This is a genomic window from Methylobacterium sp. 190mf (assembly GCF_900107945.1).
Taxonomy (GTDB): Bacteria; Pseudomonadota; Alphaproteobacteria; order Rhizobiales; family Beijerinckiaceae; genus Methylobacterium.
Genome location: NZ_FNVI01000016.1, coordinates 57,081 through 113,214 on the forward strand (window position 1 = coordinate 57,081; position 56,134 = coordinate 113,214).

Annotated in this window: 51 protein-coding genes and 1 tRNA gene (2 of these 52 only partly in view); 15 read left to right on the forward strand and 37 right to left on the reverse strand. The window is 70.8% G+C overall.

Going from position 1 to position 56,134, the window contains the following annotated elements; genetic code table 11:
* The 9 genes from holA to C4T42_RS19310 all read right to left on the reverse strand — a co-directional run.
* Positions 1–369: the start of a DNA polymerase III subunit delta gene (gene holA / locus C4T42_RS19270; protein ID WP_103985642.1), read on the reverse strand. The gene continues 669 nt to the left of window position 1, outside the view; only the first 369 of its 1,038 coding nucleotides appear in the window; its start codon is at positions 367–369; its stop codon lies beyond the left edge, outside the window.
* A gap of 6 nt (positions 370–375) precedes the next feature.
* Positions 376–921 carry an LPS assembly lipoprotein LptE gene (lptE, locus tag C4T42_RS19275; RefSeq protein ID WP_056533523.1) on the reverse strand — a complete coding sequence of 182 codons (546 nt, stop codon included), beginning with the start codon at positions 919–921 and terminating at the stop codon, positions 376–378.
* Between the two features lie 168 nt (positions 922–1,089).
* Complete coding sequence (locus C4T42_RS19280; protein WP_056533525.1) at positions 1,090–2,049, reverse strand: AEC family transporter; 960 nt, start codon at positions 2,047–2,049, stop codon at positions 1,090–1,092.
* A gap of 107 nt (positions 2,050–2,156) precedes the next feature.
* Entirely contained in the window at positions 2,157–4,385 is a 2,229-nt protein-coding gene (locus C4T42_RS19285) for a TonB-dependent siderophore receptor (protein ID WP_103985643.1), read from the reverse strand.
* 130 nt (positions 4,386–4,515) lie between these two features.
* Positions 4,516–5,403 carry a phosphatase PAP2 family protein gene (locus tag C4T42_RS19290; RefSeq protein ID WP_103985644.1) on the reverse strand — a complete coding sequence of 296 codons (888 nt, stop codon included), beginning with the start codon at positions 5,401–5,403 and terminating at the stop codon, positions 4,516–4,518.
* A gap of 161 nt (positions 5,404–5,564) precedes the next feature.
* A complete protein-coding gene (locus C4T42_RS19295; protein ID WP_103985645.1) occupies positions 5,565–6,419 on the reverse strand; it encodes an alpha/beta hydrolase in 855 nt (284 codons plus the stop codon).
* 26 nt (positions 6,420–6,445) lie between these two features.
* Entirely contained in the window at positions 6,446–7,321 is an 876-nt protein-coding gene (gene dapD, locus C4T42_RS19300; protein ID WP_020094284.1) for a 2,3,4,5-tetrahydropyridine-2,6-dicarboxylate N-succinyltransferase, read from the reverse strand.
* Positions 7,322–7,357: 36 nt separating this feature from the next.
* Complete coding sequence (locus tag C4T42_RS19305; protein WP_020094283.1) at positions 7,358–7,849, reverse strand: Crp/Fnr family transcriptional regulator; 492 nt, start codon at positions 7,847–7,849, stop codon at positions 7,358–7,360.
* Between the two features lie 65 nt (positions 7,850–7,914).
* Positions 7,915–8,601 (reverse strand): response regulator transcription factor, encoded by a 687-nt coding sequence (locus C4T42_RS19310; RefSeq protein WP_020094282.1) that lies wholly within the window; start codon positions 8,599–8,601, stop codon positions 7,915–7,917.
* Between the two features lie 377 nt (positions 8,602–8,978).
* Between C4T42_RS19310 and C4T42_RS19315 the strand changes: the two genes are divergently transcribed.
* A complete protein-coding gene (locus C4T42_RS19315; RefSeq protein WP_103985646.1) occupies positions 8,979–9,536 on the forward strand; it encodes a L,D-transpeptidase family protein in 558 nt (185 codons plus the stop codon).
* Positions 9,537–9,569: 33 nt separating this feature from the next.
* On the opposite strand, the gene C4T42_RS19320 is transcribed toward C4T42_RS19315, so the two are convergent.
* Entirely contained in the window at positions 9,570–10,277 is a 708-nt protein-coding gene (locus tag C4T42_RS19320; RefSeq protein WP_170855234.1) for a YggS family pyridoxal phosphate-dependent enzyme, read from the reverse strand.
* A gap of 268 nt (positions 10,278–10,545) precedes the next feature.
* On the opposite strand from C4T42_RS19320, the gene leuS reads away from it, so the two are divergent.
* Positions 10,546–13,131 carry a leucine--tRNA ligase gene (leuS, locus tag C4T42_RS19325; RefSeq protein WP_020094279.1) on the forward strand — a complete coding sequence of 862 codons (2,586 nt, stop codon included), beginning with the start codon at positions 10,546–10,548 and terminating at the stop codon, positions 13,129–13,131.
* Positions 13,132–13,501: 370 nt separating this feature from the next.
* Here the strand turns inward: leuS and C4T42_RS19330 are convergent, their stop codons facing one another.
* From C4T42_RS19330 to C4T42_RS19340, 3 genes are read right to left on the reverse strand one after another with little or no spacing between them, the layout of a single operon-like run.
* Positions 13,502–14,287, reverse strand: a complete 786-nt coding sequence (locus tag C4T42_RS19330) for an ABC transporter substrate-binding protein (protein WP_020094278.1) — start codon at positions 14,285–14,287, stop codon at positions 13,502–13,504.
* Positions 14,288–14,302: 15 nt separating this feature from the next.
* On the reverse strand, positions 14,303–15,073 hold the full coding sequence (locus tag C4T42_RS19335) for a TerC family protein (protein ID WP_020094277.1): 771 nt from the start codon (positions 15,071–15,073) through the stop codon (positions 14,303–14,305).
* On the reverse strand, positions 15,070–16,023 hold the full coding sequence (locus tag C4T42_RS19340) for a lipid kinase (protein ID WP_020094276.1): 954 nt from the start codon (positions 16,021–16,023) through the stop codon (positions 15,070–15,072). The genes C4T42_RS19335 and C4T42_RS19340 overlap by 4 nt, the downstream gene beginning before the upstream one ends.
* Before the next feature lie 302 nt (positions 16,024–16,325).
* Here C4T42_RS19340 and C4T42_RS19345 point away from each other — a divergent pair, with 302 nt between their 5' ends.
* The 3 genes from C4T42_RS19345 (at position 16,326) to C4T42_RS19355 (ending at position 19,724) form a co-directional block, all read left to right on the forward strand.
* A complete protein-coding gene (locus C4T42_RS19345) occupies positions 16,326–17,171 on the forward strand; it encodes a hypothetical protein (RefSeq protein WP_026605104.1) in 846 nt (281 codons plus the stop codon).
* Between the two features lie 233 nt (positions 17,172–17,404).
* Positions 17,405–18,679, forward strand: coding sequence for a hypothetical protein (locus tag C4T42_RS19350; RefSeq protein WP_042671712.1), 1,275 nt, complete (start codon positions 17,405–17,407; stop codon positions 18,677–18,679).
* A gap of 4 nt (positions 18,680–18,683) precedes the next feature.
* On the forward strand, positions 18,684–19,724 hold the full coding sequence (locus C4T42_RS19355) for an aldose epimerase family protein (protein WP_020094273.1): 1,041 nt from the start codon (positions 18,684–18,686) through the stop codon (positions 19,722–19,724).
* Between the two features lie 25 nt (positions 19,725–19,749).
* Here the strand turns inward: C4T42_RS19355 and C4T42_RS19360 are convergent, their stop codons facing one another.
* The 6 genes from C4T42_RS19360 to C4T42_RS19385 form a co-directional block, all read right to left on the reverse strand.
* Complete coding sequence (locus C4T42_RS19360) at positions 19,750–20,106, reverse strand: hypothetical protein (RefSeq protein ID WP_020094272.1); 357 nt, start codon at positions 20,104–20,106, stop codon at positions 19,750–19,752.
* A 24-nt stretch (positions 20,107–20,130) separates the two neighbouring features.
* A complete protein-coding gene (locus C4T42_RS19365) occupies positions 20,131–20,475 on the reverse strand; it encodes a hypothetical protein (RefSeq protein ID WP_020094271.1) in 345 nt (114 codons plus the stop codon).
* A gap of 16 nt (positions 20,476–20,491) precedes the next feature.
* The gene (locus C4T42_RS19370) at positions 20,492–20,920 is read right to left on the reverse strand and encodes a hypothetical protein (RefSeq protein WP_020094270.1); all 429 of its coding nucleotides are present in this window, start codon (positions 20,918–20,920) and stop codon (positions 20,492–20,494) included.
* Between the two features lie 131 nt (positions 20,921–21,051).
* Positions 21,052–21,570, reverse strand: coding sequence for an Hsp20/alpha crystallin family protein (locus C4T42_RS19375; protein WP_020094269.1), 519 nt, complete (start codon positions 21,568–21,570; stop codon positions 21,052–21,054).
* A gap of 142 nt (positions 21,571–21,712) precedes the next feature.
* Positions 21,713–22,195, reverse strand: a complete 483-nt coding sequence (locus C4T42_RS19380; RefSeq protein ID WP_020094268.1) for an Hsp20 family protein — start codon at positions 22,193–22,195, stop codon at positions 21,713–21,715.
* Between the two features lie 482 nt (positions 22,196–22,677).
* Complete coding sequence (locus C4T42_RS19385; protein ID WP_103985647.1) at positions 22,678–25,332, reverse strand: DNA translocase FtsK; 2,655 nt, start codon at positions 25,330–25,332, stop codon at positions 22,678–22,680.
* Between the two features lie 167 nt (positions 25,333–25,499).
* Between C4T42_RS19385 and mtnA the strand changes: the two genes are divergently transcribed.
* Together mtnA and C4T42_RS19395 are read left to right on the forward strand one after the other, a co-directional pair.
* Complete coding sequence (mtnA, locus tag C4T42_RS19390; protein WP_020094266.1) at positions 25,500–26,603, forward strand: S-methyl-5-thioribose-1-phosphate isomerase; 1,104 nt, start codon at positions 25,500–25,502, stop codon at positions 26,601–26,603.
* A gap of 234 nt (positions 26,604–26,837) precedes the next feature.
* Positions 26,838–27,533, forward strand: a complete 696-nt coding sequence (locus C4T42_RS19395) for a class I SAM-dependent methyltransferase (protein ID WP_042672819.1) — start codon at positions 26,838–26,840, stop codon at positions 27,531–27,533.
* Positions 27,534–27,540: 7 nt separating this feature from the next.
* Here the strand turns inward: C4T42_RS19395 and C4T42_RS19400 are convergent, their stop codons facing one another.
* The 3 genes from C4T42_RS19400 to pth all read right to left on the reverse strand — a co-directional run bounded on the left by C4T42_RS19400 (position 27,541) and on the right by pth (position 30,617).
* The gene (locus C4T42_RS19400) at positions 27,541–28,530 is read right to left on the reverse strand and encodes a MaoC family dehydratase (protein ID WP_020094264.1); all 990 of its coding nucleotides are present in this window, start codon (positions 28,528–28,530) and stop codon (positions 27,541–27,543) included.
* A gap of 150 nt (positions 28,531–28,680) precedes the next feature.
* A complete protein-coding gene (gene ychF / locus C4T42_RS19405) occupies positions 28,681–29,778 on the reverse strand; it encodes a redox-regulated ATPase YchF (protein ID WP_020094263.1) in 1,098 nt (365 codons plus the stop codon).
* A 230-nt stretch (positions 29,779–30,008) separates the two neighbouring features.
* Positions 30,009–30,617 (reverse strand): aminoacyl-tRNA hydrolase, encoded by a 609-nt coding sequence (gene pth, locus C4T42_RS19410; protein WP_026605103.1) that lies wholly within the window; start codon positions 30,615–30,617, stop codon positions 30,009–30,011.
* A 295-nt stretch (positions 30,618–30,912) separates the two neighbouring features.
* Here pth and C4T42_RS19415 point away from each other — a divergent pair, with 295 nt between their 5' ends.
* Positions 30,913–31,143, forward strand: a complete 231-nt coding sequence (locus C4T42_RS19415; RefSeq protein WP_020094261.1) for a hypothetical protein — start codon at positions 30,913–30,915, stop codon at positions 31,141–31,143.
* Between the two features lie 14 nt (positions 31,144–31,157).
* Here the strand turns inward: C4T42_RS19415 and C4T42_RS19420 are convergent, their stop codons facing one another.
* A complete protein-coding gene (locus tag C4T42_RS19420) occupies positions 31,158–33,347 on the reverse strand; it encodes an FUSC family protein (protein ID WP_181049186.1) in 2,190 nt (729 codons plus the stop codon).
* Between the two features lie 235 nt (positions 33,348–33,582).
* On the opposite strand from C4T42_RS19420, the gene C4T42_RS19425 reads away from it, so the two are divergent.
* The 3 genes from C4T42_RS19425 (at position 33,583) to C4T42_RS31525 (ending at position 36,287) form a co-directional block, all read left to right on the forward strand.
* Positions 33,583–33,659, forward strand: a tRNA-Arg gene (locus C4T42_RS19425).
* A gap of 864 nt (positions 33,660–34,523) precedes the next feature.
* A complete protein-coding gene (locus tag C4T42_RS19430) occupies positions 34,524–35,762 on the forward strand; it encodes a hypothetical protein (RefSeq protein WP_146074009.1) in 1,239 nt (412 codons plus the stop codon).
* Positions 35,763–36,287: a hypothetical protein gene (locus C4T42_RS31525; protein WP_146074010.1), complete on the forward strand. Its 525-nt coding sequence runs from the start codon at positions 35,763–35,765 to the stop codon at positions 36,285–36,287.
* 266 nt (positions 36,288–36,553) lie between these two features.
* On the opposite strand, the gene C4T42_RS19435 is transcribed toward C4T42_RS31525, so the two are convergent.
* The 6 genes from C4T42_RS19435 to C4T42_RS19460 all read right to left on the reverse strand — a co-directional run bounded on the left by C4T42_RS19435 (position 36,554) and on the right by C4T42_RS19460 (position 42,482).
* Positions 36,554–37,882: an LLM class flavin-dependent oxidoreductase gene (locus tag C4T42_RS19435; RefSeq protein WP_103985649.1), complete on the reverse strand. Its 1,329-nt coding sequence runs from the start codon at positions 37,880–37,882 to the stop codon at positions 36,554–36,556.
* On the reverse strand, positions 37,879–39,216 hold the full coding sequence (locus tag C4T42_RS19440) for an MmgE/PrpD family protein (RefSeq protein ID WP_103985650.1): 1,338 nt from the start codon (positions 39,214–39,216) through the stop codon (positions 37,879–37,881). The genes C4T42_RS19435 and C4T42_RS19440 overlap by 4 nt, the downstream gene beginning before the upstream one ends.
* Positions 39,216–40,010, reverse strand: coding sequence for an amino acid ABC transporter ATP-binding protein (locus tag C4T42_RS19445; RefSeq protein WP_181049187.1), 795 nt, complete (start codon positions 40,008–40,010; stop codon positions 39,216–39,218). The genes C4T42_RS19440 and C4T42_RS19445 overlap by 1 nt, the downstream gene beginning before the upstream one ends.
* Before the next feature lie 27 nt (positions 40,011–40,037).
* Positions 40,038–40,793 (reverse strand): amino acid ABC transporter permease, encoded by a 756-nt coding sequence (locus C4T42_RS19450; RefSeq protein WP_244603238.1) that lies wholly within the window; start codon positions 40,791–40,793, stop codon positions 40,038–40,040.
* Between the two features lie 17 nt (positions 40,794–40,810).
* A complete protein-coding gene (locus tag C4T42_RS19455; RefSeq protein ID WP_103985653.1) occupies positions 40,811–41,554 on the reverse strand; it encodes an amino acid ABC transporter permease in 744 nt (247 codons plus the stop codon).
* Positions 41,555–41,621: 67 nt separating this feature from the next.
* Positions 41,622–42,482: a transporter substrate-binding domain-containing protein gene (locus C4T42_RS19460; RefSeq protein WP_103985654.1), complete on the reverse strand. Its 861-nt coding sequence runs from the start codon at positions 42,480–42,482 to the stop codon at positions 41,622–41,624.
* Positions 42,483–42,786: 304 nt separating this feature from the next.
* On the opposite strand from C4T42_RS19460, the gene C4T42_RS19465 reads away from it, so the two are divergent.
* From C4T42_RS19465 to C4T42_RS19475, 3 genes are read left to right on the forward strand one after another with little or no spacing between them, the layout of a single operon-like run.
* Complete coding sequence (locus C4T42_RS19465; protein WP_103985655.1) at positions 42,787–43,821, forward strand: ABC transporter substrate-binding protein; 1,035 nt, start codon at positions 42,787–42,789, stop codon at positions 43,819–43,821.
* 8 nt (positions 43,822–43,829) lie between these two features.
* Entirely contained in the window at positions 43,830–44,690 is an 861-nt protein-coding gene (locus C4T42_RS19470; RefSeq protein WP_244603230.1) for an ABC transporter ATP-binding protein, read from the forward strand.
* Positions 44,687–45,574 (forward strand): ABC transporter permease, encoded by an 888-nt coding sequence (locus C4T42_RS19475; protein WP_181049188.1) that lies wholly within the window; start codon positions 44,687–44,689, stop codon positions 45,572–45,574. The genes C4T42_RS19470 and C4T42_RS19475 overlap by 4 nt, the downstream gene beginning before the upstream one ends.
* 18 nt (positions 45,575–45,592) lie before the next feature.
* Here the strand turns inward: C4T42_RS19475 and C4T42_RS19480 are convergent, their stop codons facing one another.
* The 8 genes from C4T42_RS19480 to C4T42_RS19515 all read right to left on the reverse strand — a co-directional run bounded on the left by C4T42_RS19480 (position 45,593) and on the right by C4T42_RS19515 (position 55,626).
* A complete protein-coding gene (locus tag C4T42_RS19480) occupies positions 45,593–47,245 on the reverse strand; it encodes an ABC transporter ATP-binding protein (RefSeq protein WP_103985658.1) in 1,653 nt (550 codons plus the stop codon).
* Positions 47,242–48,006: an ABC transporter permease gene (locus C4T42_RS19485; protein ID WP_210202149.1), complete on the reverse strand. Its 765-nt coding sequence runs from the start codon at positions 48,004–48,006 to the stop codon at positions 47,242–47,244. Before C4T42_RS19485 ends, C4T42_RS19480 begins: the two co-directional genes overlap by 4 nt.
* Before the next feature lie 149 nt (positions 48,007–48,155).
* Positions 48,156–49,088: an ABC transporter permease gene (locus C4T42_RS19490; RefSeq protein ID WP_210202150.1), complete on the reverse strand. Its 933-nt coding sequence runs from the start codon at positions 49,086–49,088 to the stop codon at positions 48,156–48,158.
* A gap of 4 nt (positions 49,089–49,092) precedes the next feature.
* A complete protein-coding gene (locus C4T42_RS19495) occupies positions 49,093–50,508 on the reverse strand; it encodes an ABC transporter substrate-binding protein (RefSeq protein WP_210202151.1) in 1,416 nt (471 codons plus the stop codon).
* Between the two features lie 704 nt (positions 50,509–51,212).
* On the reverse strand, positions 51,213–51,713 hold the full coding sequence (locus tag C4T42_RS19500) for a cytochrome c (RefSeq protein WP_244603231.1): 501 nt from the start codon (positions 51,711–51,713) through the stop codon (positions 51,213–51,215).
* A gap of 28 nt (positions 51,714–51,741) precedes the next feature.
* Positions 51,742–52,986: a sulfite dehydrogenase gene (gene soxC / locus C4T42_RS19505; protein WP_103985661.1), complete on the reverse strand. Its 1,245-nt coding sequence runs from the start codon at positions 52,984–52,986 to the stop codon at positions 51,742–51,744.
* A gap of 44 nt (positions 52,987–53,030) precedes the next feature.
* Positions 53,031–54,395: an LLM class flavin-dependent oxidoreductase gene (locus C4T42_RS19510; RefSeq protein ID WP_103985662.1), complete on the reverse strand. Its 1,365-nt coding sequence runs from the start codon at positions 54,393–54,395 to the stop codon at positions 53,031–53,033.
* 10 nt (positions 54,396–54,405) lie between these two features.
* Positions 54,406–55,626, reverse strand: coding sequence for a monooxygenase (locus C4T42_RS19515; protein WP_103985663.1), 1,221 nt, complete (start codon positions 55,624–55,626; stop codon positions 54,406–54,408).
* Between the two features lie 409 nt (positions 55,627–56,035).
* On the opposite strand from C4T42_RS19515, the gene C4T42_RS19520 reads away from it, so the two are divergent.
* Positions 56,036–56,134, forward strand: partial view of an ABC transporter substrate-binding protein gene (locus C4T42_RS19520; protein WP_103985664.1) — the 5' portion only. It continues 891 nt past the right edge of the window; only the first 99 of its 990 coding nucleotides appear in the window; it begins with the start codon at positions 56,036–56,038; its stop codon lies off the right edge, out of view.

The window sequence follows — 56,134 nt, forward strand, 5'->3', positions numbered from 1 at the left end:
GTTGTTCTTGGCGAGGTCACCGGCCTCCACCACGATGCGGGCGTCGGCGACGGTCGCGCCGAGCACCGCCTCGACGGCAGGCGCGTAGTTGCGGGTGCCGGGCCGGACCCAGATCGACCGGCGGCCGCCGAACACGCCCATCGTCCCGGCCTCGTCGCACAGCCGGCCCGGATCGGAGGCGAGGGCGTCGCCGTCGATCCGCACCAGCGCGAACGGGTCGGCCGGGTCGTCGACGAAATCCTCCGCGAGCTTCCGGGCCCGCTCGGTCACCAGACCGGTATCCGGCCCGAAGACCAGGATGACGGGGATGCGCGGATCGGGCCCGCGCCGGATCAGCCCCTCGATCTCGCCGGCCTTGACCGCCGTCACGTCGGATTACGGCTTCGTCGAGAGGACGGCGGCGAGGCGGCTCTTGATCTGGTCGGACAGCACGCTGGCCAGACGGATCTCGGCGTCCCGCGCCGCCCGCTGGCTGGCGAAGCGCTGCACCGAGCGGTCGTAGGTCGCGGTCGAGGTGGCGACGCCCTCGGTATAGACCTTGGTGCCGCCCATATCCTCGAGGCTGTACTTGATGTTGGCCACCAGGGTGCCGGCCTCGGCGCGGCCGGTGGTGGAGGAGACGATCGGGGTCTGCACGATCTCGGAGCCCGAGAGCTTCAGCCGGTAGCGCTTGGTCGCCGGGTGGCCGGACCCGTCGAGGTCGAAGACCAGCTCGCTGCGCAGGTAGTGGCCGAGGCGCTCCTGGCCCTGGGCCATCGCGACGTCGTCGACCTGGACCGAGGCGAGCAGGGCCTGGACGGATTCCCCCGAGGCGGTCGGCCCGTAGAGCGGCCGGAAGCAGGCCGAGAGGCTCAGCGCCAGGCCGGTCGCGCAGGCGAGGCGGGCGATCCGCCCCGCGATGGAAACTCCCGAACCCACCATCCGCCGTCGTTCCGCCCCTGCCTGTCGGATCGTTCTAGCGCGGATACGGCGTTCCGCGCCACGACGCTACGGGGCAAACGTTACGATTCCTCTGCGGCAAGAGCGTGGTCGCCCGGTTTCCGAATGTGAGGCCGCGGCCGTCCGGAGAGCCCGGGATCACCGGGCCGCCTAGGCGATCGCCGCGAGGTAGGCCGAGACCGTCACGACGGCCAGCACGGTCGAGACCAGCACCACGGTGGCGGTTAGGTCGGCCTCGCGCCGGTAGAACTCCGCCAGCATGAACGGCCCGGTGCCGGTGGGGAGGGCGGCCATGAGCACCGCGGTGTGCAGCAGGAGCGGGGGCAGGTCGAACAGGTAGCGGCCGAGGCCGTAGGCCAGGAGCGGGTGGAGCACCAGCTTCAGGCCGACGAGCAGCGCGGCGGTGCGCCCCTGCCCGCCCCCGGTCTGGCGGGGCTGGGCCAGGAACAGGCCGAGCGCCACCAGAGCGCAGGGCGCCGCCGCGCCGCCGAGGAGCTTCAGGAACGTGGCCACCGCGTCCGGCACGGCGAGGCCGGCGCTCGGCACCAGCGCGCCCAGCGCCGGTGCCACCAGCAGCGGGTTGCGCACCAGCGAGCGGCCGACCGTCCACCAGACGGGCCGGCGCGCCCCGCCGCCCCTCCCCGACGCGGCCGCCTCGCGCCGCAGACCGGTCTCGATGAGCACGATCGCCACCGCGAAGACCCCGCAGACCGTGAGGATCGCCGCCACCGTGGTGGGCGCGAGCGCCTCCGGCCCGAAGGCGACGAGCGCCAGCGGGAAGCCCATGAAGCCGGTATTGGCGTAGCCGGCGTTGAGCCCGTCGACCGCGGCGTCGGCCAGCGGCCGCCCCGCCCCGCCGCGGATCAGCACGGCGAGGGCGAAGATCGCGAGGCTGCTGAGTCCGAAGGCGCCGATGAAGCCGGGCTTCCAGATGGTGCTCCAGTGGGCGTGCGCGGTCACGTCGAACAGCAGCGCCGGCAGGGCCAGGAAGACCACGAACCGGTTGAGTTCGGTGGTGGCGGCGGCCCCGAGCACGCCGACGCGCCGGGCCAGCCAGCCGGCGAAGATCAGCGCGAAGATCGGCAGCACGACCAGCAGGGTCGAGAGCATGGCGGGTCCGGGTCGGAGGACGATGCTCCGGCCTTAGGACGGTTTCCGATCCCGGCTCCAGTGCCGGGGGCGGGGACCTGCCATGCCGCGGCCCCCGCTCCCGGACATTACCAGCGGTAGATCAGGCTGCCGATGACCGTCGCGGGCGCGCCGCGGTAGCAGAACCCGGCCTGGCAGGTCGTGTAGCTGCGGTCGAAGATGTTGGACGCGTTGATCTGCGCGCGGAAGCCCCTGTACTTCGGGTCGAGGGCCGCGAAATCGTAGGCGACCAGCGCGTCGAACAGGGTCACGGTCGGGTTGCGGACGGTGTTCTCGTCGTCGGCGAAGCTCGTCCCGGCGTAGCGGATGCCGCCGCCCAGTTGCAGGCCGGCCAGCGGCGAGCCGGGCGCGAACTGATAGGTCCCGAAGGCGGTGAAGCTGTCGCCCGGGATCCCCGAGAGGGCGTTGCCGTCGATCGGCCGCCCGGTGACCAGGGAGGTCTGGCGCAGATAGCGAAGGTTGAGGTGGGTGTAGGACAGCGTCAGGTTGGTTCCCGGCGCGAAGTTCGCCGTCAGCTCGGCCTCGAACCCTTTCGATTCGACCGACCCGGTCGCGACCTGATTGGCGATGTTGTTCGGATCCTGCCGCAGGAGCGACGATTGCACGATGTCGAACCCTGAGAACGACGTCGTGATGTTGGTGTTCGGGATGGCCGCCTTCACGCCGGCCTCGATCTGGTCGCCGGTCGCGGCCTTGAACGGGTTCCCGTTCACGTCGATGCCGACCTGCGGCGTGAAGGTCGTGGCGTAGCTGGCGTAGGGCACCAGGAAGTCGGTGAGCAGGTAATTCAGGCCGATGCGGCCCGAGAAGGCCCGATCGGTCTGGTCGGCGACCGTGCCGGCCGTCCGGTCGCTCGTGTTCTGGAAGACCCAGTCGTGCCGGCCGGTGAGGGTCAGCACGAAGCGCCCGAGCTTGGCCTGATCCTGCAAGTAGGCGCCGATCTGATCCTGCGCCTGGCTCTGGAAGTTCGTGTAGCGCGGCCGGGCGATCACCTGCTGGCCGTAGTTCAGGGTCAGGAGGTTGAGGTCCGGCGCGGCCCCGAAACCGAAGGCGCGCGTGTAGTCGTAATGGGCGTAATCGACCCCGCCGATCAGGGTGTGCTGGATCGGACCGGTGGTGAAGCGGCCCTCGAGCTGGTTGTCGAGGGAGATCTGGCCCAGCGTGTCCAGGTAGGCGCCGGCCGTCCGCGCGCCCAGGGTCCGGGCCGGGTTCAGCCCCGTGATCGAGGTGTAATCGTAATCCGCGCGGACGTCATAGTAGCGAAAGTTCTGACGGAAGATCAGATCCGGCGAGAACCTGTGCTCGAAGGCGTAGCCGACGCGATACTGCTGCTGCTTGTACTGGTTGAGCGCCGGATCGCCGGAGTAGAAATTGGTCACCCGGAAGCCCGGATCGTTGTAGAAGAAGGACGTTCCCGGCAGGCGCGACTCGAAATACTCGCTGAGGAAGGTGAAGCTGGTGTCGGAATCCGGGCGCCACGTGAAGGACGGGGCGATGAAGGTGCGGTCGTCGTCTCCGCCGGGCAGGTAGGTGTTGGACTGGCGCTTCACGCCGGTCACGCGGTAGGCCATCGTCCCGTCGGTGCCCGCCACCGGGCCGCCGATGTCGAAATTGCCCTGGAAGCGGTCGTAGTTGCCGGCCTGAAACTGCACCTCTCCGAAGGGTACGAAGACCGGGCGCTTCGAGGTCGAGTCGACGATGCCGCCGGGCGAGCCGAGACCGTAGAGGCCCGAGGCCGGCCCCCTCAGGATGGTGACCGCGTCCAGCCCGTAGGGCTCGCTGCGCGGGATCGTCAGGCCGACGGCATTGAGGCGCAGGCCGTCGCGGAAGATGCCGTTGTAGGTCGCGCTGAAGCCGCGGATGTAGAAGGCATCGTAGCGGGGATCGAAGCCGAACACGCTGCTCGACACGCCCGGCGTGTAGGCGATCGCCTGGGCCAGATCCTGCACGTTGCGGTCGTTGAGCTGCTCCCGGGTGACCACCGAGACCGATTGCGGGGTCTCGAGCAGGGGCGTGTTGGTCTTGGTCGCCGCGGGGCTCACGCGCGCCACGTAGCCGGTGACGCCGGAGGGGCCGCCGCCGCCGCCGCTGGTGGCCGCGCCGCCGCCGTCGCCGCGGCTGACATTGCCGCCGCCGCCGACGCCCGTCGGGGCCGCGGCGGCCGGGCGGGCGGCCTCCACGGAGATCTCGTCGAGCTGGACGGCGGCGCCCTGCGCGGCGGCCGCCGGGACCAGGGCGACAGTGGTCAGTGCGGTGGTGGCGAGGAGCAGACCGGACGGAGCGGAACGAAACGACATCGGGAACCCACGAACGCGCCTCTACACGGCGCCCGGGGCTCCCGTACCATCGATCACGGCCGCTCGATCAAGCCGAAAACGTGTTGTAAATCACACACTTGGAAGCGTTCAAATCTACAATCGTTCGCGCCTAGAACTCGAGTGGGGGCTCCCGCAGGGCGGTCGCCTCCCGGGTGCAGGCGGCCTGATCGGGAACCGTCCCGGGGCTGGCGAGGGCGCCGCGAAGCTCGGCGCGGGCCTTGTCGAGATCGGCGCGGAAGGCCGCGTCGCCCATCAGGGTGGCGAAGACCGCGGTGCCGGTCAGGCGTCCCGCGGCCACGTCGCTGAGCCAGTGCACGCCGCAGACGATCCGGCTCTCGCCGTAGGCCCGGCCGCGGGCCAGGATCGGGGTCGCCTTCTCGGGCACCAGGGACGCGAGGATCAGCGCGTAGGCCCAGCCCTGCGTGGCGTGGCCCGACGGGTAGCTGAAGCTGTCGGCCAGGGCCTGGCTGCGCTGCACGCAGATCGGCGCCTCGTTGCCGACGAACGGGCGGAGGCGCCGGTAATGGACCTTGGGTCCCCGCGTCGCCCGGGCGAGATCCAGGCGGGCGCGCTCCAGGAGGTTGATCACCGCCGGCACCCGCGCCTGATCGATCCGGGTGCCGAGCACGCAGGCGAAGTTCTCCAGGACGGCGGCGGCGCCCTCGGACACGTCGTTGGCGGCCAGCTCCCAGCGCGGCGACCCCTTGAGGGCGCGGGTGCTGTTGAAGGCCGCCCGGTCGGCCTTGTCGAGGGGCGCGTCGTGGGCCGGCGGAGAGGGCAGGAACTGGACGGCGTCCGGCACCGCCGCGTCGGCCAGATAGGGCTTCACGGCCGGCTTGCCGGGCTTCAGCGTGTCGGCGCCGAGGGACGGGGCCGCCGGTGTTGCCGGGGGGGCCGAGGGGGCTGGGCGGGGGGAATCCTCGGCGCGGGCCGCGAAGGCCAGGAGGAGGGCGAGGGCGGCCGGGGCGAGGAGGGGCAGGGACGGCGTGCGCAGCATCGGATCCGGGACTCTCTCGGATGGAATCTGCGGGGCGCGCCCGCTGCCGGAGGAACGGCTCAGCCGGCCCGTTCAGTCCCTGCACAGGCACACACGCCTGTCCAGGGCGGGGCGGCGGCGATCCGGGCCGCTTGTCACACGCGCCGGCCCGCGCGCCGCGCTCACGCCGCCCGGATCGCGGCGGCCACGGCGTCCGGATGCTCCTCGTGCGGGCTGAGAGCGCCGGGGATCGCGGCGCCGGTCACGCGGCCGCCGGCGACGAGGGCGTCCATCTCGGCGCCCGAGCGCCGCGGGGCGCCCGCGGGGCGCAGCACCAGGGTCGGCGGCAGGCCGTCGCCGAACAGGGCCAGGAAGGCGTCGCGGCTGCCCACCGGGTCGAGGCCGCCGGTGACGAAGGCGGCGGTGCCGAAGCGGCCGTTGCGCTGGCGGGTGATGGCGTGCTTGTCGCGGATCACCGCCGGGGTGACCCGGGCCGCGTCGGCGTAGACGTGGGCGCGCATCATCCGGCCGATGATCGGCGGGCTGATGTTGATCCGGTAGAGCGCCTCGCCGAGGAGCGGGGCCTCCACGGCCCGGCGGATGCGCGGGAACCAGTGCGCCCGCCCCGGCATCGCGGTGGGCAGCGGTCCCCGCCAGGTCGGGGCCACCAGGACCAGCCGCCCGAAGGCCCGCGGGTGGCGCCGCGCCGCCGCCACGAGGTAGCCGGCGGCGTGGCCGGCCGCGACGCCGAGGGCGTAGGGGCCGGGCGCGGCCGCCAGCAGGGCGTCCAAGAAGGCGTGGAAGGTCGCCGGGGCGAGGGGCACCCGCGCCCGCGGCCGGGCGCCGAAGCCCGGCCAGTCGGGGACGAGGCAGCGGTACTCCGTCCCGAGGCGGCCGGCGAGGCCGCGCATCTCGGCCCGCGCCGAGATGGTCGACAGGGCCGGGAGCAGGAGCGCGTCCGGCCCCGCCCCGATCCGGTCGCAGGGGGTCGGCACCGTCCGGCCCGCCACCGTCAGGGTCAGCTCGGACGTCTCCATCGCGCTCCCGCCAGGTCCCGGATGAATCAGGTGCGCAGCAGCTCGTTGATGGCGGTCTTGGACCGCGTGCCGGCATCGACGCGCTTGACGATCACCGCGCAGTAGAGGCCCGGGCCCGGCGTGCCGTCCGGCAGCGCCTTGCCGGGCATCGTGCCCGAGACGACCACCGAGTAGGGCGGCACCCGGCCGTACATGACCTCGCCGGTGGTCCGGTCGACGATCTTGGTGGAGGCGCCGATATAGACGCCCATGGACAGGACGCTGCCCTGGCCGACGATGACGCCCTCCGCCACCTCGGCGCGGGCGCCGATGAAGCAGTCGTCCTCGATGATCACCGGATTGGCCTGGAGCGGCTCCAGGACGCCCGCGATACCGGCGCCGCCCGAGATGTGGCAGTTCTTCCCGACCTGCGCGCAGGAGCCGATCGTCACCCAGGTGTCGACCATCGTGCCCTCGCCGACATGGGCGCCGAGATTGACGAAGCTCGGCATCAGCACGGCGCCGGGGGCGATGTAGGAGCCTCGGCGGACGAAGCAGCCCGGCACGGCGCGCAGGCCCGCGGCGCGGAACTCGGCCTCGCCCCAGCCGGCGAATTTCGACGCGACCTTGTCCCACCAGGGCGCGCCGCCGGGGCCGCCCTCGATCGTCGCCATGTCGTTGAGGCGGAAGGAGAGCAGCACCGCCTTCTTCAGCCACTGGTTCACCACCCAGTCGTGGTTGCCCGACTTCTCGGCGACGCGGGCCTTACCCGAATCGAGCAGCTCCAGGGCCGCTTCGACCGCCTCGCGCACCGCGCCCTTGGTGGCGGTCGACACGTTGGCGCGGTCGTCCCAGGCGGCTTCGATGGTCTGGGCGAGATCGGAATGGGCGAGATCGGAATGGGGCTTGCCGGCCTGGGACATGGGACGGGTCAGAACTCTTGCGGCGGGAGCCCGTGCTTACAAGCGGCCACCGGAGCTGTCACCTGAGGAGATGCCGTCGATGACCTCGAGCAGTTCGCGCACCTGATCGAGATCGGTCACCAGCCCGGCGAGGTCGTCCGCCAGGGTGTCGTGGACGGCCCGCGCGGCGGCGGGGAACTCCTCCAGCACGCGGCGCATCAGCATCGGGGTGATCCGCATCACCGCGGCGCTCCCCTCGGCCCGGGCCTCGGTCGGGCGCGTCCCGCGCACGAACAGGGCGAGCTGGCCGATCAGGGCCGAGCGCCCGGCCCGCACCGGCTCGGCCGTCGGAACCCGGGGCTCCAGGCGGATCGTGCCCGCCATCACCACGAAGCCGCCGTCGGCCGGATCGCCGCGGGCGAAGAGCAGGTCGCCGTCCGCGAGGTCGCGCCGCTCGGCCGCGAAGGTCAGCAGGCGCAGGGCGTCCCGGTCGAGGAAGCCGAACAGCGGCGCGGCCGCGAGGATCGCGATATCGTCGTCGAGCCCCAAGAACGCCTCACCACCCTGCGCATACGCGAACCCGCCGGATCGCCTACACGTAAAGCTTCAATTCGTCAGGGCAGCAACTTGTATCCGCCGCCCTCGGTCACGAGGATCGCGGCGGTGGCGGGGTTCGGCTCGATCTTCTGGCGCAGCCGGTAGATATGCGTCTCCAGCGTGTGCGTGGTCACCTGGGCGTTGTAGCCCCAGACCTCGGCCAGCAGGGTGTCGCGGTTCACCACGGCCCGGCCCGCCCGGTAGAGGAAGCGCAGGATCGCGGTCTCCTTCTCGGTGAGCTTCAGCTTGGAGCCGCGCTCGCCGACGAGGAGCTTGGCGCCCGGGCGGAACGTGTACGGGCCGATCTGGAAGACCGCGTCCTCGGAGGCCTCGTGGCTGCGCAGGTGGGCGCGGATCCGGGCCAGCAGGATGCCGAACTTGAACGGCTTGGTGACGTAGTCGTTGGCGCCGGCCTCCAGCCCCTCGACGTGGTCGGCCTCGGAATCCTGGGCGGTCAGCATGATCACCGGGCCGCGGAAGCCGGCGGCGCGCATCCGGCGCACGGCCTCGCGCCCGTCGAGGTCGGGCAAACCGACATCCATGACGGCGAGGTCGATCCGCTCCGCGGCGACCCGCCGGATCGCGTCGGTGGCGTTGGCCTCGGTGAAGACCGTGAACTCGTCGCAGAGATCGAGCTGCTCGGTCAGGGTATCGCGCAGGACCGCGTCGTCGTCGCAGATCAGCAGGCGGTAGACATTCGGCATCGTCCGGGCCCCAATGCGTGCTGCGGGAGGGGCGAGGGCCGCCTGCCGGGTGCAGCATGCGATGATGTCAGATCTCGGCAGGATCGCGCGACGACCCTACCCAGGCTTGTGTTTCCGCATCCTTTCGCCGCCGTGACAAGCGCCCCGGCGAACGGGCTGCGGGATCGGGGGCGCGCCGCTCCGGGATCACGGCGGCGGTCCCCGCGGCGCGGCGGGGGGCTGGCGCGCTCCCGAATCCCGGCTCGGCGGCCCGGGTTCAACCGAGAGATAGAGCATCCTTTGTGGCCGGAAGTTGCCTTGTGCGCAATTTTTCACCGGTTCGAAGTACCGATCCCGGGCATAAGGCCCCGGGACCGGGCGGATTCGGGAGGACGGAGATGCGGCGGCCGAGCAGGGGACCCATCCGCCTGACCCTGGGGGAGATCCGCGTCCGCGCCCTCGTCGGGGACCGGCGGCGCGGGCAGCTCCTCGTCGGCCCGGCGGTGATTCCCTGCGCCCTCGGGGCGGGCGGGATCGTCGGCGACAAGCGCGAGGGCGACGGCGGCTCGCCGCGCGGGCGCTTCCGCCTGCGCGGCGGCGCGTACCGGCCCGACCACCTCGCGGTCCGGCCGCGCACGCTGCTGCCCCTGCGGGCGACCCGCCCCGACGACGGCTGGTGCGACGAGAGCCGGGACCGCCGCTACAACCGGCCGATCCGCCTGCCGGTCCCGGGGGTCAGCGCCGAATCGATGTGGCGGGGCGACGGGCTCTACGACGTGGTGATCGACCTCGACTACAACCGCGCCCCGATCCGGAAGGGGCGGGGCTCGGCGATCTTCCTGCACATCGCCCGGGACGGCTACCGCCCCACGGAGGGCTGCGTCGCCCTGGCCCGGGCCGATCTCCTGCGCCTGCTCGGGCGCCTCGGGCCGCGGACGCACCTGCGGATCGGCTGAGGCCCGGGCCCAGGTTGAGGCCCGGGCCCAGCGTCAGGCCTTCCGGGTCCGGGCCCCGAAGATCGCGGTCCCGACCCGGACATGGGTGGCGCCGAGCTGGATCGCCGCCGGGAAGTCCGCGCTCATGCCCATGGAGAGGATCGGCAGGTTGTGCTCGTGGGCGAGCCGGGCCAGCAGGGCGAAATGGGCGGAGGGCGGGTCGTCCGCGGGCGGGATGCACATCAGGCCCTGGATCGCCAGCCCGTGGGTCTCCCGGCACTCCGACAGGAGGGTGGCGAGCTGGTCCGGGAGCACGCCGCCCTTCTGCGGTTCCGCGCCGGTGTTGACCTGGATGAGCAGCTTCGGGGTCCGGCCGGACCGCTCGATCTCCTTGGCCAGGGCCGCCGCGAGCGACAGCCGGTCGAGGGAGTGGATCACGTCGAACAGCGCCACCGCCTCCCGGGCCTTGTTGGATTGCAGCGGCCCGACGAGGTGCAGCTCCACGTCCGGGAAGCGGTGGCGGAGGGCCGGCCACTTCGCGGTGGATTCCTGGACGTAGTTCTCGCCGAAGACGCGATGGCCGGCCTTCAGCGCCGGCAGGATGCCCTCGGCCGGTACGGTCTTGGAGACCGCCACGAGTTGCACTTCGGCCGGGTCGCGCTCCGAATCCTCGGCCGCGCGGGCGATGGCGGCGCGCACCTCGGCGAGCCCGGCCGCGACATCGGCCTGACCGACGGGGAGCTTGTCGGTCCTCTGTCCCATCCCGTCGGTCGGAGGGGCGTTCGTGCCGGTCGTCGCGTCGTCCATGGCGTGCCTGTCCTGTCGCTGCCGGGCGTCGGTCTGCGTGGTATGAGCCTCGGCGCGCGTCGTCGTCGCGCCTGATCCCCGCCGACCTATGCGTTCGCGCGCCCCGCGCAAGCCCGAATCGCGCGCCGCGTTGACCGGCTGCGGCGCAGATATGCTATCGCGGCGCGACCGTGCCGTGGTCATCCTTCGGAATGACCGACGAGCCCCTGACGCAGCCGGATCCATGACCGCCAGCACCGCCCCCCAGCCCGTCGAGCGCTACAACGCCAAGGATGCCGAGCCGCGCTGGCAGGAGGCCTGGGCCGAGAAGCGGCTGTTCGAGACCGACAATGCCGACGGCCGCCCGAAATACTACGTGCTCGAGATGTTCCCCTACCCGTCGGGGCGCATCCACATGGGCCACGTCCGCAACTACGCGATGGGCGACGTGGTCGCCCGCTACAAGCGCGCCCGCGGCTTCAACGTGCTGCACCCGATGGGCTGGGACGCCTTCGGCCTGCCGGCCGAGAACGCCGCCATGGAGCGCAAGGTCAACCCACGGGACTGGACCTACGCCAACATCGCGTCGATGCGCGACCAGCTGAAGGCCATGGGCCTGTCGCTCGACTGGAGCCGGGAGATCGCGACCTGCGATCCCGACTACTACAAGCACCAGCAGCGCATGTTCCTGGACTTCCTGGCCAAGGGCCTCGTCACCCGCCGCACCGCGAAGGTGAACTGGGACCCGGTGGACCACACGGTGCTGGCCAACGAGCAGGTGATCGACGGCCGCGGCTGGCGCTCCGGCGCGCTGGTGGAGCAGCGCGAGCTGACCCAGTGGTTCTTCAAGATCACCGACTTCGCCGAGGACCTGCTGACCGCCCTGGACGGGCTGGACCGCTGGCCCGAGAAGGTCCGGCTGATGCAGAAGAACTGGATCGGCCGCTCGGAGGGCCTGGAGGTTCAGTTCGCCCTGGCCCGGCCGGTGGCCGGCGCGGCCGATCCGGTGACCGTCTACACGACCCGGCCCGACACCCTGTTCGGCGCCAAGTTCCTGGCGATCGCCGCCGACCATCCCCTGGCCGCCGCGCTGGCCGAGGGACGGCCGGAGCTGCAGACCTTCATCGAGGAGTGCCGTCGCACCGGCACCGCCCAGGCCGCCATCGACACCGCCGAGAAGCACGGCTTCGACACCGGCCTGACCGTCCGCCATCCCCTGGACCCGTCCTGGGAGCTGCCGGTCTACGTGGCGAACTTCGTGCTCATGGAGTACGGCACCGGCGCGGTGTTCGGCTGCCCGGCGCACGACCAGCGCGACCTCGATTTCGCCAACAAGTACGGGCTCGGCAACACGCCCGTGGTCTGCCCGGAAGGGCAGGATCCGGCGAGCTTCGTGATCACCGACACCGCCTATGTCGAGGACGGGCGGATGATCAACTCGCGCTTCCTCGACGGGATGCGCACGGACGAGGCCTTCGAGGCCGTGGCCCGGCGCCTCGAAGGGGAGGGGGTCGCCCGGCGCAAGGTCCAGTTCCGCCTGCGCGACTGGGGCGTCTCCCGGCAGCGCTACTGGGGCTGCCCGATCCCGATCATCCACTGCGACAGCTGCGGCCCGGTCCCGGTGCCGGTGGCCGACCTGCCGGTGAAGCTCCCCGAGGAGGTGTCGTTCGATCAGCCCGGCAACCCGCTGGAGCGCGACGCGGCGTGGCGGAACGTGCCCTGCCCGCATTGCGGCGCGCCGGCCCGGCGCGAGACCGACACGATGGACACGTTCGTCGACTCGTCCTGGTACTACGCGCGCTTCACCGCGCCCTGGCTGGCGGACGCGCCCACCGACCGGGCCGTGGTCGACCGCTGGCTGGCGGTGGACCAGTATATCGGCGGCATCGAGCACGCGATCCTGCACCTGCTCTACGCCCGGTTCTTCATGCGGGCGATGCGCGAGACCGGCTGGGCCGGCGTGGCCGAGCCGTTCGCCGGCCTGTTCACGCAGGGCATGGTCGTCCACGAGACCTACAAGGACGCGGCCGGCGCCTGGGTGCCGCCGGCCGAGATCCGCTTCGCCACCGAGGAGGGCGAGCGCCGCGCGTTTCACGTGAAAACTCAGGCGCCGATCGCGATCGGCCCGATCGAGAAGATGTCGAAGTCGAAGAAGAACGTGGTCGACCCCGACGACATCATCGCGAGCTACGGGGCCGACACGGCGCGCTGGTTCATGCTGTCCGACTCGCCGCCCGAGCGCGACGTGATCTGGACCGAGGAGGGCGTGCAGGGCGCGGCCCGGTTCGTCCAGAAGGTCTGGCGGCTGGTGAACGCGGCCGGGCAGGCGGCGGGCGACGGCGCCGCGGACCTGACCCTGCGCAAGGCCGCCCACCGGGCGCTCGCCTCCGTGCAGGACGATATCGAGCGCCTGCGCTTCAACCGCTGCGTCGCCCACATCTACACCCTGGCCAACGCCCTGGAGGACGGCCTGCGCGGGCCGGTCTCGGCCGGTGCCGCCCAGGAGGCGGCCGGCATCCTGGTGCAGCTCATCGCCCCGATGATGCCGCACCTCGCCGAGGAGTGCTGGTCCGTCCTCGGCCGCGGTGGCCTCGTCGCCCAGGCGCCCTGGCCCGAGACCGAGGCGGGGCTCCTGGTCGAGGACGAGATCACCCTGCCGGTCCAGATCAACGGCAAGAAGCGCGCGGACGTGACCGTGCCGCGGGACGCCGACGCCAAGGCCGTGGAGGCCGCGACCCTGGCGCTGGAGGCCGTCCAGAAGGTGCTGGAGGGCAAGGCGCCGCGGAAGGTGATCGTGGTGCCGGGGCGGATCGTGAACCTGGTGGTGTGATCCGGCGTCCGGTTGATGGCATCGATCTGACCGTCTTTGCGAGCGGAGCGAAGCAACCCAGCGGCACGACGCCCACCGAGGTCGCGCTACCCTGGGTCACTTCGCTTCGCTCGTGATGACGGAGCGCGTGACGCCGGCCGAGAGCCTCCTCGGGACATGGAGAGAACCCCGGATCGTGACGTTCCGCTCGATCCTCTGTCCGTCCGTAGATCCGATCGTGAGGTGCCTGCCCCGGCAGGCCTCGAATGAGGGATCCAGTCGGCCGCACGAGCCCTGAAAGGGCTCCTTCGAGGCTCCTTCGAGGCTCCTTCGAGGCTCCTTCCGCTCGCACCTCAGGACGAGGTGTGCGGGTTCGATGGCCGCCGATAACTCATGGCGCCGCCAGATCCGGATCCTGTCCGCTGGCCTCCAGACCGCGCCGCACCAGCCCGTCCCGCTTCGCCCGCGCGACGAAATCCGCGAGATACGCGGCGCCGGCCGGATGCCCGACCGGCATTCCCATCGCCTGCGGGATCTCCATGAAGTGCCCCGGCAGCAGCCGCACCTCCGGGTGGGCCGCCGCGTAGCCGGCGAGGGGCTGGTGGACGCCGGCCGCGACGTCGAGCCCGTCCCGGGCGAAGGCCGTGACCGCCTCGGCGGAGGTCGGCGCCCGCACCAGGGTCGCGTGCTGGAGGGCGCGGGTCAGATACAGGTCGTAGGCGCTCCCGCGCCCGACCGACACGCGCACGCCGTCGCGGTCCACCGCCTCCGGGGAGCGGATCGGCGAGGCGGCCGGCACGAGGTAGCTGCCGGCGATCAGCACGTAGGGCTCCGTGAAGGCGATCCCCTCCGCCCGCTTCGGGTCGATCGCCAGGAAGCAGATGTCCCAGGTCCCGGAGCCCGCCGAGCCCGAGACCGCGCCGGCCCCCGGGAAGGTCACGAACGCCACCGGCACGCCGAGTCGGGCCGCCAGCGCCCGCGCGAGGTCGACCGACACCCCCGCGGGGCCGTCGGCGCCGGCCTGGGCCAGGACCGGATTGCCGAGGTTGATCGCCGCCCGCAGCGTGCCGGTGGGGGCGAGGTCGTGCAGGACCGTCGGATCGGGCGCCATCGGTTTCGTCTCTGCGTGGACGGCGGCGGGGAGGAGCAGGAGGAGGAGGGCCGCGCGCATCCGCATGACGGTCGCTCCCTCTCAGGCGCGCCGCGCCGGACCGGTCGACGCGGGGGCGCCGTCCCGGGCGGGACGGCGGCGCCGGCGGGCCAGCATGTTGAGGCCCTCGACGCCGGCCGAGAAGGCCATCGCGGTGTAGATGTAGCCCTTCGGCACGTGCGCGCCGAACCCCTCGGCGATCAGCGTCATGCCGATCATGATCAGGAAGCCGAGGGCCAGCATCACCACGGTGGGGTTTCGGGCGATGAAGGCCGAGAGCGGCTCGGCGGCGACCAGCATCACCACCACGGCGACCACCACCGCCACCATCATCACCGGCACGTGCTCGGTCATGCCGACCGCCGTGATAATCGAGTCGATGGAGAAGACGAGGTCGAGGAGCAGGATCTGGCCGATCGCCGCGCCGAAGCCGATCGTACCCCCGGTCACGCCCGGGGTCTCGGGCTCCGGATCCACCGTGTGGTGAATCTCCTTGGTCGCCTTCCAGAGCAGGAACAGGCCGCCGCCGATCAGGATCATGTCGCGCCAGGAGAAGTCCTGGCCCAGCACCGAGAAGACCGGCTCGGTCAGGTGCACGATGAACGCCACCGTGCCGAGCAGCCCCAGCCGCAGGATCAGAGCCAGCCCGATCCCGATGCGCCGCGCCCGCGTCTGATGCTCGGGCGGCAGCTTGTTGGTCAGGATCGAGATGAAGATCAGGTTGTCGATGCCGAGCACCACCTCCATCACCACGAGCGTGGCGAGGGCAGCCCAGACGGCGGGCTGACTGGCGAGCTGGAGCAGATCGGTCACGGGCGCGGTGCCTCGCTGGTCGGGAACAGGCGGCTCCCGAGGGCCGTCAGGTCGAAGGGGGCCGGTCCGCGCACCGGTTCGGGCGCCAGGACCTGCAGGATCTTCGGGAAGACCTTGAAATGGGCGGGCGTGCGCGTGGTCAGCTCGCCGTCGGTGTTCACCGGCCGGGGCCTGCGGGTCGAGAGCCGGATCTCCTGGGTGTGGAACGCCCGCACGTCGGCGGCCCGTCCATGCGTGCCCCGCCGCAGGGCGGGCAGCAGCGCGAGGAGCCGCCACCAGTGCTTGATCTCCAGGCTGTAGAAATCGAGCTTGCCGTCGTCGACCGCGGCACTCTCCTCCACGGTCATGCCGCCGCCGTAGTGGCGCCCGTTGCCGACCGAAACCTGGATCGTGGTGACCTTCTCCACCACGCCGTCGTGCTCGATCGTCACCGTGAAGGGCCGGACCCGGCGCAGGACCCGGACGGCCGCCACCGCGTAGCCGAGGACGCCCCAGGTCTTCTTCGATTCGGACGTCAACTCGCCCGCGAGCTCCGCCGAGAAGCCGATGCTCGCCACGTTGAAGTAGTAGTGGCCGTTGACCCAGCCGAGATCCACCGGCCGCGCCTGCGCGGTCGGGATGAAGCGGGCCGCCGCCAGGGGGTCGAGCGGCAGGTTGAGGGAGCGTGCGAGGTCGTTCGCCGTGCCGAGCGGCAGGATCGCGAAGGGCAGGCCGCTCGCCACCAGCGCGGGCGCGGCGTAGTTCATGGTGCCGTCGCCGCCGCCCAGGATCACGAGATCGACCGCGCCGGCCCGGTCGCGGATCACGTCGCGGCAATCGGCTTCCGGCGGCGGCTCCTCCGGCTCGATGCCGCCCGCACGCAGGATTTCCCGCACCTCGTCGAGATCCAGGGCGCCGTTGCGCGCCTTGGCGTTGCAGAGCAGCAGGGCCCGGCGCGGCTGCGTGCTCATCGCGCGCTCCCGGGAAGCGGGCCGGAGGGCGACTCGGTCTCAGGTCGGGCCAAGGGAGCCTCGGTGCACGGGGGAGCGGGCAGTCTGGAACGCGGTAGGGAACCCGGGACCGGCCAAAGGCCAAGTCTGTCCCCGACTTGGTACCCAAACGCACGAACGCAACCCCATCATCCCCGCAATTCCGGGCTGGTCGCCGTCGCGGAGTTCGGCAGGATGTGGGCGCGCCCGAGCCCTTCGTGGAACCCCCGACCCACGCGGGCGCGTTCTCCATGATGCCCGCCCCGGCCGCCAGGAAGGCACCGATGTCCGCCACACGTCCCGTCCGTCCCCAGGCCCTCGCCCTCGGCATGCTCCTGCCGTTCGCCCTCGCGGGCGGTGCCGCCGCCCAGAGCGCCTGGGTCGACCCGCCGCCCCGGGCCGCCGCGCAGGCGCAGGGTTCCGCGCAGGGTCCGGGAAAGGAATCGGCGCAGGAGGCGGCGAAGGAATCGACGAAGGACGCGGCGAAAGCGCCGGTACGCGCCGCCGAGCCGGTCCGGCAGGCCGCCAGACCCGAGCCGGGCGAGGACGCCCTGCCGAAGGCGGCGGCCACGCGGGCGCCGGGACCGAAGCGGGCGGCCGCCCTGGAGCGTCCGCCGGTCCGGGAACACCTGCACCACCCCGCGCGCCATCCGCACCGGCTCGCCGAGACGCCGGCCGCGACCGCCCCGGCGCCGGGCGCGTCGGCGGAGCGCGTGGCCGCCGCCCGGGCGCTGACGACGAGCTACCTCGCCACCGTCTCGGGTCCAAGCGACACCATGGTCGGGGCCGCGACCCAGTACTACGCGACCCGCGTACGCTTCTACGGGCGGCCGATCACCACGGCGGCCCTGGTCGCCGAGAAGCGCAGCTTCGTCCAGCGCTGGCCCGAGCGGCGCTACGAGCCGCGGGCGATGCGCGCCGCCTGCGACACCGAGACCTGCACGATCCGCACGATCGTCGATTTCCGCACCGCCAATCCGGGCCGGGGCGCCGTGTCCAGCGGCGAGGCCGAGCTGGTCCTGGAGGTGGGTTTCGCCGGGACGCGGCCCTACATCCTCGGCGAGACCGGTCGCGTCCTGCGGCGGAGCATCCAGGCCGGGACCCTGGCCGCCTCGCCCGGCAAGGCGTAAGAGCCGCGCGTCGCGGTCCGCCACCCCGCGGCGAGCACGGGCTCGCGCGGGGTGTGCGGCGGCCCCTACAAGAATGCCCGCAAGGGCGGCTAGGAAGGGCGCCAGCGAGGGAGCGTGCGGCGGGGCGCGTTGCGGGATCGGTCCTGCGGGTGGGGCGCCCGCGGGCGCCCTTCGTCGGGAGGCGCGATCGAGCTTCCTTCGCGCCGCGCGTCGGTGATGCCGGGATCGGGTGAATGACGTCTTCAACGGTGGTGGAGCAACAGGAGACGGAGCCGGCCCGGCCGGTTCTCGACAGTCCCGGCCGCCTCGCCCTGCGCGAGACGATCCGGGCCGAGATCGCGCGCGCGCGTCCGCGTCCCGTCGCGGTCCGGACCCTGGAGCTCCTGGCCGAGGCCGCCTGCGCCCCCGACGAGTCCGGGACCGGCCTCCGCGTCCTCGACCGCCACGGGGCCGCGCGGCGGCGGGAGGGCACCTCCGAGCCGATGACCTTGGCGGACCTCGTCGCGGAGCTGCGCGCGCGCCATCCCGCCCTGTTCCTGCCGCCGGAGCCCGAGCCCGAACCGGCCCCGGCGACCGCCGAGGAGGCCCGGGACTCGTCCCTGCTGAGCGGCGCCTACGAGATGAAGGCCGCGACCGCCCGCTTCGTCGGGACCCAGTCCGAGCGGGCGCGCTCCCTGGCGGAGCGCTCCTCCGAGCAGGGCCGCGTGCTGGCGCAGACCGCCGCCGGCCGGTTCGCCAGCCTGCGGACGAACCTGCGCGGACGCTTCGCCCGCCCGCCCGTCGACGCGGAGGCCGGGCCGGCCGCGGGCGCGGATCCGGCGGCGGCCTGGAACAGCGGTCCCGGACGGTTCGGCGAGACGCTGCGCGACGGCCTCGGCCACGTGCGCGACCGCCTCAGCCTCGGCGGGGGCGGGATCGATGAAGGCGGGCGCCGGCAGCGCCGGCTGCTCCTCGGCGCCGTCGCCGGCACCCTGGTGGCGGTGCTCGCCGCGGGGCTCGTGCTGGACCGCTCCGCGCCGGAATCCGGGCGCCCCGCCGCCCCGACCGCTTCCCGCACGGATTCCCGCGCGGAAGCCCCGAGCGGCGCCGCGCCGAACGCGCGGCCCGCAGCCCCCCCGGCCTCGGCCCCCGACACGGTGACGCCGCCCCCCGAGACAGGCGGCGATCCCGAGCCCGACGCGCCGCTGCCGCCGAACGCCGTGACCGGACAGGCCCAGGTGATCGATACCGCGACCCTCAAGGTCGGCGGCAAGGTCGTGCATCTGTTCGGCGTCGAGTGGGTGCGGGGCGGCCAGGCGGAGGAGCTGGCCCGGTACATCGGCAACCGGTCGGTGACCTGCCAGCCCGCCCCCGGCAGCGCGAACATGAACTGCCTCGTGGACGGGCGCGATCTCTCCGAGGTGGTGCTGTTCAACGGCGGCGGCCGCGCCGCCCCGGAGGCGAGCCCCGAACTGGTCGCGGCCGAGGACCACGCCCGGAGCGAGCGGCTCGGGGTCTGGAAGCGCTAGCCGGATGCCGGCCGAACCGTTCGGCACGACGGCGGACGGCCGACCGGTCGGCCGCCACACCCTGAGCCGGGGCAGCCTGCGCGTCGCCGTCATCGAGTACGGCGCGGCCGTCACGGCGATCGAGGTGCCCGACCGCACCGGCCGTCCGGCCAACGTCGTGCTCGGCCTCGACACCCTGGCGGGCTACGAGACCGTGAGCCCGAGCTTCGGCGCGATCGTCGGGCGCTACGCGAACCGCATCGCGGGCGGGCGCTTCAGCCTCGACGGGCACGACTACCGGCTGCCGGTGAACGAGCCCCCCAACACCCTCCACGGCGGCCCGGAGAATTTCGGCCGGCGCCTGTGGCGGGCGGAACTCAGCGACGCGACGCGCCTCGTCCTGAGCCGCCGCTCGCCGGACGGGGAGGAGGGGTTTCCGGGCACTCTCGACGTCCGCGTCACCTACAGCCTGCCCGCGGAGGGCGTGCTGCGCGTGGACTACGCCGCGGTGACCGACCGGCCCACGGTCCTGAACCTCACGAACCACAGCTACTTCAACCTCGCCGGCGAGGGGGCGGGCGGCGTCCTCGGCCACGTCGTGCAGGTCGAGGCGGACGCCTTCGCGCCGACCGACGCGACTCAGATCCCCACCGGCGCGCTGCTGCCGGTCGCCGGGACGCCGTTCGATTTCCGCGCGCCGCGGGCCCTGGAGGCGCGGATCCGCGCCGGGGACACGCAGCTCATCTACGCCAAGGGCTACGACCACACCTTCGCGCTGCGCGGGGCCGCCGGGACGCTGCGGCCGGCCGCCACCTGCGTCGATCCCGGCAGCGGGCGGCGGCTCGACGTCTGGACCACGCAGCCGGCGCTGCAGCTCTACAGCGGCAACACCCTCGACGGGCGCCTGATCGGCCCGTCCGGGCGGATCTACCGGTCGGGCGACGGCGTCTGCTTCGAGACGCAGGGCTTTCCGGACGCGCCGAACCAGCCCGGCTTCCCCTCTGCGGTCCTGCGGCCGGGCGAGACCTTCGCGGCCGCCACGGAGTTCCGGTTCTCGGTCGTGTGATGGTCGTGTGACGGCCGCGGCGCGCTCAGGCCGCCGCGCGATCGAGCGCCCGGGGCGCCGGGATCGCGGCGGCCGGCGCGGCGGGATCGGGACGCCGCGCCTCGCCGAGCGCCAGGAGGGCAGCCTTCACGGCGTCGAGCCGCGACGGCTCGCCCTCGGCCATGCCCTCGGCGGCGGCGACCTCCTTCAGGTACTCGTCCCAGGCCCAGCGCCGCAGGATCTCCCGCTTGCAGCTCGGGAGCAGCCGGGGATGATCGCGCAACGCGGCCGGGGTGTCGAACACCGCGGCCGGGTTGACCAGGGCGCGCTCCATGTCGGGCAGGCGCGCGGCCGCCGGGCCGGGCGAGATGGCGTTTCGGATTCCGATCGTCCCATCTTGCATGGTTGCCTCCCTGGAGGGGCGCGCTCAGCCGCCGAAGAGGCCGAGGCGCGCCGCCGATTGGACGGCGAAGCTCGCCGCGAAGGACAGCAGGGCCGCGTCCCAGGCGGTCAGGTGCCGGGCGTTGGCCGGCGGCCCGGCCCGCGTGATCGCCCGGCCGAGCCACGCGAAGCCCGACAGGCTCAGCAGGGCCGCCAGCACCCAGGGCAGGGCGGGCGCCGGGCAGGGCGCCGCCAGGGCGAGGCACAGGGCCACGGACAGGAACCAGCGGCCGAGCACCGTGCTGTCGGTGGTCCGCGCCGGCCCTCGGCGCCGGCCGCGCCGCGACCGGGGCAGGAGCCCGTGCCCACCCCGCAGGTCGAAGGTTGCCATCGCGCGCCTCCCCGGCTCAGTTCAGCAGGGGCTCCGGTCCGGCCGGACCGCGCTCCCAGCGCCGGAAGAGCGCCGCGGGGACGGGGGGCTCGGGCGGCGGGGCTGCGGGCGGTGCCGAACCCTCGTCGAGCGCCTGGAGCGCCTCCAGGATCGCGCTCAGCGGCACGGGCTCGGCCCGGCAGCCCGGCAGGCAGCGCAGCGTCGGGCAGGACTCGACCGCGCGGGCGTCGGAGGCCCAGGAGGCGAGGATCGCCCGCTTCTCGGCCCGCGACAGGCCGGGATAGCGCAGCACCTCCCGGGGATGCCGGAAGACGTCGCCCGGCGCCACGAAGGCCTCGAACGGCTCGACCGCCTGCGGCCTCAGGCTGGCGGCCGCCACCGGACCGAGGCGCCCGATCTCGGGATGGAACGCGGGATGGACGGGGTTGGTATCGATCGGCTGCATGCGACCCTCCTCATCGTGAGCAAAGGCTGGGGTGGCCGGCACGCCCGATCGGGCCGCGCCGGCCGTCGCGTCATCCGTTCGGGTCCGCGACCGCGCAGGCGGTCACCCCCAGGGTCGGCCCAGGGCCCGGCTCAGTGCTTGGCGGCCGGCGCGCCGGTGCCGTTGATGGCGATGCGCCGGCGGCGCTCCGGCGCCTCGGCCGCGCGCGGCAGCGTCACCGTGAGGACGCCGTTGCGGAACGTCGCCTCGGCCTTGTCCTCCTCCACCGGCACGGGCAGGGCGATCGACCGCTCGAAGCGGCCGTAGCTGCGCTCGGAATAGCCGCGGCCCGTGTCGGTGGTCTCCGCGCGCTTCTCGCCCTTCAGGGTCAGGACGCCGTCCGCGATGAGCAGCTCGACGTCCTTCTCGTCGAGGCCGGGAAGCTCGGCGGAGACGCGGAGCGCGCCGTCCGCCTCCGCCAGCTCGACATGGGGCCAGCCGAAGCCGCGGCCCGCGAGGCTCGGCATCCCGCCGAACCCGCCGAACACGTCGTCGAACAGGCGGTTCATCTCCCGGTGCAGCGTCAGGAAGGGGTTGGCCGGCTCCTGCGACAGGGCGGCCGGCGCCGGGGCGGGGTTGCGGTCCCAGGGAATCAGATCTCTCACGCTCATGGTCCTCGCTCCATCGAATGCGGTGCAGTCGTGGGAACGGGCCCGCGGGTCCGCGGACCCGTGAGGGATGTCATCCGTGTCGACAGGGGTGCCCGGGCGCGCCGCCCGGGGCACCGGATCAGGCCGCCATTCAGGCTGCCATTCAGGCTGCCTTGGCCTCGCGGGCGATCTGCGCCGGGGCGTTGTCCTGGCCGGACGCGGCCGTCGTGCCGCCGATGGCGATGCGGCGGGGCTTCAGCGCCTCCGGCACCTCGCGCTTCAGCGCGACGGTGAGCAGGCCGTTCTCCAGCGACGCGCCCACGACCTTCACGTGCTCGGCCAGATTGAACGTCTGGCGGAACGTGCGGGCCGCGATGCCGCGGTAGAGATAGTGCTTCTCACCCTCCTGGGCGGCCTTCTGACCCGAGACGAGGAGCGTGGTGTCCTGCTGGGTCAGCTCGATCTCGTCCGGCGTGAAGCCCGCGACCGCCATGGTGATGCGGTACTGGTCCTCGGCCACCTTCTCGATGTTGTAGGGCGGCCAGGCGGCCGACGGCTCGACGCGGTCGGCTTGGTTGATCAGTTCGAACAGGCGGTCGAACCCGATGGACGACCGGAACAGGGGCGAAACGTCGTACGTCCTCATAACCACATCCTCCGACGAGCAACGTGACTACAAGCAGCACCGGACACCGTGCCCGGCGCCCTCAGAGCGAGCCCGTTTCCAGGCCTCGCACGCGCGTAACGTGCGGGCGAAGGGCCGGTTCCGCGTCGCGCGAAATTTTTCGGGTTGGGCGGGGGCTGGCCGAATACGGTGATCCGATCCGCGCGGCCTCTCCCGCTGAGCTGCCGGCTGCACGCGCTCGCGGTCTCTCTGTCCCTGAGATCGAGAGCGCGGGTCCCCTCTCCCGTGCGGGAGAGGGTGGGGGTGAGGGACGCGAAGCTTCAGAAGACGGCGCGCCCCGTCCGCGCGTCAAACGCGTGCCCTGTCCGGAGACTTCCCATGCCTCCCCCCAACACTCTCCCGCTCGGGAGAGGGGGCGCGTCGTGCTCCGTCGCAGGGCGCACCGCGAACACGCGTCGGCCGCACGGGGGAGGGGGTGCCGCGAGCGCGGCAGGCCCGCGCTCTCAGCCGACCGCCTCCTCGACCAGGATCTCGCGCTTGCCGGCGTGGTTGGCCGGGCCGACGATGCCCTCGATCTCCATCCGCTCCATGAGCGAGGCGGCGCGGTTGTAGCCGATCTGCAGGCGGCGCTGGATGTAGCTCGTCGACGCCTTCTGGTCGCGCAGCACGACCTGCACGGCCTGGTCGTAGAGGTCGCCGCCGGCCTCGCCGAAGGAGCCCTGATCGAACACCGCGCCGTCGAGTTCGAGCTCCGCGGCGCCGGCCTTGCCCTTGCCGCCGCCCTTCTCGGGCGTCCCCTCCTCGTCGTCGGCGGTGACGGCGTCGAGGTAGCTGGGGCGGCCCTGGCGCTTGAGGTGGGCGACCACGCTCTCGACCTCGCTGTCCGAGCAGAACGGCCCGTGCACCCGCGTCGTGCGCCCGCCCCCGGCCATGAACAGCATGTCGCCCTGGCCCAGAAGCTGCTCGGCGCCCATCTCGCCCAGGATCGTGCGGCTGTCGATCTTGCTCGTCACCTGGAAGCTGATCCGGGTCGGGAAGTTCGCCTTGATCGTCCCGGTGATCACGTCCACCGACGGGCGCTGCGTCGCCATGATCAGGTGGATGCCCGCCGCGCGCGCCATCTGCGCCAGGCGCTGGATCGCCCCCTCGATGTCCTTGCCGGCCACCATCATCAGGTCGGCCATCTCGTCGACCACGATCACGATGTACGGCAGCGGCGCCAGATCCATCGCCTCGTCCTCGTACACCGCCTCGCCGGTGTGGCGGTCGAAGCCGGTCTGCACGGTCCGGGTCAGCACCTCGCCGCGCGCCGCCGCCTCGGCGACCCGGGCGTTGTAGCCGTCGATGTTCCGGACGGCGATCTTGGCCATCTTCTTGTAGCGCTCCTCCATCTCGCGCACGGCCCACTTGAGGGCGATGACCGCCTTCTTGGGGTCGGTGACGACCGGGGAGAGCAGGTGCGGGATGCCGTCGTAGACCGACAGCTCCAGCATCTTCGGGTCGACCATGATCAGGCGGCACTCCTCGGGCTTCAGCCGGTAGAGCAGCGACAGGATCATGGTGTTGATCGCCACCGACTTGCCCGAGCCGGTGGTGCCGGCGACCAAAAGGTGCGGCATGCGCGCGAGGTCGGCGATGATCGGCTCGCCGCCGATGTTCTTGCCCAAGCACAGCGCCAGCTTGTGCTTGCTCTCGGCGAAGTCGGCCGACGAGAGCAGCTCGCGCAGGAACACGGTCTCGCGGGTCTCGTTCGGCAACTCGATGCCGATAACGTTCCGGCCGGGCACGACCGCGACGCGGGCCGAGACCGCCGACATCGACCGGGCGATGTCGTCCGACAGCCCGATCACGCGGCTGGACTTGGTGCCGGGGGCGGGCTCGAGCTCGTAGAGGGTGACGACCGGGCCCGGCCGCACCGCCAGGATGTCGCCGCGCACGCCGAAATCGCCGAGGGTCGCCTCCAGCAGCGTGGCGTTCTGCTCCAGGGCATCGGCCGAGATCAGGCTCGCCTGGGACGGGCCGCGGGGGGCCGCCAGCAGGTCGAGGGCGGGCAGGGCGTAATCCTCGGGACGGACGGGCGGCGCGGGCGCGCGCCGTGCCGGCACGGGCGCTGCGGGCGGCGGCGCCACCCGGGACGCGTTCGGCTCGGCCCGCGGCGGGACCGGGCGCTGCGGCGCCTCGAACGCCTCCGGATCGTCCTCCGCGTCGTCCCGCGGCGGCGCGGCGCGGCGGGCCGGTGCCGCGGGGGAGTCCTCGGACGCGTCGAAGACGGGCTCGCGCCGGCTCGCGCCGGCCTGCCGGCCTTCGGGCAGGTGCTCGGCCCAGGGAAGGTCGGCGTCCGTGAAGGCGCGGCGGGCTGCGAGGGCGGGCGACGCGCCGTCGATCGGCTCGGCCCGGCCGGCGCGCCACGCGGCGATCCGGTCGGCCGCGGCGCCGCGCAGGCCCATCAGCCCCTGCGCCAGGGCGCCGACACCCACGAGGCCGAGGCTCGGCTCGTCGGAATCCTCGCGCTCGTCGCGGCCCGAATCCCGGCCCCGCGCCGGCGCGCGCCGGACGGGGTAGGGATCGTCGTGCAGGCTGTCCTCCTCGACGGCGCCGAACCGGCAGGCGCCGGTCAGGCTGAGGATCGCCACGGCGGCGTAGCCGAAGCCGACGAGGTGGGCCGCCGCCGACGAGACCGCGCCGACGATCACCCGCGCCATCGACAGCAGGCCGTCGCCGGCCACGCCGCCGAGGCCGGTGGGCAGGGGCCAGCGGGTCGTCGGCGGGAGCGCGCTCGCCACCGCGCTCGCGGCGCAGAAGCCGATGATCCAGAGGGCGATGCGCAGCCCGCCCTCGGGCAGGTTGCGCTCCCGCATCAGCCGGATGCCCCAGAGCACCGGCGGCAGCACGAAGGCCAGGGAACCCAGGCCCAGGATCTGCATGGCGAGGTCGGCCACGACGGCGCCCGGCTGGCCGAGGACGTTGTGGGCGGCGTGGTCGGTGGCGTGGTTGAGGCTCGGGTCGTCGATCGACCACGTGGCCAGGGCCACGGTCAGCGCGACCGCGCCGGTGAACAGCACGAAGCCGCCGAGCTCCGTCAGGCGCTTGCCCAGGAAGGGGCGAACGCTGTCGACGAAAGTCTCGTAGGGCGATGCGGGACGGCGAAGCGAGCGCATGCGGGACCGGACGCAGGACGGGGACTTACCCCCGAGGCTAGGCACGACCCCCTTAACGACCTGCTAAGGTTGAGGAAGGCTCACCGGCGCCCGGCCGCGCATCCCCAGGCTGTCGCCGTCCGCGCCCACGGGTGCAAAATCCGCCCCGCTGTGGCACAGGAGCGGCCATGAACATCGACGGCCAGCCCTACCGCACGATCTTCCCGGACCCGGACGGCCTCAGCGTCCAGGTGATCGACCAGACCCGCCTGCCCTTCGCGTTCGAGCTGAAGCGCCTCGCCACGCTGGAGGACGCCGCGGTGGCGATCCGCACGATGATCGTGCGGGGCGCGCCGCTGATCGGCGTCACGGCCGCCTACGGGCTGGCGCTCGCCATGCGCGCCGACGCGTCCCACGACGGGATCGACCGGGCGGTGGCGACCCTCTCGGCGACGCGGCCGACAGCGATCAACCTGCGCTGGGCACTGGACCGGGTCTCCACCAACCTGCGCCAGGTCGCGCCGGACGAGCGCTTCGCCCGCGCCTTCGCGGAGGCCGGCCGCATCGCCGAGGAGGACGTGGCGAGCTGCCGCTCGATCGGCGCCCACGGCGGCCAGATCATCGCCGACCTCCACGCGGCAAGGGGCGGCGACCGGCCGGTCACGGTCCTGACCCACTGCAATGCCGGCTGGCTGGCGACGGTGGACTGGGGCACGGCGCTCGCGCCGATCTACGCCGCCCACGAGCGGGGCGTGCCGGTCCACGTCCTGGTCGACGAGACCCGGCCGCGCAGCCAGGGTGCCGCGCTCACGGCCTTCGAGCTGAACGGCCACGGCGTGCCGCACACGGTCATCGCCGACAATGCCGGGGGCCACCTCATGCAGCACGGCGGCGTCGATCTCTGCATCGTCGGCTCGGACCGGACCACGGCGAGCGGCGACGTCTGCAACAAGATCGGCACCTACCTGAAGGCGCTGGCGGCCCACGACAACGGCGTGCCGTTCTACGCCGCCCTGCCGTTCTCGACCATCGACTGGACCCTCGACGACGGGGTGAAGGAGATCCCGATCGAGGAGCGCGACGGGCGCGAGGTCACCCACATGACCGGCCGGCTGCCCGACGGCGGCTTCGCCACGATCGAGGTCGTCTCCCCCGGCAGCCCGGTGGCCAACCCCGCCTTCGACGTGACTCCGTCGCGCCTCGTGACCGGGATCATCACCGAGCGCGGCATCTGCGCGGCGAGCCGCGAGGGCCTGTACGAGCTCTACCCGGAGCGCCGCCGGGCGGCGTGAGGGCGGATTCTCCCGCAGCCGCGGCCGCCCGGCGCAGTATCCGGGTCTTCCCGAACGCGGTGTGACCGAAAAGGCAGCCTCGGGGGCAATTCGCGCCCCGTATCCGCGCGGCCGCTTTCGCGGCTCGACGGTGTTCGGCAGAACGGATGCCGGAGCGCCGTGGGGAAGAACAAATCTCGACGGCGGATGGACTGATCATCCCAGTCCGATCTCGACACCTTCGAGGTGGCCGCGATGGCGAAATTTCATTTCGTCGAGGATTACGAGGCGTACGTCCGCCAACTGATGCGCGACTTGCCCCTGGATGAGGCGATGAGCGTGGCGGTGGGCGGCGACTACGACCGCATCGGCGCGATCGAGTGCGAGATCCTCCAGCATTTCGGGCTCCGGGACGGCCAGTCGGTGGTCGATTTCGGGTGCGGCTCCGGGCGCCTGGCGGTGCATCTCGCCCGCACCGCGAGCGTCGCGTATCTGGGCCTCGACGTCGTTCAGGACCTGCTGGACTACGCGAAGCGCCGCTGTCCCAGGGACTACCGCTTCGCCCGGAACACGGCGCTGTCGCTGCCGGTCGCCGACGGCAGCGTCGACCTCGTCTCGGCCTTCAGCGTGTTCACGCATCTCCTGCACACGGAGTGCTACATCTACCTGGAGGAGATGCACCGCGCCCTCAGGCCCGGGGGCCGCGTCGTGGCCTCGTTCCTCGAGTTCGGCATGGCCTCGCACTGGGGTGTCTTCACCAAGACGGTCGGCGAGCAGCGCACCAGCACGGTGCCGCACCTCAACACGTTCATCGAGCGCAGCGTCTGGCAGACCTGGGCCGACCATATCGGCTTCGACAGCGTGACGTTCCTCGACGGCACGGCGGCGCCGTGGCCGTCGGGCGTGTATCTGGGTCAGTCCCTCGCGGTGCTCGGCAAGGCGCCGGCCTGAGGCCCGCTCACGGCTCCCACTGGTGGAAGACCGCGCTGTCGAAGGCGAAGACCGCCTCGCCGCGCTGGTTCACCCCGGTGTTGCGCGCGAAGGCCAAGCCCCAGCCCGGCCGCGACGCCGAGGCGCGCTTGTCGGTGAGCTTGGCGCTGAACCGGACCGTGTCGCCCGCGTAGACCGGCTTCAGCCAGCGCAGGTTCTTGAACCCGGGGGAGGGGCCCGCCTCCGGGACCGGCCCCCGGGCGGCCGTGTAGGCGGCGTCCCGGGCGCGGGTCGTCAGCATCCGGTTCATGTAGGCGGCCGCCGTGTGCCAGCCGGAGGCGCAGAGGCCGCCGAAATGGCTGCGCTTGGCCGCGTCGTGGTCGAGGTGGAAGGCCTGCGGGTCGTAGGCCCGCGCGAAGGCCACGATCGCCTCGGCGCTGAACGGGTAGGCGCCTAGCTCCCGCACGGCCCCGATCTCGGCGTCCCGCAGGAACGGCAGGATCTCGGCATCCTCCGGCTCGGTGACCGGCCCCGGCACGCCGATCTCCACGGGCCGCGGGGGCAGGGGATCGGTGCCGCGGCGGGCCAGCATGAAGGTGAAGCGCTGGGTCAGGACCGTCTCGCCGCGCTGGTTGGCGAGGGCGACCTCGGCGGTCAGGAAGCCGAGGCCCGGCTTCGAGGCCGAGTCGCGCAGGCCCGCGACCCGGAAGGTCAGCGTCAGCGCGTCCCCCGGCAGGACCGGCGCGAGCCACCGCAGCTCGTCGATGCCGGGCGCGCCCAGCGACGAGCCGCCCCGGAACGGCCCCTGCTGGAGCAGGCGCATGCCCAGGGCCGCCGTGTGCCAGCCCGAGCCGATCAGCCGGCCCGCGAAGGTCGTCTCCGCCGCCGCCTCGTCGAGGTGAAAGGGCTGAAAGTCGAAATCCTTCGCGAAGCCCACGATGTCGTCGCGGGTCACCGTCAGCGGCTCCCCGACGATCACGTCGCCGACGGAGAAGTCTTCCAGGGCGGGATCGGGCATGGCGGGCTCGTCACGTTGATCAGTGGGGCAGGCGATTGGGATCGCCGTCTTTGCGAGCGGAGCGAAGCGATCCAGGCGGCGCCGCGCTCACCGGGGTCGCGCTGCCCTGGGTCGCGTCGCTGCGCGCGCGATGACGGGGTGAGGCCGACCTCAGTTGGCGAAGCGGAAGTGCAGCACGTCGCCGTCCTGCACCACGTAATCCTTGCCCTCCAGCCGGAGCTTGCCGGCGTCCCGGGCCCCGGCCTCGCCGTTGAGCGCCGTGTAGTCCTTGAACGCGATGGTCTCGGCCCGGATGAAGCCCTTCTCGAAATCCGAGTGGATCACCCCGGCCGCGCCCGGCGCTCGGGTGCCCTTGGTGATCGTCCAGGCGCGGGCCTCCTTGGGGCCGACCGTGAAGTAGGTGACGAGGCCGAGCAGGTCGTAGCCGGCGCGGATCACCCGGTTCAGGCCCGGCTCGGCGAGGCCCACCGCCTCCAGGAACTCGGCCTGGTCGGCCTCCGGCATCACGGCGATCTCGCTCTCGATCTTGGCCGAGACCACCACCGCCACGGCGCCCTCCGCCTTGGCGCGGGCGAAGACCGCGTCCGAGTAGGCGTTGCCCTTGTCGGCGTCGCCCTCGTCGACGTTGCAGACGTAGAGGACGGGCTTGGCCGTCATCAGGCCGAGCGACTGGAACAGCTTCTCCTCGTCGGGCTTGCGCTCCACGAGGCGGGCGGGCTTGCCGTCGCGCAGCAGCGGCAGGGCGCGGTTGACGAGGTCGAGGGTCTCCTTGGCCTCCTTGTCGGCGCCCTTGGCCTTCTTCTCCAGCGCCTGGGCGCGGCGCTCCAGGCTGTCGAGGTCGGCGAGCATCAACTCGGTCTCGATGGTCTCGATGTCGGCGGCCGGATCGACCTTGCCCTCCACGTGGGTGACGTCGCCGTCCGTGAAGCAGCGGACCACGTGGGCGATGGCGTCGACCTCGCGGATATTGGCCAGGAACTGGTTGCCCAGGCCCTCGCCCTTGGAGGCGCCGCGCACGAGGCCGGCGATGTCCACGAAGGTCAGCCGCGTCGGGATGATCTCCTTCGAGGAGGCGATCCGGGCGAGGTCATTCAGCCGCGGATCCGGCACCGCCACCTCGCCGACATTCGGCTCGATGGTGCAGAACGGGTAGTTCGCCGCCTGGGCGGCCGCCGTCTGCGTCAGCGCGTTGAAGAGGGTCGACTTGCCGACGTTCGGCAGGCCGACGATGCCGCATTTGAAGCCCATGGGTCAGTTCCGTCGCAGCGCGTCGTCGGGCGACGCGCGGAATGGGTTGATGAGAATCGGGCCCGCGAACACGACGCCGCGCGCCCCGTCCTCGGTCGAGCGCGCGCGACACCGACGCGCCGGGCCGCGGCGGCCGGGAGGCAATCGAACCGCCGACAGCCGGGCGCGACGCGCACCGCCTTCATCGGACCCTCTCGCCCGCCCCGATATCCCGTCCCCGTGTGGGCGTGTCAATTTCTGGCGCCCAGCGTCTTCACGTCGTCCCAGCCGCGGCCGGCCATGGCGAGGTGGACCTTGTTCTGGAAGCTCGCGTCCTCGCCGGCGGCGAGCAGGGCGGCGTGGTCGGCCACCGCCCGGCAGAGATCCTCGACCCAGGGCAGCTCGGCCTTGCCGAAATCGTTGAGCACGTAGGCATGGACCAGCGCCTTGTCGCCGGGATGGCCGATGCCGAGCCGCACCCGGCGGTAATCGTTGCCGCACTGCGCGGTGATCGAGCGCAGGCCGTTATGGCCGGCATTGCCGCCGCCGAGCTTCACCCGGAGCTTGGCGGGCGCGAGGTCGAGCTCGTCGTGCAGCACGATCACGTCGCTGAGCGGGATCTTGTAGAAGCGCTGCGCCTCCGAGACCGCGCGGCCGGACTCGTTCATGAAGGTCGAGGGCTTCAGCAGGATCGCCCGCTCGGTGCCCAGCACCACCTCGGCGGCCTCGCCCTGGAACCGGTGGCGGAACGGGCTCGCCCGGTGCTGTCGGGCGATCGCGTCGACGGCGAGGAAGCCGATATTGTGGCGGTTGCCCGCGTAGCGCGCGCCCGGGTTTCCGAGGCCGACGATCAGCCGCATGGTCTGCATCCCTCTCAGGCCGCGGTCTGTGCCACGCTTCGGCGCGGGACGCATCCCCGGCCGTGCCTGGACCCGTCGCGCGCCTTCCGGCCCGCGCCGCGTCTCCCCGTGCGCCAGCGCACGGCGGCGGTCGAACCCGGGGCAGAGTATCTCCGTTGAGAGGTCACATTCGGCCAAGCAAAGCCGGAGCGATCAAGACCGCCGCCCAGCGCATCGCGACGACGATCTTCCTCACTCGACACGGTTGACCGGATGACTTCCCGCTGAAGTCATACGAAGACACTCGGAGATCATCATGACCGTTCGCATGCTCGCTGCCGCCGCCCTGGTCGCCGCGGTCGCCACGCCCGCCCTCGCGCAGGGCCTGGACTCGAAGCACTCGCCCTACCCGGCCTCGGCCTATTCGGGCTGGGTCGGCAACGCCCCCGTCCTGTACCGGGACGCCGCCGGCCCGGCCCGGCCGGCCGCCTACCGCTACAGCGGCCCGCATGCCGGCGGCCCGGCCAACGCCCTGCCGCGGTTCTGACGGGGGGCCGTCCGTCAGGACGGCAGGACGGGCTGACCGGCCCGCGCCGCGGTCCCGTTGCTCGAAGCCGGGGCTCCGCCATCCGCAACCGTCGCGGCCCGGATCTCCCCGGGCCGCAGGGTTCCCACCAGAAGATCGACCTGGCTGACGAGGCGCACGAGCGACTGTCCGCGATCCAGCGCCGGCCGCTCGGGCACGGGCCTGTCCGCGCCCAGGGCCGCCAGGGTCGCGGTGATCCAGGCCCGCCAGGGCTCCGCCTCGGGGGCGGCCGCCTCCGGGGCGTGCCGCAGGACGATCAGCCGGGCGCTGATCCGGCGCAGAGTCGCGTCGGCCACCAGGGCGGATTCCACCTCCGGGTGGCTGCCGGCCCGGGGCTGCTGCAGGGCGCGGGACAGCGCCGCCTCCAGATCGTTGAGGGCGAGTCCGGCCTCGCGGCTCTGCGCCGCGATCGCGGCCTCGCGGCCCTCGCCGGGCGGCGCGCGGAGCACCGCCTCGGCGAGCCCGGCCTGGGCCTTCAGCGCTCGGCGCAGCTCCTGCCGGACCTGATCGGGCTCCCAGATCGGCCAGAGCACCAGGCAGCTCGCCACCGCGATCACGCCGCCCAGCACCGTGAAGCCGCCCCGCATGGCGACGATCTCCCAGGAGCTGTGGCCGGGCTCCAGCAATTCGACGAGCAGCACCACGAGGGGCGTCAGGCAGGTGACGAAGAACCCGTACGAGATCTGGCGCGCCGCGAAGCCGACGATGCTGAGCACGAGGATGAGCCCGGCCTCCGCCAGCGGGCTCGTGGCGTAGTAGGCGAGCACGGCCCCCACGAGGCCGCCCAGCACCGTGCCGCCGATCCGCTCCAGGGCCCGCTGCCACGTCGCCGCGTAGAAGGGCTGCATGGTGAGCACCACGGTCATCACCAGCCAGTGCGTGAAGGCGCCCGCGTAGGTCAGGGTGGCGGCGAGCGCCGGCGCCGCGACCGCGCTCGCCCGCAGGGCGTGCCGCAGGTTGGGCGAGGCCAGGGTGAAGTTCTGCGCCAGCGGCCCGACGTAGCGGGTCCAGCGGTCGAGGCTGCCGCCCTCCGTGATCGTGCCACCGGGCCGGTAGCCCTCCGGCGTCGACAGCTTGGCGCCGAGCCGCACGCGCCCGGCGATCCGGTCGGCGAGACGGGCCAGGGTCGGGTCCTCCGACAGGCCGTCGGCCACCCGGACGATGGAGTGCTCCAGGCGGCCGAGGTCGAGGTTGACGTCGTCGCGGATCGCCCGGGCGATGGTCACCAGCAGGGGGCGCAGGCGCCGCAGGAAGACCTTGGCGAGCGCCCGGCGGCGCGCGTCGGGCCGGCTGTCGATCAACTCGCCCACGGCGATCAGCGCGGCGAAGATCTGCTCGGCGCTCTCCAGGCGCAGCAGGGCCTGGGCGGTGCGGTCCGAGACCCGCTCGCGGGAGCGGGCGAGGTCGAGGATCATGGTCCGCGCGGTCTCGATGCTCGCCCGCACGCCGCGGCGGTGGCCCCGCGCGTGGCCGTCGAAGGCGGCCGTGTCGGGCTCCGGCAGGGCGACGAGCCGCTCGAGGTCGCCGCAGAGCCGGGCGAGATTGTGCCAGACCTCCGCCACCGCCCGGTGGGCCGGTCGGTACGGGTGCAGCCGCCAGATGACCAGGGCCAGGAAGGTCGCCCAGAGACCGCCGGCCGCGAACATCGCCGCGGTGACGGCCGCCTGCGCGACGTCGAGCGGCCGGTCGAGAGCGATGCACAGCACCACCACGAGCACGTTGCCGGCCGACTGGGCCTGCACGCTCCAGACGCGCGCGTACGAGCAGGCGAAGATCAGCGCGCAGGCGACCGGGACGACCACCGGCAGGCCGAGGGGCTGGATCAGGCCGAGGCCGGCCCAGAGCAGGCCGCCGAGGAACGAGAAGGCGGTGAGGACGCGCAGGCGCGCCCGCATCGGGCCGCCGTTGTCGCAGAAGCAGGCGAGGTTGGCGGCGAGCGCCATGGTCAGCAGCGGCGACCACTGGATCCAGATGTTGAGGAGGATGACGACGCCGAACGCGAAGGCGGCGCGCACGCCCTCCACGAGCCGCACGTTCCGGAGGTCGAGGCCCGTGGGCAGGCGCCGCAGATCGCCGCCCGGCCGGCTCAGGCTGCCCCGGCCGGCGGCGAGGCGGCGGCGCCGGACATGTCCGGAGGGCGAGGCTGTGGGACTCGGCGCGGTCAAGCTCGGTCTCCCGACGGGGGCGCGGCGCCCCGGCATGAACCGCGCTCCGGCCTGACCGGATCCGCGGCGGCGCGCAACCCCGGCCCGCTCCCGGCGCCGGATCGCTAAGGCGCGTCCGGCGCATCGCCGCGGGGCAGTCTCTCCATCCTCGGCCCGATCCGGGACGCCGCGCCGGTCCTCGCCCCGCGCGCTTGACCCTCGGGCGAGCCCGTGGCTTCTGGGGCCGCCTGGCCCCGACTCCGTAGCTCAGCTGGATAGAGCAGCCGCCTTCTAAGCGGCAGGTCGTAGGTTCGAGCCCTACCGGGGTCGCCAGGAATTTACTCGCCATGTCAATGACTTGGCTTTGCCTGAACCAGCTGATAGGCAGCTGAGATCTGGGTTGGAAGGGGAACAAACCGTTCCGATAAGGACGCTTCGGGACCAAAAGTCCCGAAGAAACTCCCGAAGCAGTTTTGGTTTTGTTCCCACAATCTGCACGGTGGCGCCGTCCCGGCACCTTCCGCTAGATGCTCGACGATCGCTGTGGTCCGCCCCGAGCCGGCAGTTCGGCCGCCCTGCCGTTTGTCATTAACGGCGATCACCGGGCTGACCGAGCTCGCTTTCAATCGACGCCGACTCGAGTTCAGGTTCCTTCCCACCGATCCTGACGGATCCTCTCCACAGTTCTTTGCGCTCAGGCCGTCGCGTGGGTGCGCGGAAGCTCGTCTGCAAGACCTTCATCGTGAGCAAGTGGGCGCCCCACCGTCCCCCGACACTAAGACCCCAATCCTGTCCGTGCCTCGCGCGCTGCTCGGCAAGAACACGCTCGCGAGTTTCTGCATAGTGCCGCTTCACATGGGCACTCCAGCGCGCTTGGTGCAACTCACGCTCAAATGTGGGTCGGACCGGCAGCTGCGGCAGCTGCGCCTCTCGCCGCAGACTATTACGTACCCAGACCGAAGCCAGGATTGCAGCAGCATCTACTTGCGTAGTCTCATGAGATTTCTCAGACATAAATTCACACTACAGCAACCTCATCCATGGGGCAGCTACCGTCCCGATAATCAGTCTTGATGCCGGCAGGTGTCATCCGCGGAGATAGTTACACGCGGTGCGCCTTGTGTTATGATCGTGGCGCTTTCGAAACGGGTGACGCGTGGGCTCGCGTGACCACGGCGATGCTCCTGGAGCTCGCCCTTGGCCTTGCGCTTAAACGATCCTGTCAATGTAAACGATCCCGAGGCCACCCGTGCGCCCGCGCCCATTATCGGCTGGGCTCTCGATCCGCTGATGCGACTCGATCAGGCCGGCGCTCGCGGACTTATCTCGGACCTTGCCGTCGCTGGACCGCTGACCCGGCAAGGCGCGTTCATCCTGGCCGCCGCGATCTTGGAGCGTGGCGAAGCAGCGATCGACGCCCTGATTGCCCCCTTTGCTCTTGTCGAGACCGGAGCTGATGCGGCAGGTGTCGTACTGCGTCTCCAGCGGACCCGCGAGGTGATCGCGGCCGTCTACGGTGTCCGGCCCACCATGGTGCCCGGCGGCTATCTGCGCGCCCTCCAACGCGTCCAGGAGGCGCGCTCGATCGCCCCTGGCCTCGATCCCCTTGCTGAACCGAGCGCCTACAAGCGCTTGTACGAGATCATGTCGTCCCAGAAGCACAGCCCGGCCGCTCATGGCCTTCGATACTGCGGGCCGCTCCGCGCGATGCACGTGCGCGCGGTGGACGAACTCCATCCATTGCTGGTCGTTCCGGAAGTGCTGCGCACCATGTACGGGACCGACAAGATCCGGCAGGCCAACAACCTGTTGGCGCTGTTACAGCGGTGCGTGACGACCCTCGACGAGGCCGCCCTGACGACGGCCCTGCGTCAGTCCCTAGGCCACGGTGACGCACTCGGCCGGCTCGGCCGGCGCATTCTGGAGCGGGCCGATCGCCTGCCCGTTCCCGACTTTCCTCATCTCGACGGCCTCCGCATCCTGACGACGGCCGACGAGATCCGTGCCTTCGGTACCGAGATGTCGAACTGCGCCGGCCAGTACGTCTGCGAGGTCGCCCTGGGCACCAAGCTTCTCGGCGCCTACACGCATGTCGATAAGTCGGGCGAAACCATCCCTTTGGCGATCGTGCTCACGCCGATGGTCGGCGGCGCTTGGGAGGTCGAGCAGATCCTGGGTCACGGCAACGAGCTCGTTCCCCGACTCGTGCTGAGGTTGGTTCTGCAGCGGCTGATGTCGATTGGCATCCAGGTCTCCGGTCCCACACCGAGCAGCACCTACGATCGGGATGTCGCCGAGCTGCTCGGCCTCCACCGTTTTCACCGCTCTTGCGAGTCGCTGCGCGAGGCGGTGGCCGGGGACGACGATGACGATCCGCCCGATCCGGCACAGGATGGCGTCGTGGTGGCGCTGCGGCGGGCGGCGGAGTTCGCCTGAGTGGCCGCTCTGACCACCGTCGAGCGGAGTCTGGCATCTCACCTGGACGAGGTTGGACTGCGCCTTGTCGTAGGCATCGGCGCGGCAGCCATTCTCGCCGTTTGCCCCGTTTGGATTGCACTGGCGCTGGGCTGGGCTGGCCTGATCCGCTACGCGCCACGAGCGATCAGGATCGCTCGTGAACACGACGAGCTACGTGAAGTCTGTCACGCGGCAAAGGCTGCTGCTGCTGAGGCCGGAACTGGCCTAGACGAGGCTTGCCAGCGCATTGCCGAGCTTGAGCGAGAGTTGGCCAAGGCGCGGGCCGCAGTTCGGCCGGCGCAGGTGCCAGATCCGACCTATCACCGCGTCGGACTACACTCGGACAGCCCCGATTTCCTCATCGAGGCGGCGCGCCGGGCCTTCCGCTCGCAGTTACATCCGGACCGGCACCCGCCTCGACATCGGCAGCAGGCCCACGAACGGTTCGTCAGGGCCGAGGCCACGTTCGATACCATCTACAGAGAGCGCGGCCTAAACGGATAAGGGCAGGGCTCTACCGGGACCGCTGGTCAGGGTGCCGCCCGCAAACGGGTGAGCTGTGGGTGCACCCAGCTCGGACGGCTGCATAGGGTGGGCAGAGGAAGTTGGGTCGACGGCCGGAAGCGGACCTTCGGCTTTGCGCCCGTTGCAGCCGCTCAGGTGTATCCAGCGGCTTCCCGAAAGCAGAAGTCAGCGAAGCGCCCAGGTCTGGCCGGATTCGCCGTGCGTGCGAGGCCGGAGCATGCGAGATCTCTGCGCACGGATGCAGATCAAGACACAGAACCCGGCGCCATGGGCCTCGGACGCTCCAGGCCGAGATGCGCGCGCAGGGTTGTGCCCGAATACTCTGTCCGGAACAGGCCACGCTCCTGTAGCAGCGGCACGACCTCGCGCACGAAGTCGCTGAGGCCATCGGGGAAAAAGGGCGGCATGACGTTGAAGCCGTCCGCCGCCCCCCCCTCGAACCAGGCCTGCATGCGGTCGGCCACATCCACGGCCGTTCCGATGATCATGTGGTGCCCGCGCCCCGCTGCCACCCGCAGGGCGAGCTGCCGGATGGTCAGGCCCTCCCGGCGCGCCAAGGCGGTGAGGAGCTCGGCCCGGCTACGGAGCTGGTCCGAGACCGGCAGATCGGGCAGGGGCCCGTCGAGGTCGTAAGACGCGAGCGAGTGGCCCACACGCTCCTCCAGGAGCGGCATCGCGCTGGCGATGGGTGTCCACTGATCGAGCTCGATCAGCTTCGCGCTCGCCTCAGCCAGCGTGCGGCCGATCACCGGCAGGAAGCCCGGCATCACCGCGACGGTCGACGGGTCGCGCCCGAGGCCGGCGACCCGCTGTTTGAGGCTCGCGTAGAAGCTCTGCGCCTCCGCGATATCCTGCTGAGCGGTGAACACCACGTCGGCGCGCCGCGCCGCGAGGTCCTGCCCGGGCCCCGACGAGCCGGCCTGGATCAAAATCGGATGCCCCTGCGGCGAGCGGGGGATGTTGAGCGGTCCTTTCACCCGGAAATAGCGGCCCGCATGGTCGAGCACCCGCAACTTGGCCGGGTCGGCATAGACCCCGCGGGCCTTGTCCTTGACGAAGGCGTCGTCGTCCCAGCTGTCCCAGAGACCGCAGACCACGTCCACGAACTCCTCGGCCACCGCGTAGCGCTCGTCGTGCGCCGGGTGCTCCTTCGAGAAGTTGTTGGCGGTGCGGGCGTAGGATGTGGTGACGATGTTCCAGGCCGCCCGGCCGCCGCTGAGGTGATCGAGCGACGCGAAGGCGCGGGCGACGTGATAGGGCTCGCCGTAGGTGGTCGAGGCGGTCGCCGCGAGGCCGATCCGCTCCGTCACCATGGCGAGCGCGCTGAGCAGCGTCAGCGGCTCGAACCGGGCGATCATGGACGGGTGGGCGTCGACCGCGCTGGTGAGTCCGTCCGCCAGGAAGACCATGTCGAACTTGGCGGCCTCGGCTATCTGGGTGACCCGGCGCAGGAGGTCGAAATTTTCGCTGCCCGCCTCGGCGCTCGGGTGGCGCCAGCCCGAGACGTGGTGGCCTGCCCCCTGGAGGAACAGGCCGAGATGCATCTGGCGCGGCGACTGGGCTTGCGTGGTCATTGGTGGCTCAGAGGCTCGGTGAGAAGGTCGAGGAGGCGCGCGAGGTCGCTGGGCGTGCGCATTGTCCGCACGAGGCCTGGCACCGCCTGCAGGGCATCGCAGCTGGCCGTGGCGTCCCGGAACTTGGGATCGGCATCGTCCAGGCCGGGCAGGCCGTCGATGCGCCGTTCAGCGGTACAGCCCTGCGCGTTGGCGATCTCCACCACCACGAACCGCGTCCCCGGATCGGCGGAGAGGCGTGGCGCGGACGTGTCGTGCCGGCGCTCGACGCGCTCGGCAATCGCCATCAGGTCGGGGCGGACCGGCCTCTCGTCAAAGTGGTCGAGGCTCACGACGCCGTCCACCAGGGCGGCGGCCAGGATATATTCGGGGCTGAAGCGCGCTTCGATCCCGGTACGTGGCGACCGGACCACAAGGGCGGCGTCGCCCCCCGGCGGGAAGGTAATCGTCGCCCGCGTAAGATCCCGGACCCCTTCGCAGTGGAAGGCGAGGCCAGCCACGGCCACCGGATGGGCCGCCGTGCAGCAGGGGAAGGCCTTGAGCGTCAGACCCGGGCAGAGGATCTGCCAGGGCGCCCCCCAGCCGTCGAGCACGCGCTCGGGCTGCGCCTCGCCGAAGCCGTACGCCGCGAAGAAGCCGTTCACGCCGTCGAGGCTCTCGGGGGCGCCGGACAGGCCAGCCTCGGCGAGCTGGGCGGCGAGGAGGCCGCTGCGGGCGGCGAGCCCGGCGTGGAGGGGCTTGGCGTCGAACCCGAACTGAAGCCGCAGCCCCGCCGCCTGCGTGGCCCCGAGACCCAGGGCGACCGCGACGGTCGCGGCCGGGAGCCCGCGCAGATGCGCGATGGCGGCGGCCGCGCCGAAGGGGCCCAGTGTCGCGGTGGCGTGGAAGCCGCGCTCGTAATGGGCCGGACCGACGGCGCGGCCGAGATGCGCCATCGTCTCTAGGCCGACCAGGTAGGCGGCGAGGAAAGCCTCGGCGGAGGGGAGCGCCTCCGGATCGAGGGCCGCCAGCAGCGCCGGCACGATCACCGTGGTGGGGTGCCCGCGCACGCTCGCGTGGACGTCGTCGTAGTCGAGCACGTGCCCGGCATAGCCGTTGAGGAGGGCGGCGAGCTGCGGCTCCGCGGGTTGAAGGGAGCCGATCACCGGTGATCGGCCCGGTGCGTCGCCCAGGGCGGCCCGCAGGGTCGCGACAGTGCGATCCCGGCTGCCGGCGAACGCGCAGGCGAGAAAGTCCACAAGGGCGAGGCGTGCCGCGGCCATCGCGGCCGCATCCGCGTCCGGGCGGGCCGCCACGATGTATTCCGCCAGCGCGGCGGTGAGCGAAGCCGGCATCAGATGCCCTCCCGGTCCTGCACCGCGTCCCGGTATCCCTGGAAGCCGCCGATGAACTGGCGGATGCGCGGGTTGTCGGATCTGTAGAACAACTCGGCGGGCGGCGCCTGCGCGACGATGCGGCCGTTCTCAGTGAAGGCGATCGTGTCGCTGATCTCCTCGGCGAAGCGCATCTCGTGGGTGACCAGGATGCTGGTCAGCCCCTCGCGCACCAGTTCACGGATCACCGCCAGCACCTCGCCGACCATCTCGGGATCGAGGGCCGAGGTGACCTCGTCAAACAGGACGAGGTCTGGCCGCATGGCCAGCGCCCGGGCGATGGCGACGCGCTGCTGCTGGCCGCCCGAAAGTTCGCCCGGATAGGCCGCCACTTTGTCGGCGAGGCGAACCCGGGCGAGGAGGTCCCGGGCATGGCTCTCCGCCTCGGCCCGCGGCACCTTCAGGATCCGGACCGGCGCGAGGGTGATATTCTCCAGCACGGTAAGGTGCGGGAACAGGTTGTACTGCTGGAAAACCACGCCAATGCGCTTGCGCACGGCGATCCGCTCGGCCTCGGTCCGCAGGGCGTCGACCCGCATGCCCGCCACGGTGATCCGGCCCGCCTGCGGCTGCGCGAGCCCGTTAATGCAGCGCAAGATGGTGGACTTGCCGGAGCCGGACGGGCCAATAATCGAGACCGCGTCACCCTTCGCCACGGTGAGGTCGATGCCCTTGAGCACCTCGACCGCCCCGAACGACAGGTGGACGTCTTGGAGATCCACGAGGATCGGCCGGTTTGTGGGGTCCTGAGCCATGAAGTCCTGGGCCATAGGCCTTCGCTGTCAGCGGGGGGCGAGGCGGCGTTCGAGCCGCCGCGTCAGGCGCGAGATCGGGTAGCAGAACAGGAAGAAGGCCAGCAGCACTGTCAGGTAGATCGCGACGGTGAAGTCGTCGCGCCGCACGGCGGTGCTGGCGTCGGTCGCGGCGTGGAGCAGCTCGTGGACGCCGACCAGGGAGGCTAGCGCCGTGCTCATGGTAATCGACGCGTACAGGTTCATCCAGGGCGGCAGCGCCCGGCGCAGGCACTGAGGCAGAATGATCCAGCGCAGGGTCTGCCCCCGCGACAGACCGATGCCCTTGGCGGCGTCCCACTGGGTCGTCGGGACCGACAGGATCGCGCCGCGCACGATCTCGGCCACGTAGGCGGCCGCCGGGATGGCGAGCCCGAGCACCGCTTTGAGCCAGTCGGGGAACGGCAGGTAGTTGCCGGCGACCACGACCTCGAAAGGGAAGATGTAGGTGGTGGCGAAGATCAGCACGAGGTGGGGCGCGTTGCGGAAGACCTGCACGTAGGCCACGGCCGGGGCGCGCACCAGCCGCGTGGCGGAGAGCTCCATGGCACCGAGGACGCCCCCGCCCAGCGTGCCCAGCACCATGGCGAGCACGCTGATTACGACGTTCATGACGAAGCCCGAGGCGAGGTAGGGCAGCCAGTCCAGCAGATCGCGGGTGAGCCGCGCGTCGAGGAGCCACCAGAGCAGGCCCGCCCCACTGGCCGCGGCGAGCCATGGCCAGGAGGTGCGCAGGGCGCCGCGGATCGGGAGCGCGGCGGCGCTCACAGGCCGTATCCCGGCACGGCGAGGCGACGCTCCACGAGACGACCGATCCGCGACACGGTCAGGTTGATGAGCCCGAAGAACAGCAGGATCACGATCATCAGCTCGAGGACGTTATCGCGCTGCGTCCAGATCATGATCGACGCGTAGGTCACCTCGTTGACGGCGATCGCCGAGCCGATGGTGGTCAGTTTCACGAGGTTGACGAGGTTGTTGACCAGCGCCGGCAGGGCCGTGCGCAGAGCGAGCGGGAGCGTCACGTAGCGCAGGATCTCCAGGCCCGAGAAGCCGGTCGCCTGGGCGGCCTCGACGAGCGACGCCGGCACGGCCTCGATCCCGCCGCGCAGGGCCTCCGCATGGAAGGCCGCGACGTGCAGGCCCGTCACCGCCACCACCCAGAAGACGGGGGTGAACGGGTTGTGCGCCGCGCCGCCGAGCGCCCGGGACAGGAGCATGTTGAGGGCGAAGAACGCGAACATGAGCTGGACCAGCGTTGGCGTGTTGCGCGTCAGCTCCACGTAGGCCCGCACCGGCGCGGCAAGCCAGGGGCGGCCGGAGGTCAGCGCCGCCGCGAAGGCGGTCCCGGCCATGAGGCTTAGCGGGATCGCCAGAGCAACGAGGAGCAGCGTCATGCCCATGCCGGCCAGCCAGGACCGGACCTCGCTGCCGCTCAGCAGGAAGTCGTAGTGCAGGCCCACGGTCGCCGCGAGGGCGATGAAGCGCTGCACGGCCGCGTCGATCATGCCGCCTGTCCTGCCGCCCGTGCCGCCCGTGCCGCCCGTGCCGCCCGTGCCGCCGGCCGCGGCCGGATCACGGCTTGGCCTGCCCGGCGAACTTGCGCTGCTCCTCCACCAGGAAGGTAGGGTCGACCAGCCGGTTCGCCTTGGCCATGGCCAGCATGGCTCCCGAGCCGTGCAGGTCTCGCACCGCCGCGTCGAGAGCTGCGCTCGTGTCGCGCTCGCCCTTCCGCAGCCAGATTACGGAATCGGCCGGGTCCAGCTCGGTGGGGATGACGATGGCATAGTCCTTCCACTCGTCCGGGCGGTCGGCAAGCAGGAGCTTGAGCGTCGGCGCCACATGGACCGAAACGACGCAATTGCCGCCTTGGAGCGCCAGCATCGACTCGGGCTGGCTCGGAATGCCCTTCACTACGGCGCCGTAGGTGTCGGCGAGCGGCTGCGCATAGTTCGAGCCCTGCGAGATGCAGACCGGCTTGCCTTTGAGGTCCGACCAGTCGCGGATGCCGCTGTCCTTGCGGCCAAGCGCGGCGCCCCCGGCGCGGTCGTAGGGCGTTGCCACGTGGTCGAGGATCTTCGCGCGATCCTCCGTGTACTGCATGTTGGCGATCAAGATATCGACCTTGCCCTGTTGCAGGAACTGCACGCGGTTGGGAGGCGTCACGGTGACGAACTCGACCTTCACGCCGAGCTTCTCCGCCAGCGCCCGGGCGAGGTCGATGTTGAAGCCCCTCTCGGCGCGGGTCTGCGGGTCGATGTAGCCGAACGGCGCGCCCGACAGGATGATGCCGACCGTGAGCTTCTGCCGGCCCTTGATCCGGTCGAGGGTCGCGTCCGCGCGGGCCGTAGGCGCCGCGAGCACTCCGAGGATCGCCAGGGCGAGCACGCCGGGGCGGCCCTTCGACCAAAGTTTCAACGACGGGATGCGCGCCATGACGGCTCCGGTTCTCTGTGCAGGGCGAGCCCCTCCATAGGAGGCCTTGGGGTGCGCGGAAAGTCGCCCTCTGCACATAAGCCCGCTGGATCGTGACGACCCCCACTAGGCGTCGCCGGCGCAGCGCTTTCCATCGGGTGAGAATTCCATAGTCTAAGGAATTTGGAGCTGAAAAATCTATTTGAGCGCACCTGGGAAAAACAATGTTCTTGTTGACTGGTCCCTAATAAATAGTCAGATCTGCATCTCTTTTTCGTGATTAAGCCTGCATCTCCGCGACAGCACAGGCATTCTGGAGCCACACATGTCCAATCAGCGCTGGAGCCTGCGTGTGCGCTGGCGGTTTGCCCTCCTGGTCGGGAGTTTGGCGCTTGCCGGCATGACCTTGGGTCCCGCAGCGGCGGCGGAAGGCCGGCTGCGCATCGCCAAGCAATTCGGCGTCGTCTACCTGCTCCTGAACGTGATCGAGGATCAGAAGCTCGTCGAGAAGCACGGCAAGGACGCGGGCCTCGACATCGCAGTGGAGTACGTCCAGCTCTCCGGCGGCTCCGCCGTCAACGACGCGCTGCTCTCCGGCTCGGTCGATATCGGCGGGGCGGGCGTCGGGCCGCTCTTCACCCTGTGGGACCGCACCCGCGGGCGGCAGGGTGTGAAGGGCGTCGCCTCTTTGGGCAATTTTCCCTACTACCTCGTCAGCAACCGGCCAGAGGTGAAGACCATCGCGGACTTTACGGACGCCGACCGCATCGCCGTGCCGGCGGTCGGCGTGTCGGTGCAGTCGCGCATCCTGCAATGGGCCTCCGCCAAGCTCTGGGGCGACAAGGACTTCGCCAAGCTCGACAAGATCAGCGTCGCCGTCCCGCATCCCGAGGCGACGGCCGCGATCGTCAAGGGCGGGACCGAGGTCACCGGCCATTTCGCCAACCCGCCCTTCCAGGATCAGGAACTCGCCGAGAATCCGAACGCCCACATCGTCCTGAACTCCTACGACGTCCAGGGCGGGCCCTCCTCCTCGACCGTGCTGTACGCGACCGAGCGCTTCTACAAGGAGAGCCCCAAGACCTACGCGGCCTTCGTCGACGCCCTCGACGAGGCGGCCAAGTTCGTCACGGCCAACCCCGAGAAGGCGGCCGACATCTACATCAAGGCGACGAACAGCAAGCTCGATCGCGAGCTGCTCCTCAAGGTCATCAAGAACCCGCAGGTCAGCTTCAAGATCGAGCCGCAGAACACCCTCGGCCTCGGCCAGTTCATGCACCGGGTCGGCGCGATAAAGGCGGAGCCGAAGAGCCTGTCGGACTATTTCTTCGCCAGCCCGCGCACCGCCACCGGTAGCTAAGCAGGCGCATGACTCTGACAGAAACGAACTTCCGCGTCGTGCCTCCGGAGCCGGAGACGGCGACTTGGAGCGGCCCGGCCACGGCGTGTCCCACCTTGCCGGATCCGCTCCTGCGCATCGCGGGCGTCAGCCTCGAATACCGCACGCCGGCCCGGGTCGTGCGCGCCGCGCACCGCATCGACCTCGACGTCTATGAGGCCGACCGTTTCGTTCTGCTCGGCCCCTCGGGCTGCGGCAAGTCCACCCTGCTCAAGGCCGTGGCGGGGTTCATCCCGCCGGTGGAGGGCGAGATCACCCTCGACGGTGTGCCTGTGCGGGGGCCGGGGCCGGATCGCATCGTCGTGTTCCAGGAATTCGACCAGTTGCCGCCCTGGAAGACGGTGCTGCAGAACGTGGCGTTCCCGCTGCGCGCATCCCGTCGCCTCGGTCGACGCGAGGCCGTGGAGCGGGCGCGGCAGGCCATCGACAAGGTCGGCCTGACAACCTTCGCCAACAGCTACCCACACCAACTTTCCGGGGGCATGAAGCAGCGCGTGGCCATCGCCCGGGCGCTCGCCATGCAGCCCCGGGTGCTGCTGATGGACGAGCCCTTCGCGGCGCTCGACGCCCTCACCCGGCGCCGGATGCAGGAGGAACTGCTGGCCCTCTGGGACGAGGTCCGCTTCACCCTCCTGTTCGTGACCCACTCCATCGAGGAGGCCCTGGTCGTCGGGAACCGGGTGGCGCTGCTCTCTCCCCATCCGGGACGGGTGCGCAGCGAGATCAACAGCCACGCCTTCGACCTGACGAGCCTCGGCAGCCCCGATTTCCAGGCTGCCGCCCGGCGTCTCCACGAGCGCCTGTTCGAAGCCGACGGGAGCGCCACATGACTGCTTTCGCCATGACGGCACGGACGGTGCCGCCGATCCGCCCGGAGGTCGATCGAGTTCTGCCGCCCTTCGTGGATGCGCCTGTCACCCGCGCCCTGCCGATCGGCGTGCGCCTTTGGCAGCAGGGCTGGCTGCGCAAGGTTCTGATCCTCGCGATCCTGGCCGTGGCCTGGGAGGCGCTGGCGCGGTTCAAGGACAACGACCTCCTGCTGCCGGGCTTCACCGCGACCCTGTCGGCCCTGGCCGAGGGGCTGGCCGACGGCGAGTTGATCGAGCGCGTGCGCATCTCCCTAGCCGTGCTGGCGCAGGGCTACGCGATCGGCACCCTCCTCGCCTTCGGGCTGACGACGCTGGCAGTCTCTACCCAGTTCGGCCGCGACCTGCTCTCGACCCTGACAGCCATGTTCAACCCGCTCCCGGCCATCGCGCTGCTGCCGCTGGCCCTGCTCTGGTTCGGGCTCGGCAACGGGAGCCTCATCTTCGTGCTGGTCCACGCGGTCCTGTGGCCGCTGGCGCTCAACACCTTCGCCGGCTTCCAGGGCGTGCCCGAGACCCTGCGCATGGCGGGCCGGAATTACGGGCTGACCGGGCTCGCCTACGTCTGGCAGATCCTGATCCCGGCGGCGCTGCCGGCGATCCTGTCGGGTCTCAAGATCGGCTGGGCCTTCGCGTGGCGAACCCTGATCGCCGCCGAACTCGTGTTCGGTGCGGCCTCCGGCAAGGGCGGCCTTGGCTGGTACATCTACCAGAACCGCAACGAACTCTACACGGACCGGGTCTTCGCGGGCCTGCTCGTCGTGATCCTGATCGGTCTCTTCGTCGAGAACGTCGTCTTCGCCACCCTGGAGCGGGTGACGGTGCGTCGCTGGGGCGTCGTCCGCTGAGGCTACTCTCGCGGCCACTCAGGCCGCATTCCGATTTGGCAGGCTGGCACTCAGGCCCCCGCTTCCGAAAACATCGACGATGCTTCCCTGATCGGCGATCCGGCCCTCTTGGAAAACGAGCACCCGATCGGCGAGGTGCTGAATCACGCCCCAGTCGTGAGAGATGAACAACAGGGCGGTTCCAAGCTGGCTCTGGAGGTCGGCCAGCAGATCTAGGATCTGCGCCTGGATACAGATGTCGAGGGCCGACACTGGCTCGTCGCAGACGATCAGCGCGGGCTCGGCGGCCAGTGCCCGGGCGATCGCCACGCGTTGGCGCTGGCCGCCCGACAGCGCGCGCGGATGGCGATCGAGCAAGGCACCGTTCAGGCCCACTTGATCGAGGAGCGCCAGCAGGCGCGCGCGCCGATCCTTCGCGCCTGGGTGCGGGAGGTTCTCGGCCACGATGTCCTCGACGCGGTAGCGGGGATCGAAGCTGCTCAGCGGATCCTGCGGGATGTACTGGAGCCGCCGGCGCAGGGGTCGGCGTCGGGACTCGGGGATACCCGACCAGGGCTCTCCGAGCAGTCGCACTTCGCCCGCATCCGGCTCAAGCAGACCCAGAACGATCTTGGCGCAGGTGGATTTGCCGGAGCCCGAGGCGCCGATGATTCCGAGCACCTCGCCGGCTCGCACCGTGAAGCTGATCCCGTCCAGGGCGGTGAAGGCGCCGGTCTGGCCGGGCGCGGCGCGCTGCGCGTAGTGCTTTGCAATGTCGCGCACCTCAAGCACGGGGCGTGGCTCGACGGCCACGCGCGGCGGGAGCGGATCGCGCGTAATCGCGGACGTGTCGTGGCCGGGGGCGAGCCGCGCCGATGCCAAGCGCTCGCCCCGGGAGCCGAAGGAAGGGATCGCGGCGAGTAGCTGGCGGGTATAGGGATGCCGCGGCTGCGCCAGGACGTCTTGGATCGCGCCGGCATCGACGATACGGCCAGCCCGCATCACGACCACGCGGTGCGCGATCCGTGCCACGAGTGCGAGATCGTGGCTGATCAGAAGAAGGCCCGCGCCTTCCTGGACCCGGGCTGCCAGGACCGCGAGCACTTGTTCCTGGATGCCTGGATCGAGCGCCGTCGTCGGCTCGTCCGCGACGATCAGGTCTGGCTCGGCCGCGATGGCGGCGGCGATCAGCGCCCGTTGCCGGAGACCGCCGGAGAGCTGGTGGGCGAACTGCCGGGCCCGCTCGGACGGCCGCGGCATGCCGACCTTCGCAAGCGTCGCGTGGACGCGCTCCTCCAGAGCGACGCGGCCCGAGACCAGCCGGTGCTCGGTGAGCACCTCGCTAACCTCCTTGCCGATCGTCCGCAGGGGATCAAGCGACACCAGCGCATCCTGCATCACGAGGCCCGTAAAGGTGCCGCGCAGGTGCCGCCAATCGGCCGCACGGAAACTCCGCGCATCCCGGCCGCGGATCCGGAACTTTGCCGCCTCCACGCGAGCGCCGTCGCCAGCGAGGTTCAGGAGGCTGCGCGCCGTGACGCTCTTGCCCGAGCCGGACTCGCCGACCAAGGCAACGCATTCGCCCGGATGGACGGCGAGATCGATGCCCTGGACTACCGGCCCGTCGCCCTGGGCCGGGAAGCAGATCGAGAGGCCGCTGATGTCGACGAGCGGTTCGCGGGGATCAGTCATGCGAGGCGTCCCTCGAAGCGCTTCTGAAGTACGGCCCCGACGATGCTGAAGGCGATCACCGTCAGGGTCACGGCGAGCCCGGGGAAGACGCCAGGCCACCACGCCACGCGCAAGACGTCGCGGCTCTCGGCGAGCATCACGCCCCATTCCGGCGTCGGCGGCTGCGGCCCCAGGCCCAGGAAGCTCAGGCCCGACACGACCAGGATCGTATTGCCGATGTAGATGGTCGCGATCACCGGGACCGCGACCAGCACGTTCGGCAGGACGTGGCGCAGGAAGATCCGCGAGCGCCCGAGCCCGTAGATCGTCGCGTGGGTCACGTAGTCGGCGCCACGAACGAGCTGTGTCTGCGCGCGGACGACGCGGCCAAATTTCGGAATGCCGGCGATGCCGACGGCCAGCGCGATGTTGGCCATGCCCTGACCCAGGAAGGTGACGATCAGCATGGCCAGCAGCACACCCGGAAAGGATGAGAGCACGTCGAAGAGGCGCGACACCGCCTCGTCCAGCAGTCGGCTGCGCAGTCCGGCCAGGATGCCCAAGAGAACGCCAGCGGCAGCGCTGACCGCCATGCCGGCAAGCCCGATCAGCAGCGAGTAGCGAGTGCCGTAGAGGGTCCGGGCCAAGACGTCGCGCCCGAGGCGATCGGTGCCGAAGGGGTGGATCCAGCTCGGTGCCTGAAGGGTCTCGGTCACGTCGCCCGTGAGGGGATCGTAGCCGGTAAAAAGGCTTGGTCCCAACGCGACGACGGCCAGCAGCACGAGGAATCCTACCGCCAAGGCGAAGCGTGGCGGAAGACCAGATCCGGATCGGGTCGTATGCGGAGGTGCGGCCGACGCGCCGGGCGCATGTCCGATCAGTCCCTTGGTCGAGAGTGCCGCCGTGGAGGGGGCGGGATGGGGGGAGGCTGTCATGCGGCCCTGAGCCTCGGATCGATGAGGAGGTAGAGGATGTCGAGGAGCGTGGAGGCGGCGACGTGAATGAGTGCGGCGAGCAGCACCACCGCCAGCACCACCGGCACATCGTGGGTCAGGACCGCCCCGAGCGTCACCGTGCCGAGCCCCGGCCGGCCGAACACCTTCTCGGTGATGACGGCGCCACCGAGGAGACCGCCGATCAGCCACCCGCCGAGTGTCACCGCCGGGAGCAGCGCGTGACGCAGGACGTGGCGGGTCCGGATCGCGGTCTCGCTTACGCCGCGGGCCCGGACGGTCGTGACGAATGGCTGATCGAGGGTCTTCTCCATCGCCTCGCGCAGGACCTGGGCCAGGAGCCCGGCGGTCGGCAGAGCGAGGGCGATCGCCGGCAGCACGAGGGCGTTCCAGCTCTTGGCGCCCGCCACCGGGAACCAGCGCAGGGAGAACGAGAACGCCATCAACAGGAGGATGCCGAGCCAGAAGACGGGCGTGGAGGCGGCGACGAGCTCCAGGCTCGAAGCGAGGCCGCGGGCGAGGCGCCCCCGGCCGGCCGTCGCGAGGGCGAGCCCACCGGCGAGCAGGACGGCGAGGAGACCCGCCGCGAGAGCAAGTTCGACGGTCGGCCCCAGCTGGGAGCCGACGACCTCGATGACCGGCCGGCGCAGCACGTAGGAGGTGCCGAAATCGCCATGGGCGATGCGGAGCAGGAAGTCGGCGTATTGGGCCGGCAGGCTCCGGTCCAGGCCCCACTCGGCGGCGATCGCCTCGCGCAGCCCGGGGAAATCGACGTCGCCCGCGAGGATGTCCTCGATCCGGCCCGGCAGGGCGTGAAGCGCGACGAAGGTCGCGGTCACGCTTGCCCAGGCGACCAAGAGGCTCGTGGCCAGACGGCTCAGGATACGGACCGTGATCCAGCGCACCGCCATCGGCTTATTCCCCGGAAAGCCAGACGTCGTAGCCGTTCGCGGGCGAGTCGAGGCCGGCCTCGAAGCCGAGGCCCTCGACGCCCTTTCGGGCCGCCAGAAACCAACTCGGCGCGAATAGCGGGACGATGTACGCCTTCTCGATGCCGAGCGCCTGGATCCGGTCGGTGAGCGCGCGCTTGCGCACGGGATCCGTGGCGGCGAGCGCCTCGTCGACCAATCCGGTGATCTCCAGGTCGGGGTTCGGGATGTTGGTGTAGAGGAAGCCCTTCGAGCCGAGCATGTCCCAGAGTTCGCGGGCGGCATCGGAGGGATTGTCGGTATTCGGGTAGATCGCCCAGGTCCCGGTGGCGTTGTTCTTGGCGTATTCGCCCGCCGTGATGATGCGCAGGTTGAGGTCGAGGCCGATGTTCTTGCGCACCGCGGCTTGGATGCCCTGGATCAGCACCTCGCGATTGTCGCGCACGTAGGGCTGCGGATAGCCGACCTCGATCGTCAGGCGCTTGCCGTCCCGGGTGCGGAACCCGGCTGGATCCCGGCCAGTCCAGCCGGCCTCGTCGAGAAGCCGGTTGGCGCCAGCGACGTCCCGGCCCCAGCCGCCGACCAGGGCCCGGTTGAAGGCCGGGTTGTCCGGGCCGATGATCGACCACGCCCGCGGGACTGTGCCCAGATAGACCTGGCGCACGATCGGCTCGGGGTCGAACCCGTCGCGGAGGGCGCGCCGCACGCGGACGTCGTCGGCGGGCGCGCGGGTGTAGTTGACGTTGAGGGTGAAGGCCGTGCCGGCGCCCAGCGGCCCCTTGAGCAGGGTGAAGTCCGGCTGATCGGCGAACAGCGGAGCATCCGTCGGCTGCACGCCCTCGATGACGTCGAGCTGGCCCGAAGAGAGGGCGCCCGCCCGTACCGCCGCCTCCGGCAGGAAGCGGATCGTGAAACCATCGAGATAGGCCGGGCCGGAATGGGCAGCGTAGCCGGGCGGCCACGCATAGGCCGTGTTGCGGGTGAACCGAGCCGATTGGCCCCGCACGTAGTCCGCGAACACGAAGGGGCCGGTACCGGCAAGTGCCGGGCCGCCGCCGCAGAGATCGCCCTTGGCGAGAGCCTTCGGCGAGATGATCCCAAGCTTCACGTTGGAGACGGATTCCAGGAAACTCGAATCCGGCCGGGCGAGGATCAGTCTCACTACGTTCGGGGCGACGACCTCGGCCCGCGCGTAGCGGTCGAGTAGAGAGGCCGCGTTTGCGGCGTTCTCCGGCTTCTTTACGAAGTCGAAGTTGGCCTTCACCGCCTCAGCATCGAGCGGCGTGCCGTCGTGGAAGATGACGCCGTCGCGAAGCGTGAAGGTGTAGGTCAGGCCGTCCGGCGTGATCGACCACTCCGTGGCGAGCCAGGGGGCGAAGCTCCCGTCCGCGCGCTTGGCCACCAGGGAGTCGATGTAGTTCCGGGCGACGAAGAACGCCGCCTGCTGGGATGACCGATGCGGATCGAAGCAACTCGGCTCGGTCGCGACGCCCCACGTGATCGTGCCACCGGACTTAGGGGCCGGACCGGACGGCGCCGCGCAAGCTGGCCCCGCAAGCCAAACAGCGCAGGCGGTGAGTGCCGCGGCGCGGGGAACTATCTTTTGCATCAGATTTCACCAAGACAATCTCATCCGCACCAGATCAGTACACTGGCGCGACATCGTTTTTTGAACGCAATTGAAATCACGGATTGGATGCCGGGATCAGTGCATCGATTATCGGCAGATGTGTAAAACGCAACGCTGGCACGTGGCAACGTGCAGCGCCCCGTTTTTATTGGTCCGATGGAATTTTGTATTCTATTGCGCGCTATATCTTCGGTTCTTGGATATAACTTCTACGATGATCGCCGGCGAAGCATATTTCTTTTGGCCGGTTCGGCGGATCTTCGGCGCATGTGGCGACAAGGCGGATCGCCGGGCACCGTACCGACTCGACGGTCGTGTCTCGAAGCCGTGGTGCCTCCGGGGCTGGCTACGACCGCACAGGCCGCCGAGAGCGCAGCGGGATCTGAGCAGGGTGTAAGATGCGGCGAACCTGACGGTCAGACGTCGTCATGACCTGCGTATCGCCCGAGGATCACGAGACCGTCGATCTGGTCCGGTCAGGGCCTCACATCCGGCCTGGGGTCCGGGACGAACCCGTCACGGTTCGGCATGCGGATGGCCGCCAAGGATCTCGCGTCGAGCACGGTCCCGTCCGGAACCAGCCCGTTCAGGTAAAGGACGTAGCCCGAGACCGCGTAGACATCGTCATCGCTAAGGGATTGCGGGGCATTCATCGGCATCGCGCGGCGAATATAATCGAACAGAGTCGGTGCGTAGGGCCAGAAGCTGCCGACGGTTTTGACCGGCCTCGTCGAGGCGAGCGTCCCCTGCCCACCGACGAGCCGTTCCCCGGTCCCGCCTTCGCCCCGAGCACCGTGGCAGGACGTGCACTGCGCTTCGAAGACATCGCGGCCGTGGGCGATGTTGCCGCTTCCCGGCGGAAGCTTCCTGCCGTCTCGGTCGACGTCGATGTCCCATGCGGAGATCTCCGCCTCCGTCGCCGGACGGCCGATCCCGTAGCGCTCAGCGGACAGGGCGCCGCCGGCGGAGCCGATCATGAGGGCGACGCCGACGAGACGGCCGAACCTACGCATAGCCATTGGCGACCTCGCCGTCCGCCGCGATGCGCCAGGGCACGACGGCGTTGTTGTGGTAGAAGGATTTGAGACCGCGCACCGCCGTCAGGTCCTCGAAGCTGGGCTGCACATAGCCGGTCTCGTCGGTCGCCCGGCTCGCGATGGTCGTCGGCGTCCCATCCCAGGTCCAAGGCAGGCGGAAGCGCGTCAGCGCCCGGGTCAGGACCGGCTCCTGCAGGGTCGCGTCCTGCCAGGTCCTTCCACTGTCGGTCGTGACCTGCACGCCGCGGATCTTGCCCCGCCCGCTCCAGGCGAGGCCAGTGATCTCGTGAAAGCCGGGGGTGATCCGCTGGGTGCCCGACGGCCGAGTCACGATCGACTTCGCCTCCATCACGAAGGTGAATTGCCGTGCCATACCGTCGGGCATGGAGTCGGTGTACTTGGCGGTCTCCTCCCGGGAATACGCCGGTTCCGACGTCACGTTGAGGCGGCGCAGCCACTTCACGCTCATGTTGCCCTCGAAGCCGGGCAGGAAGACGCGCAAGGGATATCCCTGCTGCGGGCGAAGCCGCTCGCCGTTCTGGCTGTAGACCAGCAGCGCGTCGTCGAGGCATTTCTCGATCGGGATGCTGCGGGTCATGGCGGCGGAATCCGCACCCTCGGCCACGACCCACTTCGCCTCTGGTTTCAAACCGGCCTCCCCTAGAACCGTGGCGAGGCGCACGCCGGTCCATTCGGCGCAGCTGACGAGGCCGACGAGGTCGGAAGCCGTCTTGCCCTTGATCGCCTCGAAGCCGGGATTGCCGGAGCATTCGAGGAAGTGGATGTGCGACTCCGACGGGAAGCGGCGGATATCTTCCATTGTCAGGATCAGCGGCGTCTCGACGAGACCGTGGATCATTAGCCGGTGCCGGGCAGGATCGATGTCGGGAATGCCGCCGTGGTGGCGTTCGTAGAACAGGCCGTTGGGCGTCAGGATACCGTCGAGATCCTGCAGCGGAGTGCGACTGGAGGCGGAGATGTATTGCTTCAGACCCTTCGGGACGTTGCGGATGACGCTTGCTTCGAACCGCGAGGGTGTGCCGTAGGTCTGGCTGCCGACATCGGCGCCGGGGGCCTTCATGCTCTCCGGGATACGGGGCGGGATGGCTTCCTCTGCCCGGGCGCCGTGTCCTGCCACCATCCCGACGGCGGCGGCGACGCCGCCTCGAAGGAAGCGCCGGCGGGCCGGTACGGTCGTGTCGTCGTCGGTCATGGCTATGTGATCCGAAGTCGAGCGTATCTCCAGCCTGGTCATAGTTATGAAGCGCTCCGCACGGACGCGTCGTGCCGCGCGTAGAACCGGTCGGTGGGACGCGGGAGGCCGAGATGCTCGCGCAGGGTCGCTCCCTCGTACTCATTCCGAAACAGGCCTCGGCGCCGCAATTCCGGGAGCACGAGGGAGACGAAATCATCGAGCCCGCCAGGCAAGGTCGGCGGCATGATGTTGAAGCCGTCCGCGCCATGGGCCTCGAAGCGCTCCTGAAGAGCGTCGGCGATCTGAGCCGGCGTACCAACGATCGTCCAGTGTCCCCGGGCGCTGGCGGCACGCAGGTAGAGTTCACGAATCGTTAGTCCTTCACGCCGGGCGAGGCGCAGAAATAGGTCCTGGCGGCTCTTGCCGCCGTTGGTCTCGGGCAACTCCGGCACGGGGGCGTCGTCCGGGTAGGCCGACAGGTCGGCGCCGGTAAGTTGCTCGAGGAGCGAGCGGCCGACCACCGGGTGGATCAACTCCTGCAGCGAGGCGAACTTGTCCTGCGCCTCCGTCTCGGTCCGACCGACCACCGGGAAGGCGCCCGGCATGATCTTGAGGTGATCCGGATCGCGGCCATGATCGGCCATTCGGCCCTTTACGTCGGCGTAGAAGGCGACCGCATCCTCCAGGGTCTGCTGCGCGGTGAAGATCACCTCGGCGGTGCGCGCGGCGAGCGCCTTGCCGGCCTCGGACGAGCCCGCCTGCACGACCACCGGGTGCCCCTGCGGCGGGCGGGGGACGTTAAGCGGCCCTCGCACCGAAAAATGCTCGCCCTCGTGGGCCAGCAGGTGCAGCTTGTCGGGGTCGAAGAAGCGCCCCCCCTCGCGATCACGGACGAAGGCGTCATCTTCGTAGGAGTCCCAGAGGCCGCGCACGACGTCCACGAACTCCTCCGCCCGGGCGTAGCGATTGGCGTGGGCGAGGTGGCTTTCGCGGCTGAAGTTCCAGGCTTCCCGCGGGTCGGCGGAGGTGACGAGGTTCCAACCCGCCCGGCCGCCGCTCAGGTGGTCGAGGGAGGCGAACTTGCGCGCGACGTGAAACGGCTCGTTGTAGGTGGTCGAGGCGGTGGCCACGAGGCCGATCCGATCCGTCACCGCCGAGAGGTGGGAAAGAAGGGTTAGCGGCTCGAACTGGCCGACGTAGCGGATCGCTGTCCGGCTCAGGGCGTCGAGATCGTCGCCCCGGATGCTGACGCCGTCCGCGAGGAAGATCAGGTCGAACTTCGCTGCCTCGGCCGTGCGGGCAAGGCGCCGGTAATGGGCGGCGTTGATCCCGGCATCGGCTTCGGAGGTGGGATGCCGCCACGCGGCGACGTGGTGCCCACCGGGGTACAGGAAGGCGCCTAGGCGCATACGTTCGGTTCGTGTCATGCCCGCAACCTCACGCCGAACCGACGCGGTACTGCCGGGGCGGAGCCTCGCCAGAGATCGCGAAGGCGCCGATGCTGCGGTCCCGGTAGATCCGCGGGTTGTGGGAGGCGATGGTACGGGCGTTGCGCCAATAACGGTCAAGCCCGGCGCTCACCTTCACAGCCGAGGCACCCAGCGCGTCGAACAGGCTCGTCGTCGCCGTCAAGATCAGGTCGGTGACCACGCTGACCGCCTGGTTGACCTCGACGTCGGCGAGCGTCGCCTGCCGCTCCACCTCCGGCGATCCGGCCCGTTGCGCGTCGTAGACCCTTTGGACCGCTTCGGCGGCCTTCAGCACCACGGCGCCGGCCGCGTAGGCGTTGGCCCGCACCCGCCCAACGACGGCCTGGATCTGCGGATCGTCGGCCGTGCGCCCGGCATTGCCGTGGCTGTAGACGCGGGTCCGCTCTGCCACCAGCCGCGCCACGTCGTCCGCTGCCGCCCGGCCGATGCCGGCGAGCGTCGCCAGATGCACCAGCTGGAAGAACGCCATGGCATAGGGGAAGCGGGCCGGGTCTGGCTTGATCAGGGCGGGGTCGAGGATCACACCGTCGAAGGTCGCGGTGCCGCTGGCGGTGAGCGCCTGTCCGAATCCATCCCAGTCATCCACGATGGCAACGCCCGGCGCGCGCGCCGGCACTGCTGCCGTCAACGCCCCGCCAGACTCGTCCTCGGCCGAAAGGTGGATGTAGTCCGCGAAGAGCGAGCCGGTGGTGTAGAACTTCCGCCCGTCGACCACGAGACTGCCGTCGCGCCGCCGCACCTTCGTGTCGAACGCGCCGACTTTGGCTGGACCGGTCTCCGAGACACCACTGCCGATCGTCTCGCCCGCGCCGATCCGCTTTATCCAGGCTGCGCGCCATTCTGGAGAGGAGGAGCACAGCGCGTCCTCAGTGAAGCCGAAATGCGCCCGCAGCGCGTTGGTGACGTTCGAATCCGCGGCCGACAATTCGATGAGCAGGGCGAAGAGTTCGGGCAGGCTGGCGCTGTGGCCGCCTTCCTCGGGGGCCAGCCGCAGGGTGGTGAAATTCGCTTCCCGCAGCCAGCCGATCTCGGCGTGCGGCAGGCCGCGGGTGCGGTCTCGCTCGACGGCGGTGGCGCGGATCTCGGAAAAAACAGGGCGGAATTTGTCCGCCAGGGTTTCGTAGCGCGCACTCGGCCCCGCACCCCAGCCCGCATCCGTCTGCGACATGGCTTCGACTTTCCGATTTCCGACACCGCCCCACGGGCGTTTGCCCGAGGAATCAGCGAGACTTCCCCCTATCTCAAGCCTGATTTTTCATTCGACTCGATATTTGGGACCCATGCATCGTCAGTCGCCTCGTAAGAGAAGCTTTATTTCTCGGCAGAAGCCATTACGGGAAGTACATTCTCTTTCAAACATTCTATAGATTATTCCAGAATTTCGCATGGCCGCAGTCGCGAAAAGAGATATCTGTTGCGTAAGTGGCTTTGCAGAGCGAAACGCTCCCCCATATGCCCGCCAAATCGAAAATACGTTTCATTGATCCGAAGCGACCTGTCGGCCTTCAATGGACGGGGTCGTGGCTACCAGGCCCCGGCGCCTGAGACCTCTCCTCCTTCCGCCTCACGAGCACTCGATGACCGACGACACGACGGGCCAGTTCGGCCCCTCCCGCCGCGCACTCCTGCGCGGCGGGCTCGGCGGGGCCACTGTCCTGGCGCTCGGCGCGCCGGCG

What these genes read in the sequence shown, in the direction of transcription:
- C4T42_RS19350 (WP_042671712.1), top strand. Translation starts at nt 17,405, where the DNA reads ATGACGTCTTCAACGGTGGTGGAGCAACAGGAGACGGAGCCGGCCCGG.
- lptE (WP_056533523.1), bottom strand. Translation starts at nt 921, where the DNA reads ATGGTGGGTTCGGGAGTTTCCATCGCGGGGCGGATCGCCCGCCTCGCC.
- C4T42_RS19320 (WP_170855234.1), bottom strand. Translation starts at nt 10,277, where the DNA reads ATGGGACAGAGGACCGACAAGCTCCCCGTCGGTCAGGCCGATGTCGCG.
- soxC (WP_103985661.1), bottom strand. Translation starts at nt 52,986, where the DNA reads ATGACCGACGACGACACGACCGTACCGGCCCGCCGGCGCTTCCTTCGA.
- C4T42_RS19460 (WP_103985654.1), bottom strand. Translation starts at nt 42,482, where the DNA reads ATGGCGCGCATCCCGTCGTTGAAACTTTGGTCGAAGGGCCGCCCCGGC.
- C4T42_RS19285 (WP_103985643.1), bottom strand. Translation starts at nt 4,385, where the DNA reads ATGTCGTTTCGTTCCGCTCCGTCCGGTCTGCTCCTCGCCACCACCGCA.
- dapD (WP_020094284.1), bottom strand. Translation starts at nt 7,321, where the DNA reads ATGTCCCAGGCCGGCAAGCCCCATTCCGATCTCGCCCATTCCGATCTC.
- pth (WP_026605103.1), bottom strand. Translation starts at nt 30,617, where the DNA reads ATGCGGCTGATCGTCGGCCTCGGAAACCCGGGCGCGCGCTACGCGGGC.
- C4T42_RS19475 (WP_181049188.1), top strand. Translation starts at nt 44,687, where the DNA reads ATGACTGCTTTCGCCATGACGGCACGGACGGTGCCGCCGATCCGCCCG.
- C4T42_RS19280 (WP_056533525.1), bottom strand. Translation starts at nt 2,049, where the DNA reads ATGCTCTCGACCCTGCTGGTCGTGCTGCCGATCTTCGCGCTGATCTTC.
- C4T42_RS19415 (WP_020094261.1), top strand. Translation starts at nt 30,913, where the DNA reads ATGACCGTTCGCATGCTCGCTGCCGCCGCCCTGGTCGCCGCGGTCGCC.
- C4T42_RS19480 (WP_103985658.1), bottom strand. Translation starts at nt 47,245, where the DNA reads ATGACTGATCCCCGCGAACCGCTCGTCGACATCAGCGGCCTCTCGATC.
- C4T42_RS19500 (WP_244603231.1), bottom strand. Translation starts at nt 51,713, where the DNA reads ATGATCGGCTCCGCCGGCGGCGCCCTGTCCGCTGAGCGCTACGGGATC.
- C4T42_RS19365 (WP_020094271.1), bottom strand. Translation starts at nt 20,475, where the DNA reads ATGGCAACCTTCGACCTGCGGGGTGGGCACGGGCTCCTGCCCCGGTCG.
- C4T42_RS19395 (WP_042672819.1), top strand. Translation starts at nt 26,838, where the DNA reads ATGGCGAAATTTCATTTCGTCGAGGATTACGAGGCGTACGTCCGCCAA.
- C4T42_RS19440 (WP_103985650.1), bottom strand. Translation starts at nt 39,216, where the DNA reads ATGCCGGCTTCGCTCACCGCCGCGCTGGCGGAATACATCGTGGCGGCC.
- C4T42_RS19340 (WP_020094276.1), bottom strand. Translation starts at nt 16,023, where the DNA reads ATGAGCACGCAGCCGCGCCGGGCCCTGCTGCTCTGCAACGCCAAGGCG.
- C4T42_RS19360 (WP_020094272.1), bottom strand. Translation starts at nt 20,106, where the DNA reads ATGCAAGATGGGACGATCGGAATCCGAAACGCCATCTCGCCCGGCCCG.
- C4T42_RS19490 (WP_210202150.1), bottom strand. Translation starts at nt 49,088, where the DNA reads ATGGCGGTGCGCTGGATCACGGTCCGTATCCTGAGCCGTCTGGCCACG.
- C4T42_RS19295 (WP_103985645.1), bottom strand. Translation starts at nt 6,419, where the DNA reads ATGGAGACGTCCGAGCTGACCCTGACGGTGGCGGGCCGGACGGTGCCG.
- C4T42_RS19510 (WP_103985662.1), bottom strand. Translation starts at nt 54,395, where the DNA reads ATGACACGAACCGAACGTATGCGCCTAGGCGCCTTCCTGTACCCCGGT.
- C4T42_RS19435 (WP_103985649.1), bottom strand. Translation starts at nt 37,882, where the DNA reads ATGACCACGCAAGCCCAGTCGCCGCGCCAGATGCATCTCGGCCTGTTC.
- C4T42_RS19290 (WP_103985644.1), bottom strand. Translation starts at nt 5,403, where the DNA reads ATGCTGCGCACGCCGTCCCTGCCCCTCCTCGCCCCGGCCGCCCTCGCC.
- C4T42_RS19345 (WP_026605104.1), top strand. Translation starts at nt 16,326, where the DNA reads ATGTCCGCCACACGTCCCGTCCGTCCCCAGGCCCTCGCCCTCGGCATG.
- mtnA (WP_020094266.1), top strand. Translation starts at nt 25,500, where the DNA reads ATGAACATCGACGGCCAGCCCTACCGCACGATCTTCCCGGACCCGGAC.
- C4T42_RS19465 (WP_103985655.1), top strand. Translation starts at nt 42,787, where the DNA reads ATGTCCAATCAGCGCTGGAGCCTGCGTGTGCGCTGGCGGTTTGCCCTC.
- C4T42_RS19330 (WP_020094278.1), bottom strand. Translation starts at nt 14,287, where the DNA reads ATGCGGATGCGCGCGGCCCTCCTCCTCCTGCTCCTCCCCGCCGCCGTC.
- C4T42_RS19470 (WP_244603230.1), top strand. Translation starts at nt 43,830, where the DNA reads ATGACTCTGACAGAAACGAACTTCCGCGTCGTGCCTCCGGAGCCGGAG.
- C4T42_RS19445 (WP_181049187.1), bottom strand. Translation starts at nt 40,010, where the DNA reads ATGGCTCAGGACCCCACAAACCGGCCGATCCTCGTGGATCTCCAAGAC.
- C4T42_RS19375 (WP_020094269.1), bottom strand. Translation starts at nt 21,570, where the DNA reads ATGAGCGTGAGAGATCTGATTCCCTGGGACCGCAACCCCGCCCCGGCG.
- C4T42_RS19355 (WP_020094273.1), top strand. Translation starts at nt 18,684, where the DNA reads ATGCCGGCCGAACCGTTCGGCACGACGGCGGACGGCCGACCGGTCGGC.
- C4T42_RS19380 (WP_020094268.1), bottom strand. Translation starts at nt 22,195, where the DNA reads ATGAGGACGTACGACGTTTCGCCCCTGTTCCGGTCGTCCATCGGGTTC.
- C4T42_RS19515 (WP_103985663.1), bottom strand. Translation starts at nt 55,626, where the DNA reads ATGTCGCAGACGGATGCGGGCTGGGGTGCGGGGCCGAGTGCGCGCTAC.
- C4T42_RS19310 (WP_020094282.1), bottom strand. Translation starts at nt 8,601, where the DNA reads ATGCCGAATGTCTACCGCCTGCTGATCTGCGACGACGACGCGGTCCTG.
- C4T42_RS19315 (WP_103985646.1), top strand. Translation starts at nt 8,979, where the DNA reads ATGCGGCGGCCGAGCAGGGGACCCATCCGCCTGACCCTGGGGGAGATC.
- C4T42_RS19370 (WP_020094270.1), bottom strand. Translation starts at nt 20,920, where the DNA reads ATGCAGCCGATCGATACCAACCCCGTCCATCCCGCGTTCCATCCCGAG.
- leuS (WP_020094279.1), top strand. Translation starts at nt 10,546, where the DNA reads ATGACCGCCAGCACCGCCCCCCAGCCCGTCGAGCGCTACAACGCCAAG.
- C4T42_RS19385 (WP_103985647.1), bottom strand. Translation starts at nt 25,332, where the DNA reads ATGCGCTCGCTTCGCCGTCCCGCATCGCCCTACGAGACTTTCGTCGAC.
- ychF (WP_020094263.1), bottom strand. Translation starts at nt 29,778, where the DNA reads ATGGGCTTCAAATGCGGCATCGTCGGCCTGCCGAACGTCGGCAAGTCG.
- C4T42_RS19400 (WP_020094264.1), bottom strand. Translation starts at nt 28,530, where the DNA reads ATGCCCGATCCCGCCCTGGAAGACTTCTCCGTCGGCGACGTGATCGTC.
- C4T42_RS19455 (WP_103985653.1), bottom strand. Translation starts at nt 41,554, where the DNA reads ATGATCGACGCGGCCGTGCAGCGCTTCATCGCCCTCGCGGCGACCGTG.